The organism is Aeromonas sp. R7-1 (assembly GCF_040908115.1).
Lineage (GTDB): Bacteria > Pseudomonadota > Gammaproteobacteria > Enterobacterales > Aeromonadaceae > Aeromonas > Aeromonas caviae.
Genome location: NZ_JBFODD010000008.1, coordinates 1 through 48086, shown reverse-complemented (window position 1 = coordinate 48086; position 48086 = coordinate 1). Strand labels below are relative to the sequence as shown.

Genomic DNA, 48086 nt, shown 5'->3' with positions numbered 1-48086 from the left:
TCCAGGGCATTTCGCAGCTACACGGAACGTCACCCCTCCTTCCCATCGTCCATGACAATGGACAACAGATGCGTTCAAACACTCAAGTGCAGGTTTCCCGGACAGAGGGACCGAGACATCTCTATAGGCAGTACCTTCCCGCTGCACGCCCTCCCCCATCGATGCAGACAACCGTCACGCCTCACCGACAAGCCCCTGCCCTGGATACCCGTATTCGCCGAAATGAGGCCCTGTTCGCCCACGACTGCGAACCATTGTCTTGCCCATTGACAGACCCCCGTTAAACAATCAATGCATCGAACAAATAATTCAGAATAGGAATACGTTTTATTTATCACCGCATATAAAAAGGGCGCATCATCTTGTATTAAACCTGTTTTTTGTATGGAAAAGCCCGAATCAAATGACAGGGGTGCATTACACTCAAAACGACGCTTCATACCCAGAAAGTGTGAAGGATTCGTCAACGAAGAGATGTCGGATGATTCTATTTTCTTGGCTGGGGTGTGCTTATGTTCGACTCGAAACTTAAAAAAGAGCTGGCAGCAGAACGAGAGAGGGCCTTGAAAAGCGAGGCACTGGATCATGCCATGCACGATCATCTTCCCATGATTGAATTCACTACCGATGGTTATATTCTCGATGCCAGCCCGCTTTTTCTTCATTCCGTCGGCTACTCCCTCAATGAGATCGTGCAGCAGCATCACGCCATGTTCTGCATGAAAGAAGATACCGACTCTCCCTCCTATCGGGAATTCTGGCGAGATCTGGCAAATGGGCACAGCCAGCATGGCACCTTCCACCGGGTTGGCAAACAAGGCAAGGAAATATGGCTGGAGGCCACCTATTTCCCCGTCAGCCAGGGCGGAAAAATAATCAAGATCATCAAAATAGCGTCAGATGTGACGGTGCAACATGATCTGCTCATGACTCAAAAAGCAATATTTGAGGCGTTGGATCGCTCCCTCGCCGTCATCGAGTTTGAACCGACTGGTGTTGTTATTTCCGCCAACCGTAATTTCCTGGATACCATGGGCTATCGACTCGATGAAATTAAAGGCCATCAACATCGCATGTTTTGTGATGAGCTGTTTTATCGGGAACATCCCGATTTCTGGCAGGAGCTGGCTCAGGGGACGTTCAAATCGGGGCGCTTTCAGCGATTTGATAAAAAAGGCCATGAAGTCTGGCTGGAGGCAACCTACAACGCTGTGCGGGGCAGCCATGGCAAGGTGATCAAGGTCATCAAGTTTGCCTCCAATATCACCCCGCAGATCAGCAAAGATCAGGCCGTACAACATGTGGCCAAGGTGGCAAATGAAACATCTGTCACAACCAAATCCTCCGCCATCAAAGGAGAGGAGATGTTGACCACCGTCGTCTCCACTTCGGACAATATTGTCAGGCAGATGGAACATGCCAGCACCTTGATGAGCAAGCTCCACGCTCAATCCCAGAATATCACCGCCATCGTATCCACCATCAGCAGCATTGCAGACCAGACCAACCTGCTCGCGCTCAATGCCGCCATCGAAGCGGCGAGAGCCGGCGAACAAGGCAGAGGCTTTGCCGTCGTGGCCGATGAAGTTCGTCAACTGGCGGCAAGAACCTCCCTATCGACCAACGAAATCGCCAATGTCGTCAGCCAGAATCAGCAGCTCACCAGGCAGGTCAGCGAGCAGATCCAGTCCGCGGCAGACGGTGCCATCCACGGGCAAAAGCAGATCGATGACGTTGCAAAAGTGATGGAGGAGATAAGACACGGAGCAGAAGAGGTGTCGACCATCATCTCGGAACTCTAGATAAATCAGGGAAGCACTCAGGAGCCTGCCATCGAGCAGGCTCTTTGATGTTCACACCAGGGGTCGCAGCTTGGCACGTGCAGATTCAAGAGATGAACCGGCTCTTCAGGTCGCTGCCATTCTGGCAGTCAATTGACTAGAAACAAAAAGGCCACTATTGCTAGTGGCCTTAGTAACTCTTTGATTTTAATGGTGCCCGAGGCCGGAATCGAACCGGCACGACGCGAACGTCGAGGGATTTTAAATCCCTTGTGTCTACCGATTTCACCACTCGGGCACCGCAATCGGTATCAAGCTCGCGTGGCGGGCTTGTCAATATGGAGGCACGTTCCGGAGTCGAACCGGACTAAACGGATTTGCAATCCGCTGCATAACCGCTTTGCTAACGCGCCATGCAAAAGAGAGGAACTCTCTATTGTCTGAATTTGGAGCGGGAAACGAGACTCGAACTCGCGACCCCGACCTTGGCAAGGTCGTGCTCTACCAACTGAGCTATTCCCGCATCGGTCTGGCTGACTGCCTGACTGTGAGAACGCATTCTAGCGATGTTCCCCGCCCAGTCAACCAAAAACATTTAATACGCTGATCGTTCGGGTGTTTTTTACCCTTGTCCCACACTTTTGGCGCTCATGGCCGTTTCTCGGCGCCAGTGGCAGAGAAACGGCCATCTTCCCGTCGGGACTAGAACCGGGAGTGGTAGCTGAGATCGCCCCAGGCAGCCTTCATGTACTGGAACATGGACCAGAAGGTGAGCACGGTGGCCACGTAGAGCAGCACATAGGCGAGCCACACCATCCAGATGTCGTACTGCCAGATGAGACCGGTGAGCGACACCATCTGGATCATGGTCTTCCATTTGCCAATCCAGCTGACCGCCACCGAGGAGCGCTTGCCAAGCTCGGCCATCCATTCACGCAGGGCGGAGATGATGATCTCCCGGCCAATCATGGTCATGGCGGGGATGGTGACCCAGACGGTGTTGTAGTGCTCGACGATGACCACCAGGGCCGCCGCCACCATGATCTTGTCGGCCACCGGATCGAGGAAGGCGCCAAAGGCGGTGGACTGGTTCAGCTTGCGGGCAAGATAGCCGTCAAACCAGTCGGTTGCGGCCGCCAGGATAAAGACGATGGCCGCCGCCATGTAGGACCACTGATAGGGAAGGTAGAACAGGATGACGAAGACGGGGATGAGCAAAATCCGAAAGAACGTCAGCAGGTTAGGAATATTTGTCATTATTTTCAGCCACTTCTTGTATGCCGCTACATGGTAGCCCCAAGCCGATCGCGGATGCAACCGAACTGGCGCCCGCCTTGGTCCATTAATCCATCAATAACCTCAGGATGCCGGTCATTATGGCATTTGGGAGCCCCCTGCGTCACGGCTCTTGTGCGCAGGCGGCACGCCCTGATGCCCCCTGGCGTGACCACCTTCACACCAAAGGCAGCGCTAGAGCGAGTGCAATGCGTCGTGGATGGACTGGGCCAGCTCCTGGCTGATGCCGGGCACCTTGGCGAGCTCGTCCACCCCGGCTTTTTTCACCTCCTGCAAACCCCCCAGGTATTTGAGCAGCGCCTGCCGCCGTTTCGGCCCCACCCCGGGAATCTCTTCCAGGGTACTGGTGGTGCGGGCCTTGGCGCGCCTGGCCCGGTGGCCCGTGATGGCAAAGCGGTGGGATTCGTCGCGAATGTGCTGGATGAGGTGCAAGGCGGGCATGTCCGCCGGCAAATGCAGCTCTTCGTGGCTGTCCCCCAGGATCAGGGTCTCCAGCCCCGCCTTGCGGGTCACCCCCTTGGCGATGCCCACCAGCAGCGGGTATTTGCCGCCGAGAAACTCCAACTGGCGCGCCAGGATCTCCTCCGCGCGGCGCAACTGGCCGAGACCGCCGTCGATGAACAACACATCCGGCACCTTGTCCGGCTCCTGCTGCTTGCCAAAGCGACGCTCCAGCGCCTGCTCCATGGCGGCGTAGTCATCCCCGCCGGTGATACCGTCGATGTTGAAGCGGCGGTATTCCGAGGAGAGCGGCCCCTCCCGGTTGAACACCACGCAGGAGGCCACGGTGCGCTCCCCCATGGTGTGGGAGATATCGAAGCACTCCATGCGGGCGATGGGGGTCTCGAGCTCCAGCAGCTCCTCCAGCTGATCGTAACGGGCGGTGATGGTGCTCTTGTGGGCGAGGCGCGAGCGCAGCGCGGTCTGGGCGTTGATGGAGGCAAGCTTGATGAAGCGGGCCCTTTCGCTGCGCGTCCGGCTCACTACCCGCACCTTGTAGCCGGCGGTCTGGCTCAGGGTGTCGGCGATGACGCGCTCATCCTCCAGCGCCACGTCCAGCAGCACCTCGCTCGGGATCTGCCGTCCCCCCTGCCCCGACAAATAGAACTGCAGCAGGAAGGATTGCACCACCTCGTCAAGCGGGGTATCGGCCGGCACTTTCGGGAAGTAGCTGCGCGATCCCAGCACCTTGCCCTGGCGGATGAAGAGCACGTGGATGCAGGCGGTCCCCTGCTCGAAGGCCACCCCCACCACGTCAAGCTCGTCCAGCACGTTGCCGCTCACCGACTGCTGCTCGGTGACCCGGCGCAGGGCCTGGATCTGATCCCGGTAGCGGGCCGCCTCCTCGAAGCGCAGATCGCCGCTGGCGGACTCCATCTTGCCCACCAGTTCGCCGATCACCTGCTGGTTCTTGCCCGCGAGGAACAGCTTGGCCAGCGCCACCTGCTGGGCATACTCGGCCTCGCTCACCAGCCCCGCCACGCAGGGGCCGGCGCAGCGCTTGAGCTGGTAGAGCAGGCAGGGGCGGGTACGGTTGGCATAGACGGCATCCTCGCACTGGCGCACCGGGAAGATCTTCTGCATCAGGTGCAGGCTCTCGCGTACCGCGCCGCCGGAGGGGTAAGGGCCGAAATACTCCCCCTTCACCTTGCGGGCGCCGCGATGGACGCCGATGCGCGGGTGCCGATGGTCGGTGATGATGATCCAGGGGTAGGACTTGTCATCCCGCAGCAGCACGTTGTAGCGGGGCTGGTACTGCTTGATGAGGTTGTGCTCGAGGATCAGCGCCTCGGTCTCGGTATGGGTGACCGTTACCTGCACATCGGCAATCTGGCGCACCAGGGTGCGGGTCTTGATGCTGTCGACATTGGCCCGAAAGTAGGAGGCGAGCCGTTTCTTGAGATCCTTGGCCTTGCCCACGTAGATGACGGTGCCGCCGCTGTCGTACATGCGGTAGACACCGCTCTGGTGGGTGACGGCGCTCAGAAATGCCTTGCTGTCAAAATGGGGCTCGGGAGAGAGGGTCATGGGCAACTCGACTCAACGGATGAATGCAAAAAGACGGGGAGAGCATACTGGCCACAGCCTGCAAAAAGCGAAAGGCGGCCGGTGCCGCCTTTGGTGTCCACACGCCCCCGTTACAGGGTGTCGGCATCCAGCATGCCATAACGAATGGCCAGATGGGTCAGCTCCACGTCGCCGTTGATCCCCAGCTTGCTGAACAGGCGGTAGCGGTAGCTGTTGACCGTCTTCGGGCTCAGGTTGAGCTGCTCGGAGATGTCGGTCACCTTCTGCCCCTTGGTGATCATCATCATGATCTGCAGCTCCCGCTCGGAGAGGGACTTGAAGGGGTTCTCGTCGGCGGAGGCGAACTGGCTCAGGGCCATCTGCTGGGCGATCTCCGGGGAGATGTAGCGCTGACCGGAGTGAACCAGGCGAATGGCGTGGATCATCTCGTCCGGCGCGGCCCCCTTGGTGAGGTACCCGGCGGCGCCCGCCTGCATCACCTTGGTGGGGAACGGATTTTCTGAATGAATGGTCAGCACTATGATGCGTACATCGGGGCGGATCCGCAGGATCTTGCGGGTCGCTTCCAGACCGCCGATGCCCGGCATGTTCATGTCCATCAGGATCACATCGGGGTGATGTTGCCGACAGAAGGCCACCGCGGTTTCCCCGCTCTGCGCCTCGCCCACCACCTTGATCCCGCGGACGTCTTCCAAAATGCGTCTTATCCCTGTACGCACCAACTCATGATCATCGACCAGGAATACATTAATCACCCAAACACCCCGTTTTTTATCTCGTTATATGCCAGTTAGGGTTAACACGGCGTCTTGCATCATAACCAAACTCGATGATTTGGCAAACCATGGGCGGGAAAAGTTTGAAATTGCTCGTAAAATCCGTTTTAAATCAAATTATTATACAAAGAATCAATTAAAAAACGGCGCCCTGGGGCGCCGTATTGCATCAAAGCCGTTCCGCCAGCCTCAACCGGCCAGCAGCGCTCGCACCTTGTCGAGATCGGCCTGGGTGTCCACCCCCACCGGCGGGGCTTGCAGCGCCTGGGCCACGTGGATCTTCTCCCCGTACCAGAGCACCCGCAGCTGCTCCAGGGCTTCGACCTGCTCGAGCACGCTCGGTGCCCAGTCCACGTAACGCTGGATGAAGCCGGCGCGATAGGCGTAGATGCCGATGTGGCGTTGGTAGTGATCGCCAATCTGCTCGCGGCTCTGGGCAAAGCGGTCCCGATCCCAGGGGATGCTGGCGCGACTGAAATAGAGGGCATACCCCTCCCGGTCGGTCACCACCTTGACGGCATTGGGATTGAACGCCTCTTCGGCATCCCTGATCGGCACCGACAGCGTCGCCATGGGCGCACTGGCCGCGGCCAGGTTGTCCGCCACCTGGCGGATGATGACGGGGGGAATGAGGGGCTCGTCCCCCTGCACGTTGACGATGATGGTGTCGGCGGCAAAGCCGTAGTGACGGCACACCTCGGCCAGACGCTCGGTGCCGGACTGGTGATCCGGTGAGGTCATGCACACCTCGAACCCGGCAGCGGCGGCAAAGGGGGCCAGAGCCTGCTGCACCCGCTCGTCATCGGTGGCGACGATCACCCGATCGGCGCCCGATTGCAGGGCCTTCTCCACCACGTGCTGCACCATCGGCTTGCCGTGAATGTCGGCCAGTGGCTTGCCCGGCAGCCGGGTGGAGGCGTAACGGGCAGGAATGACGACGACGAAACTCATGGCTTCAGCTCTTCCAGCGCCAGGTGACGGGCCCGGTTCTCCAGCAGCACCGGGATCCCCTCCTCCAGGGGATATGCCAGTCTGTCGAAGCGGCAGATGAGCTCCTGAGGGCCCTCGGCGTGCGCTTGATAGTGCAGTTTCCCCTTGCAGACCGGGCAGGCGATGATGTCGAGCAGTTTAATATCCAGTGCCACAACGAAACTCCTTTAACGATTTCCCACAGGCGATCTTGCCTGGCATGTCAATGTGCAGGGCCAGCCCCCGAGTCCGGGCACTGGCCGTCTGTTCCAATCCGGTGGCGCCCCGTCAGGGCGCCTGATGCCCGTCCCCTCTTCCGGGCTGCGGGCCCAGGGTGCGCAGCAGCGCCTCCCCCAGGGCATCGGGCAGCTCGGCGCTGACCGGCAGATACCACCAGTTGTCCGGGGCGAAGGGGCGGCACTTGACCGCATCCTTCTCGGTCATCAGCAAGGGGCGCTGGCCGAAGCGGGCCAGCAGCTCGGCGGCGTCGAACGCCTGGTGATCCCCGTAGCCGACGCTCTGCACCAACTCGTAACCAAGGGCGGTCAAGGTGGCGAAGAAACGGGGGGGATGGCCGATGCCCGCCAGGGCATCCACCGGCCCCGAGAGGGGGGCCGTGAGAGGCGCATCGTCGCACACCCGGCGCAGGGTATCCGGCACCAGGCGCATGGCGTACTCGCCACGGGCGGGTTCGCCGCCGTTGCAGATGATGGCGTCCACCCGCTTGAGGCGGGTCGTGGGCTCGCGCAGCGGCCCCATGGGCAGCAGACAGCCATTGCCAAAGCGGCGCGCCCCGTCCACTACCACCAGTTCAATGTCACGGGCCAGGGCATAGTGCTGCAGGCCGTCGTCGGTGACGATGATGTCCACCTCACCGCTTTGCTCCAGCAACCGCACCGCATCGGCCCGTCTGGGGGCCACCGCCACGGGGCAGCCGCAGCGCCTTGCGATGAGCACGGGCTCATCCCCGGCCTCGGCCGGGGTGCTGCTCTCATCCAGTCGATAGGGGTAATGGGGCGCCTTGCCGCCATAGCCGCGGCTGACCACGCCGGGGCGCCAGCCCCGGGCCTGGAGTTGTTCCACCAGCCAGACCACCACCGGGGTCTTGCCGTTGCCCCCCACCGAGAGATTGCCCACCACCACCACCGGCAGGGTGGCCCGATAGGCGCTGAACCAGCCCCGGCGATACCCCAGACGGCGGACGCCGCTGACCAGGGCAAACAGCAGGGCGAAGGGGGCCAGCCCCCAGCGCCAGAGGCTGTTCCCGTACCAGAGTCTGGCCAGCATCAGCCCTTGTTACCCGTGGCTGTATTACCAAACTGAATGGCCCGCAGCTGGGCATAAGTACCATGCATGTCCATCAGGGTTTGGTGGTTGCCGCGCTCGACGATGTGTCCCTCGTCGATCACCAGGATCTCGTCCGCCTTCTCGATGGTGGAGAGGCGGTGGGCGATCACGAGGGAAGTGCGCGCCTTGCACAGCTCGTCGATGGCCGCCTGGATGTGGCGCTCGGACTCGGTGTCCAGGGCCGAGGTGGCTTCGTCCAGCAACAGCACCGGGGAGTCCCGCAGCAGGGCGCGGGCGATGGCGATGCGCTGGCGCTGGCCGCCGGAGAGGGAGGCGCCGTTCTCGCCGATGACGGTGTCATAGCCTTCCGGCATCTTGCTGACGAAGTCGTCCGCATGGGCGATGCGGGCCGCCTGCTGGATCTCGTCGCGGCTGTACTTCTCTTCCGCCGCGTAGGCGATATTGTTGGCCACGGAGTCGTTGAAGAGGTGCACGTGCTGGGAGACCAGGGCGTACTGCTTGCGCAGCTCGCTCAGGCGGTATTCGCGGATGTTGACGCCATCCAGCAGAATCTCCCCCTCTTCGATGTCATAGAAGCGGGTCAGAAGGCTCGCGATGGTGCTCTTGCCGGAGCCGGAACGACCCACCAGGGCCACCGATTTGCCCGCCTCCACCTTGAAGCTGATGTTGCGCAGCGCCGGTGTCTCCTTGGTCGGGTAGGTGAAGGTGACGTTGCGAAACTCGATTTCACCTCGGGCACGTTCCAGGGTGCGGGTGCCGGTGTCCTGCTCCGGGGTGGAGTCCAGCAGACCGAACAGGCTCTGGCAGGCGGTGATGCCGCGCTGGAACTGGTTGTTCACGTCGGTCAGGCTTTTCAGCGGCTTGAGCAGCATCATCATGGAGGTGACCATGACGGTGAAGGTGCCCGCGGTCAGGGTCGCCTTGACGCTGTCGATGGTGGCGACATAGAGGAAGACCGCAAGGGCCACGGAGGCCACCATCTGGACGATGGGGCTGCCGATGGCGTCGGCGGCGACCATCTTCATGGTCTGCTGGCGCATCCGGTTGCTCACCTGGTAGAAGCGCTTGTCCTCCACCTCCTGGCCCCCGAACATCAGCACCTCTTTGTGCCCCTTGAGCATCTGCTCGGTGGAGGTGGTGATGTCACCCACCGCCTGCTGGATGTGGCGGCTTATCTTGCGAAAACGTCGGCTGATGATGCTGATGAGGATCCCGACCAGGGGCCCCACCACCAGGAAGATCACCGACAACTGCCAGGAGTGCCAGAACATCAGGCCCAGCAGGCCGATGACGGTGGCCCCTTCCCGCACCAGGGAGACCAGGGTCGAGCTCGCGGCGGACGACACCTGACCGGCGTCATAGGTCACCTTGGAGAGCAGGTTGCCGGTGTTCTGGCGGTCGAAGAAGCTCATGGGCATGGCCATCAGGTGGCTGAACACCTGCTGCTGCAGGCGCATCACCACGTGGTTGCCGACCCAGGCCATGCAGTAGTTGGAGAGGAAGGCGGCGCAGCCGCGCAGAGCCACGATGCCGAGGACGAAGAAGGGCATCCACTTGAGCACGCTGCTGTCGTTGCCGTTGAGCCCCTGATCGATGAGCGGTTTGATGGAGTAGACGAAGGTGGTATCCACGGCCGCGTAACCCAGCATGCCAATGATGCCGCCCACCAGACCCAGCTTGCGATCCCGGACATAACCGAGCAGGCGCTTGAAGACGGTCCAGCTCTCTTGTGAGGTTTCTTGTTGCATGAATAGCCGTTAATAAGGGAAATGACGGGCTATTCTAGCCAAACCTTGGAGCTACACCAAGCGCCGCTGGCGCGATGGCTACAACCCGGGTCACAAATGAAGGCCGCCCCTTGCCGGGCAGGCTCACCGGATCCTCACTCCCTTCCCCATACCTGCGGCTGCCACCAGGGGCCGTCACGCCTGTACCAGGGCCCCTGCTCTCGCTCGGCCCGGATCCTGAGCCCCCCGTCCCCCGGCTCGATCAGGATGGCGCCCGCCTCCCCCGTGACCCACTGCCGCGCCCCCTGGTATCGCGCCACCACCTCGGGGCGGGGAAAGCTCCACTGGTTCATGAAGCCTGCGCTGTGCACCACGAAGGCAGGTTGCACCGCCGCCACGAAGGGGGCCGTGGAGGAGGTGCGACTGCCATGATGCGGGCTCACCAGCAGGGTGCTGGCCAGCCCCGCGCCCTCACCCTCCTCCAGCGCCTGCGCCAGCAGGCGGCGCTCCGCCTGCTGCTCGATGTCGCCGCTCAGCAGCAGCCGATGGCGCCCGTCGTCCAGCTGCACCACGCAACTGTCGTTGTTGCGCCCCGCCCCGGCTGCCAGGGGCCAGAGCACCCGCACATCCAGTCCCTGCCAATGCCACTGCTGACCTCGGCGGCAGGCCTGGGTAGCCGGTGTAAAGGGGAAGGAGGAGAGCTCCCGGCGCACCGCCATGCTCTGCAGCAGAGCCTGCCGGTTGCCCGCGTGATCCCTGTCTCTGTGGCTGATAATCAGGGTGTCGATCACCCGGATGCCGAGCCGGTTGAGCAGGGGCAGGATGGCCGCATCCGCCATGTTGTAGCCCCCGGGGTAGCGATCCCCGGTATCAAACAGGATGGCCCGCTCGCCCCGGGTGACGAGCACCGAGAGCCCCTGCCCCACGTCCAGCACCCGCACCTGCCAGGCAGCGGGAGCAGGCCAGAGGGCGAGCAGCAGGGCCGCCGCCACCGGTCCCCCCAAGGCGCGCCCTCCCGGCAGGTGCCATCCCGTCCACAGCAGGATCAGCAGGGCGCTGGCGGGCATCAGCCAGCCGGGCACCGGCCACCAGAGCTGCAGGCGATCCCCCAGTTGCGTGAGCCCCCACAGCACCCACTCCAGGCCGAAGGCGGAGACCCAGAGCAGGCCGTGGGCCAGCAACGTGGAGAGGGGCGCCACCAGCACGCCGATGAGCGCCAGGGGAATGATGACAAGGCAGAACAGCGGCAGTGCCAGCAGATTGAGCAGAAACGCCAGGGGCGCCATCCCCTCGAACAGCAGCAGTTGCAGGGGCAGCAATCCGAGCAGCAGCAGAAGTTGCAGCCGCACCAGGCCGGGGCGATCGTGCAACAGGCTCGCCAGCAACAGCAGGGCCACCGCCAGAAAAGAGAGCCAGAACCCCGCCGAATAGAGGGCGAAAGGGTCCCACAATGTCAGCACCACAAAGGCCCACAGCCAGATCCGGTGGCTCGGCCAGTCCCGCTTTAGCCAGCGCAGCAGGCTCCACACCAGCACCATGATGAGGGCACGCTCGGTGGCCACCGCAAACCCCGCCAGCCAGCTGTAGGTGGCCGCGAACAGGAGTGACACGCAGATAGCCCCGCGCAGCCCGAACAGCCGCCCGAGCCACCAGCCGAGCACCGCCACCAGGGCGATATGCTGGCCCGAGATGGCGATGATGTGGGTCAGGCCGCTGCCGCGAAAGAGTTCCCACTGGGCATCCGTGATCCCCCCCTGTTCCCCGAAGGTGAGGGCCGCCAGCAGGGGGGCCTGCGCCATCCCCTCCCAGGCGCGACTCGCCGCCGCCAGCCAGCGATCGCGCACACCCGGGGGTACGGCATCCAGGGCGATGACCCGGCGCAGGTTGCCGGTGGCGGTGATCCCCTTGCCAAGGAGCAGGCGCCGCCCATCCATCCCCGCTTCGTTGGCCAGGCCATGGGCCGGCTTGAGAGAGGTCACCAGGGTGACGCGGCTGCCGGCAGGCAACGGCGGCAACACCTGATAGGCATTGACCCGCACCAGGGGTGGCACGATGAGGGGGCGATCGTCCAGGGTGTCGAGGCGCAGCAGCAGGCGCGCAAATTTATCCCCCTCTTTCTCTCCCGAAGACTCCGTACTTTGCACGTGTGCGGTTATGATGTGGCTCGTTTTTTTGCCAAGCTGATCCAGCCAGGCAAGCCGGTAGTGCAAATTCACCTGCATCCAGAGGATGCCGAGCAGCAGAAACAGCAGCCGCCAGCAACGACCACCGGCGAGAGGAAGCGCGAGCAGCAGCATCAGGCCACCCCATTCCCATGAAGGCAACCATGGCCACAGCAGTGAGGAGCTTGCCCCCAGGGCAAACGACAACAGACGCAGATCCATGGAGCAAGTATTTAGCAAGGTTCAGAACATGCCCAAACGAATCATACAGCGCTGGCTACCCGACCCGGCGACCCTCAAGGAACACAAGCACTTGCGACTCTTTGGCAAGCTGCTGCTGGATGCCAACCTCTGGCATCTCAACCGGCGCTCCGCCGCCGGTGCCTGTGCGGTCGGCCTCTTCATGGCCTGGGTGCCCCTCCCCTGCCAGATGCTGCTGGCCGCTGGCGGCGCCATCGCCTGCCGGGTCAACCTGCCCCTCTCGGTGGCCCTGGTCTGGCTCTCCAACCCCCTGACCATGCCACCGCTGTTTTATGGCGCCTATCTGGTGGGCTGCCAGTTGCTGGGGCAACCCTCCCAGCACATCGAGATCACCTTCACCTGGGCCTGGCTGGTGTCGGTGTTCGAGACGGTGGCCCCGCCGCTCTTGCTGGGCTCCCTGGTGCTTGCTCTGCTGAGCGCCCTCGTCGGCTATCTCCTGGTTCGCGCGGGCTGGCGCCTGAGCACGGTGCGCCAGTGGCAAAAACGCAAGGTGGCGCGCCCATGCTGAATCGCTGGTTGGCCCGCTTCAAGATTGACCCCGATACCCTGCGCCAACAGAAGTGGTTCGCCCTCTTTGGCGAGCGACTGCTGACCCCCGCCCTCTGGCAAGGGGGAACGCGGGCCCTCTGTGGCGCCGTGGCGGCCGGGCTGTTCGCCAGTTGGATCCCCATGCCCATGCACTCCCTGGTGGCCGTCGCCCTGGTGCTGGCGTTCAGCTTCAACCTGCCGCTGGCCCTCTTGGCGGTCTGGTTCAACAACCCGCTGACGCTCCCCTTCATGTACCTCTACGCCTATCGTACCGGTTGCCTGGTGCTGAACGAGACGCCAGCCCCCTTCCATCTCACCTGGTCCCTGCACTGGCTGGAGCAGGAGGCAGCCACCCTGGTGCCCCCCTTCCTGCTCGGCAGCCTGCTGCTGGCGGTGCTGAGCGCCGCCGCCGGCGCCTTGCTCACCCTGCTGCTGTTACAACTGGGCAAGCTGACCCGCCCCCGCTAGGTTGCCAGCACGCCGTCCTTGTCTCGGGTGGCGTGCCTTGCCATCGTCTGCCTCTGCCACCACACTCCTTGTAACCCGTTGTTTTTCGACCCCCATTCGAAACAAGGAGCCCACCATGGCCGAACCGCTCACGCTGGCCCATGCCAATGGCCACCCCCTCTCCCTGCTACCCGCCATGGCCAATCGCCACGGCCTCATCACCGGGGCCACCGGCACCGGCAAGACAGTCACCCTGCAGGTGCTGGCGGAGGGGTTTTCCCGCCTCGGCGTGCCGGTCTTTCTGGCCGACGTGAAGGGGGATCTGAGCGGCCTGGGCGCCGCCGGTACCCCCTCTGCCAAGCTGGATGCCCGTCTGGCCCAGCTCGGCCTTCAGGCACCCGACTTTGCCGCCAGCCCCACCCTGTTCTGGGATCTCTTTGCCGAAGAGGGCCACCCGGTGCGGGCCACCGTCTCCGACATGGGGCCTCTGCTGCTTGCACGCCTGCTCGGCCTCAACGACACCCAGAGCGGGGTGCTGGAGCTGGTGTTCAAGGTGGCGGACGACGAGGGGTTGCTGCTGCTCGATCTCAAAGACCTGCGGGCCATGGTGCAGTTTGCGGGGGAGCACGCCAAGACCCTCACCACCCGCTACGGCAATGTGTCGACCGCCTCCATCGGCGCCATCCTGCGCAACCTCCTCACCCTGGAGAGCGCGGGCGGCGATCACTTCTTCGGCGAGCCCATGCTGGACATCCAGGATCTGATGCAGACCGACGAGGCGGGCCACGGCCATATCAATGTGCTGGCCGCCGGCAAGCTCACCCAGTCCAGCCGCCTCTATGCCTGCTTCCTGCTCTGGCTGCTCTCCGAGCTGTTCGAACAGTTGCCCGAGGTGGGGGATCCGGAAAAGCCCGTGCTGGTGTTCTTCTTCGACGAGGCTCACCTGCTGTTCAAGGATGCCCCCAGGGCACTGCTGGAGAAAATTGAGCTGGTGGTGCGCCTCATCCGCTCCAAGGGGGTGGGCGTCTATTTCGTGACCCAGAGCCCGGCCGATATCCCCGACAGCGTGCTGGGGCAGCTTGGTAACCGGGTGCAGCACGCCCTGCGCGCCTTCACCCCGAGCGATCAGAAGGCGGTACGCATCGCCGCCAACACCCTGCGGGCCAACCCGGCCTTCGACGCCGCCGGAGCCATCACTGAACTGGGGGTCGGGGAGGCGCTCATCTCCCTGCTCGACGAGAAGGGGCGGCCCAGCGTGGTGGAGCGCGCCTTCATCGCGCCCCCGGCCAGCCGCATCGGCCCCCTGAGCGCGGCCGAGCGCCAGGCGCTTATTCAGGGCTCATTGCTCTACGGCAGATACGACACCCAGGAGGACAGGGAGTCCGCGTTCGAGCGGCTTCAGGAGGCATCGCCCGCCGCCGGTGACGAGACCGCTTCCCCACAGACCGACCAGGGTGGCGGTCTGCTGGATGCCTTGAATGGCATCCTGTTCGGTCGCACCGGCCCCCGTGATGGCCAGCATGACGGGGTGGTGCAGACCGCCGCCAAGAGCGTGGCCCGCACCCTCGGCAACGAGGTGGGACGCCAGCTGATGCGCGGGGTGCTCGGCTCCCTGCTGGGGAGCAGCAAGCGGCGCCGCTGATGCCGGAAAATGAAAAAGCCCGCCGACACGGCGGGCTTTTTATGGCTGAAGCAAGGCGCTTGGCGCAGATGCTTCTCTCTTACAACACCTTGGCGATGGCGTCGCAGAGGGGATCAATGTTGGCGCGGGTGATGCCTGCCACGCTGATCCGGCCTGAGCCGACGATGTAGATGGCGAATTCGCTCTTGAGGCGCTCCACCTGATCCTTGGAGAGACCGGAGAAGGAGAACATGCCGTTCTGTTCGCGGATGAAACTGAAATCCTGGTTCACCCCCCGCTCGGCCAGCTTCTCCACCAGCAGCTCACGCATCTCGCGAATGCGCACCCGCATGGCGGCCACTTCTTCCACCCACTCCGCATAGAGGGCCGGGTCGCTCACCACGGTGGTGACAACGGCGGCGCCGTGTGACGGCGGGTTGGAGTAGTTGGCACGAATGACGGTCTTCACCTGGGTGAAGGCGACGTCGGCCACCGCCTTGGTCGCGCAGACCAGGGTGAAGGCGCCGACCCGCTCGTTGTAGAGGCCGAAATTCTTGGAGAAGGAGCTTGCCACCAGCAGCTCGTCGTGGCACTCGGCGAAGATGCGAAGGCCTTCGGCATCCTCTTCGATACCCCGGGCGAAGCCCTGATAGGCGAAGTCAAAGAGCGGCAGCCAGCCGGCGGCGGCACTCTGCCTGGCCAGGGCGCGCCACTGCTCGGTGGTGGGATCGATACCGGTCGGGTTGTGGCAGCAGCCGTGCAGCAGCACCAGATCCCCCGCCTGCGCGTCAGACAGGGAGGCCTGCATGGCGGCGAAGTCGAGCCCCTTGGTGGCGGCGTCGTAGTACTTGTACCACTTGACGGTCAAACCGGCCGCCTGGAACACGCTAACGTGGTTCGCCCAGGTGGGATCGGAGATCCAGATGGTCTTGGCGAGATTGTTGCGTACCACGAACTCGGCGGCGATGCGCAGGGCACCGGTACCGCCCGGTGCCTGCGCCGTCTTGGCGCGGCCGCTGGTCACCAGGGCGGCATCACGGCCGAACAGCAGTTGCTGCACGATGCGGCCGTATTCGATATTGCCTTCGATACCGAGGTAGTTCTTGGTCTTCTCGTCGGTCAAGAGCTTCTGCTCGGCTTGCTTGACGCAGTGAAGGATAGGAGTGGCACCGGTCTCATCCTTGTAGATACCGACCCCCAGATTGATCTTGTGGCTGCGAGTGTCGGCACGGAAGGCTTCGGTCAGGCCCAGGATCGGATCCGCTGGGGCGGCAACAACCTTTTCAAACATGGTATTCCCTGTAGTCCGTTGAGTTCGTTGGCTGGCAAAGTAGGTTGGCAAACAAAAGCACCCGTCCAGGGAGCGCTTCGTCAGCTCTTTATACCACTGCCTTCCATAGGGGAAAACCGCTTTCTCGGCGCCGCCTCAACCAATCCCGTGCCAATCCGGTGCCAGGGCACACACCTCGACCGACAGACCCCGATTCGACTCCACCAGATCATTGCACTGTGCCAGCAGCGCACGGGGGATACGGCTCGGCTCCCAGGGCCGACCATCCCCCAGAGGAGCCCCGTAAGCCGCCTTGATGGGCACCAGATCCCGAGGCAGCCACCAGCTCGCCGGTCTCCCCAACCGCTGGGCCAATGCCAGTACCCTGTCGACCCCGGCCGGATCCAGGGCAGTGAGGTGGCTCCAGAGGGTCTGGGGCGGCAAGGCGGCGATCAGGGGCTCCAGCGTGCCGGGATCCTCGGCGGGATACCAGACCAGCAGGGCGTCGGCGGGCAGTGGCAACTCGGCGAAGGCGCCGACGGCATCGGTCGTGATCACCCGCTGTATCTCCCCCTCTCCCCAGAGGATCTTGCCAAGCTGCGCCAGGGTGCGGGCTGGCAGCGCCACCTCCCCCAGGGTCTGGAGCCAGGGGGCGGCATCCAGCAGGGTGCCGCCGCTGAGAAACAGGCTGAACGGCCGTGCGGCCCGCAGACGAAGGGGCAGATCACTGCAAAGCCGGATCCCCTTGTCTTCGAAGTCAATCTGCTCGATGGGGCTGAAATGACCCTCCCCCTTGCGATACAGGGCCGCCAGCACCCGCTCGTTGACCCTCTCCCCCAGCTGCCAACCGTGGGATTGCAGCCACTCCTCGGGTTCCGGCGGGGCACTGGCCATCTTCGCCAGCATCAGCTCCCGGGTCAGATAGCGGTGCCCGGCAGGGGTGAGCTCATAGTGATGATTGCCAAGGGCCAGCAGCAACTGGTTGTCCCGAAGCATGCCGATGAGCGGCTGCCATTGACGACCGCGAACAGCCTGGGAGCCGCCGCTCAGCAACTGCTGTGCCAGCGCGCGCCACTCGGGGTGGGTGAAATCGATCAAAGGCATCCTTCCCTGTCGGCCAATCTGCTTCAACAAATTGAATAATCTAGCGATTTACCAGAGGAGAACCAAGGGGGCAAGGAAGACAACGTGATATGGCGCAGGGCCAGAGGACGAAAAGTAGTGAAGGGGCCAAAAAACAGAACGGCCAAGCAAGCTTGGCCGTTCATCAACTAAATCAGCGCAGAGGCTAGATTAGAAGTTGTATTGCAGGGCAACAGTGAACTCGTCGTCCTTGTCGTTGATACCCTGGATTTTGTACTCGGTGTACGCCTTGAACTTGGAAGTGAAGTTGTACTGCACGCCCAGCAGGGTTTCGTCGACGATGTCTTGATAGGAAGAACCGGCGGAGTTGGACAGTACCTTGCCTTCGGCGAAGTTGTAACCGGCCAGGAAGGTCCAGGCGTCAACGTTGTAGGAAGCAGCCAGCTCGTAGCCACGGCCCTTGTCCTTGTTGCTGCCTTGGGTGGTGTTGTCGTAGCTCAGGTCACCCTGGGTGTACATACCGGCGAAGTAGAAACCGTTGATGGCGTAGTGTGCGCCCAGGGCCCACTCTTTCTTGTCGCCAGAAGCGCTGGAAGTGGTGCTTTCCAGGTCGGAGTAAGCGTAACCGGCGTTCAGGCCCAGACCGAAGTCGAAGTCGTAACCGGCAGCAGCGGCGTAGCCGTAGTTGCGCTTTGCGTTCGGGCCATAGATTGCGTCTTCTTTGATGCCTTGACCGACGTCAGTAACCTTGACAGCTACGTCATCGTTGGTCTGGTAGGACACTTTGCCCTTGAAGCCACCGAAGGTGTTGGAGTAGATGATCTGACCTTCTTGACGACCGTCGTAGAAGTTACCTACGTCACCCCATTCGTTGAAGATATCGGTCGGCTCCAGCACGTCGTAGAACGCGGTGTCGGTCTGGCCGAAGATGATCTTGCCGTACTGGGTACCGTCCAGGCCGACATAGATGTGACGGGAGTTGAACTTGTTGTCAGAGTTTTCGGCGGATACTTGCCACTCGGTCTTGGCGATACCGGACCAGGTGTTGTTCAGGCCGACTTTGCCGGACCAGCCCAGACGGGAGGAACCAACCAGTTCAGCGTCGGTGTCGTCGTGGTCTGCGTACATGTTGGCTTGTACACGGCCGTAGATGTCAAAGGAGGTGCCGTCTTTGTCGTAAACGACAGCAGCGTTGGCTGCGGATGCGAACAGAGCCGGGATAGCAATAGCCAGAATTGTCTTTTTCATAGTTTCCAATGCCTACTGTAATTAAACACTAAGTCCTTGTTATTCCCTGTGTTAGCGATGTTCTTTGCATCACTATGGCGCCGAGACTATCACCGGGTTTTCGAATCCGCAATGAAAAAACTTGGAACTTTTTATGAAAACCATAGTCACAGGGAAAAATTTGTGAGCTGAATCTCACAATGTTTGCCCCATCAGGGAAAACGTTTACAGCGATACTCTCTGCCTGAATCCCTCTTTTTTGGTGGTTTATTGCAACCCCCTGTTCCCTCATAACATATGTGCAAAGCCGGGGCTGACACGACTGCTTCTCCCCTGCCTCGACCCGGGCCGCCTGTTGCGGGTATCCTGTTGCCATCCACACCGACACGGCCACACCTTCTTTATGCTATCGACTCGCCTCAAAGCCACCATCCGCAATACCTATCGCCAGATTGCCGATGGTTTACCCGGTTTTGTGCCGCGCAAGGAGCAGAATTTCCTGGTTGCCGAAATCGCCAAGACCCTGACGGGAGAATATGACAGGAGTCGCCGCATCCTGGTGGCCGAGGCAGGCACCGGCATCGGCAAGTCCCTCTCCTATGCCCAGGGGGCCATACCAGTGGCACGGCTGACCCAGAAGAAGCTGGTGATCTCCACCGCCACCGTGGCCCTGCAGGAGCAGCTCATCCACAAGGATCTCCCCTTTTATCACCGTCACAGCGAGCTGCCGTTTCGTTTCATGCTGGTCAAGGGGCGCCAGCGCTACTGCTGTGAGCACCTGCTGGAGCAGGCGGCAAACGGCAGCGAGATGGCCAATTTCGAGCTCGACTTCGGCGCATTGAGCAAACACAAGCCATCGGATGCTGACAAAGCGTGCTACCAGGGGCTGTGGCAGGCCTACACCGAAGGCAAGTGGGACGGGGATCGGGACAACTGGCCCAAACCCATTACGGACCCTTGCTGGGATCGCATCGCCGCCGACCGCCACACCTGCAACAAGGCCCTGAGCCACCATCAGCACTGCCCCTTCCATCGGGCCCGCAATGACATGGACGCAGCAGACGTGCTGGTGGTCAACCACGCCCTGCTGCTCTCCGACCTCACCATGGGGGGCGGCATCATATTGCCGCCACCGGACGAGTGCATCTATGTGCTGGACGAAGCCCATCACCTGCCCACCATCGCCCGGGATCACGGCGCCGCCAGCGCCAGCATCAAGGGATCCCGCCGCTGGCTGGAAAAGCTGGTGCAAAGCGCTGGCAAACTGGCCAGGACGCTGAACAAGGAGAGCCTCCTCGATCCCCAGCTCAAACTGCAGGATGCCCTGGCCTCTCTCCAGCCGGATCTCAAGGCCCTCGAGCAGTGGCTCACCAGCAATGACCACCTCTTTGGCGGCGAGCCCCACCACAGATTCGCCGATGGGGTGCTGCCGGATCCCCTGCCCATGCTGGCGGAAAACCTCAAGGAGGCGAGCAAGAAGGCACTGAGGGCGCTGGACAGAATGCAGGGGGCCATCGGCGAGGCGCTCAAGGATGGCGAAATTCGTCGCAAGGAGGCCGAGCCTCTGCTGGCGGAGAGCGGTTTTCACCTGCAGCGGCTCGAGAGCTTCTGCGCCCTCTGGGAGATGCTGAGCCGCCATGTTCCCACCGGCAAGACGCCCCTCGCCCGCTGGATGGCCAGAAGCGAGGACGGGGACATCTGGCTGCACGCCTCCCCCATCGAGGTGGGGTATCTGCTGGAGGAGTGGCTCTGGTCCCGCTGTCTCGGGGCCGTGCTGGTGTCGGCGACCCTCACCGCCCTCTCTTCCTTCAGTTATTTTCGCCACCAGGTAGGGCTCAAGGAGCATGACGGCACCCGCTATCTGCGGCTGCGCTCCCCCTTCGACTACCACAAGGCCGAACTCTATCTGCCCAAGATGGCCCATGAGCCCAGTGCCCCCGCCTTCACCCAGGAGTTGATCGATACCCTTCCCCGCCTGCTGGCAGGCAAGGAGGCCAGCCTGGTGCTCTTCTCCTCCTATCGCCAGATGAATGAGGTGGCGGTGGGGCTGCGGGCCAAGGGGATGTCGCTTCTGGTACAGGGGGAAGCGTCCCGCAGCGCCCTGCTCCTCTTGCACAAACAGAAGTGCGACGGCGGCCAGGCCAGCATCCTCTTTGGCACCGGCAGCTTCTCGGAAGGGCTGGATCTGCCCGGCCACTACCTCACCAACCTGGTGATCACCAAGCTCCCCTTCGCGGTGCCCAACTCCCCCGTGGAAGAGGCGACCGCCGAGTGGATAGAGCAGCGCGGCGGCAACCCCTTCCTGCAACTGACGGTGCCGGAGGCGTCGCGCAAGCTCATCCAGGCCTGTGGCCGCCTCATCCGAAAAGAGGCGGATCGGGGGCGGGTCACCATCCTGGACCGGCGCCTGCTGACCAAGCGCTACGGCAAGGGGCTGCTGGACGCCCTCCCCCCCTTCACCCGACGCATCGAGTGACACAGCTGACGCCCGCCATGTGCTCCCCTGTCCCTCATGTCAGGAGGGGGCAGAAAGATAGAAGAGCACGCTGCCCGCAGGACTCGGGGCAGCGGGATCCACACCCCGCACACCGGAAGGCGCCATAAACGGCTATTGCCGCTGTGGGGTAAACCTGTAAAAATGACCCCCTATTTTTCAGTGGGCAATTGCCTGACTGTTCAAGGAGATGAAATGAAACTGACTGTTCTGGTACCGGCCCTGGCTGGTCTGTTGTGGGCAGGTAGCGCCCTGGCCGCTAGCCAACTGGAAATTACGAATCCCTATGTCATCCAGCTGCTCGATGGCGAACCCGTCAACCCCCAGCTGCTCGATAAAGCCACCGTCTTCTCCCTGGAGCCCGGCAGGCACCAGGTCGTGGTCGCCTTCGAAGGCAACTACTCCAGCCGCAGTGAAACCAAGCTGGTCACCGCCGAGCCCCTGGTGATCAACTTCACCGCCGCCGACAACCAGCAACTCTTCCTCGACTTCAAGAAGCCCCGCAAGGAAGAAGAAGCCAAGCGTTTCGTCAAGGAACAGAACGTCGTTCTGAAAGACAAATCCACCGGCCAGGTTCTGAAATCCGAGCAGTTCGTCATGCCGACCGTGGGTGGCTTCCAGCTGACCCGTGACTATCAGCAGGAGCTGCTGAAGATGGGCAAGGCCTTCAACCAGCCCAAGACCGTTTCCGTCTCCACCGCCGCCGTGATGGCTGCCGCCAGCGCACCGGTGGAAGTGGCCCCGAGCAAGGCCATGAGCAACCCGGAAGCCCTGACCCAGCTGCAGAGCTGGTACAACAAGGCCGATGCGGAGACCCGCAAAGCCTTCCAGATCTGGGTGATCCAGCAGCAGTAAGGCGCATCGCACGCCTGCATCGAGGGGAGCCTGGCTCCCCTTTTTCATACCCGTTCATGGCCGATGCTTCATGTCACTGCGCATCTTCTATCACCCCCACTACTCCGCCCTGACGCTGCCTGAGCGTCACCGCTTCCCCCTGGCCAAGTACCAGGCGCTGTTTGAACGCCTCGTCGCCCTCGACTATCCGCTGGCACAGGCCGGCCCTGCCAGCCGTGAGCAGATAGAGAAGGTGCACGATGCGGCCTATGTACAGGCCGCCCTCGCCGGCACCCTCGATGAAGGGGCCATTCGTCGGCTCGGCTTTCCCTGGTCTTCCCTGCTGATTGAACGTACCCTGCACTCGGTCGGCGCCACCCTGGCCGCCAGCCGCCACGCCCTTGCACAAGGCTGCGGACTGCAGATCTCCGGCGGCTACCACCACGCCCACCGGGGGTTTGGCAGCGGCTTCTGCCTCTTCAACGATCTGGTGATCGCGGCGCGAACCTGCCTGGACGAGGGACTCTGCGAGCGGGTGCTGATCGTGGATCTCGATGTCCATCAGGGAGATGGCAGCGCTGCCCTGTGCACAGGCAGCCGTGACATCATCACCCTCTCCCTGCATGGAGAACACAACTTCCCCCGCCACAAGCCAGCCTCCCATCTGGACTTTCCCCTGCCAAGCGGCATGGAGGACGGCGCCTATCTCGAGACCCTGGACCAGGCCCTCGCCCTGGCTCATCGCCTCTACGCCCCCGACTTCATCCTCTATCAGGCCGGGGTGGATGTGCACCGGGACGACGAGCTGGGCTACCTCTCCCTGAGCGACTCCGGCGTGCGCCAGCGCGATGCCATGGTCTTTGACTCTGCGCTTCGCCACGGGCTGCCCATCACCGCCGTACCGGGAGGGGGTTACCGGCGAGACTGGCAGCAGTTGATCCCGCTGCACCTCTCGCTCTTTGAAGCAGCAAGGCACCGGTTTGGTTGAGCGGCACCACCCGGCCCATGACGAAAAAGAGGCGACCCTTGGGTCGCCTCTTCTATATCCGTGCACAGGGATGATGACGCCGTCTGCCCTCAGGCATGGGCCATCGGCGTCGGGTGCTCGCCCATCTTGCGCAGCAGCATCAGCAGATAGACCAGGGAGACCCCGGCAATCACCATGAACAGCAGATGATCCGAGTAGTGCTGCATCAGGAGCGCCGTCAGGGTCGGCCCGAGCAGGCTGCCGATGGTGTAGCTCAGCAGCAGCGCCTGGTTCATGGCCACCAGTTGATGCTGCTCCACCTTCTCGCAGGCCCAGGCCATGGCCACCGGATAGAGCGTGAAGCCTGAGGCCCCCAGAATGAACAGCGTCGGTCCCATGGCCGCGTTGCCGAGCATCGCCATGGCCCCCAGGATCACCACCAGCACCTGTACCCGCAGCACCGGCAGGCGCCCGAAACGATCCGCCAGACGCCCCACAGGCCATTGCCCCAGGATGCCGGCGCTCACCATCACCGCCATCCAGTAGCCGATGGCACCGTCGCTCACCCCCTGGTGGTTCAGATAGAGCGGCATCAGACCATAAAGCACCCCCAGCACGATGCCGGAGAGGATGCAGCCGTTCACCCCCAGACGCGCCTGACGCAGGCGCAGCATCGGCCAGACCGGAGTCCTGGCCTGGTGGTTGCCTGACGGACTGGCGATGCGGGTGAACAAGAGCGGCAGCATGGCCGTCAACACCAGGGCGGTCACCCAGGGCAGCACCGCCATCAGCGACGTCGACACCTTGCTCACCAGCAGTTGCCCAAGCACAGTGCCCACGTAATAGACCATCATGTAGGCGGCCAGCAGGCGACCCCGATTGCGGGCGTTGCCGCTGCACATCAGCGCGCTCTCCACCACCACCCAGATCATGGCGCAGCCGACCCCGGCGATGAATCGCCAGGCGAGCCAGCTCCAGAACGCCACGGTCATGCCGAGCCCGACGCAGCCTGCGGCAAAGAGCGCACTGGCCAGGTAGTAACTGCGATTGAAGCCGCAGCGGGCGATGAGTCTGCCCGCCAGCAGGGTTCCCAGCAGGTTGCCGGTGAAATAGGAGGAGCCGACCATGCCGACCTGCCAGGTGGGCAGATGCTCATGGGCGAGCCAGAGCGGCACCAGGGTATTCAATACCGCGATGGCCAGGGTCAGCAACAGCAGGCCACAGAGCAGGAGCAGCACCGGGCGGGAGTATGTGGTCATGGATAGAACCGTGGGGAGAAGCAAAATGCGAGCGCATCATGCCACCGCCTGTGCCTTTGTCAATCGGCACTGAGGCCGGGTCGCAAGGTTTTTCTGCCCACCGTGATGGCAACGCGGCAAGGCCCTCCCCTGACGGGAGCCTCATCCCCTTGATTGGCCGGCACCTTGGTCATGATGAGGGGAACCGGGCGGTTGAATATCGCCCCTTTGCCTCCCTCACGCCAGAGCGCCATGACCAGAAGAGGCGACCCAGGGCCGCCTCTTCTTTCTAACAAGCACAACCTATCGTGCACAACGCCGGTCAGCGCTGACGCTTCTTGGCGTACTTGCGACGAGCCCGGGCCTGGCGCTCCTCTTCCCGCTCCGCCTTCTCCCTGGCTTTCTGCTCAGCCTCGGCCTGGGCTTCCACTATCTCGACGCTCACCATCTCTGGCGTCTCCAGGGAGATCCGCCCCAGCATGCCGGACCGGAATTCATTGACCAGGATTTCCGAGGCCTTGTGCAGATCCGCAAGCCCCCCCTTGCGCATGAAGCCGCGCTGACGGGCAATGAGATCCAGCAGCTCGATCTCGGTCTCCGGCAGCTCGCTCAGCTGGTAGCGTGCCTTGATGCGCTCCGGATAGGCCTTGATGAAGTAGTCGGCGGCAAACATGGCGATGTCGGCGTAATCGAAGACGGTATCCTTGATGGCCGCCGTGATCGCCAGTCGATAACCGCAGGAGGGCGGATTGAGCTTGGGCCACAGGAAGCCAGGGGTGTCCGTCAGGATGACGTGGTTGTCGAGCTTGATCCGCTGCTGGGACTTGGTCACCCCCGCCTCGTTGCCGGTCTTGGCGATGATGCGCCCCGCCAGGGTGTTGATCAGGGTGGACTTGCCCACGTTGGGGATGCCCATGATCATGGCGCGCACCCCGCGCAGCTCGAAGTTGCGCTCCGGCAGCATCTCGTGGCACAGGGTCAGCAGTTGCTTGATCATCGTAGGCTCCTGCTGGGTCAGGGGCAGTGCCTTGATCCCCTTTTCCTGCTCCATGTGGGCCACCCACAGCTCGGTGATCTCGGGGTCGGCAAGGTCTGCCTTGTTGAGCACCTTGATCACCGGCGTCTCCCCGCGCAGCTCCGGCACCAGGGGGTTCTCGCTGGAGAAGGGGATGCGGGCGTCGAGCATCTCGATGATGACATCGACCTGGGGCATGACCTCTGCAATCTCTTTGCGGGCCTTGTGCATGTGGCCGGGGAACCAGTTGATGGACATATCCGTTACTCTCTCATTGGCATGCGGTCCCCTCTCGGGGCTGCGGGCGCTCGGGGTTGCGGGTGCGTGGTGATGCGCCAGACCGCTGGCACTCATCGCAAGGGGGCGCATTTTACCTGCTGCGGCCCCGATTTGACAGGCTATTCTGGCCGGGTGTTGTCACCCGGGTGGCCGGATGCCCACCACGCCACCGGGAGGTGAGTGGCAAAACACAATCAACATAACCCATTGATATAAGATAACATTTGCAAGGCGCTTTCACCGTATTGTCATCTCTCTTCACTAAAAGTGTCATCTGCCCCCTCTAGGCTGCGCTCAGGTTTCACAAGGAGCGAACCCCAATGAGAAAGATGGCAGGACTTGCAGTGATGATAGGCGCCGCCCTGGCCGCCGGCTGCAACTCCAACAACGACAGCAACACCCCGGAATCCAGCGCCAAGAACGTGATCTTCTTCCTCGGCGACGGCATGGGTCTCAACACCCTCACCGCCTCCCGGATCTATGGCGTCGGCGAAGAGGGCAGCCTCACCATCGACACCCTGCCGGAAACGGCCTTCATCAAGACCTTCTCCCACGATGCCCAGGTGACCGACTCGGCCCCCTCCATGGCGGCCTACATGACCGGGGTCAAGAGCAACAACGGCGTCATCAGCATGGACAGCGACGCCACCCAGGAGAGCGATTGCAGCCAGAGCGGCGGCAAAGCGGTGACCACCCTGCTGGAGCTGGCCAAGGCCGATGGCCGCGGCACCGGCGTGGTCACCACCACCCGGGTCACCCACGCCACCCCGGCCGCCACCTATGCCCATATCTGCAACCGGGATCTGGAGGCTGATATCGCCGTCCAGATGGTGCCGGGGGGCAGCGGTTACAACAGCGCCCTGAAGGAGGGGCTGGATGTGGTGCTCGGCGGCGGCAGCGGCTTCTTCCTGCCCAGCGCCGACAAGGGCAAGCGGACCGATGGCCGCAACCTCATCGACGAGATGAAGGCGAAGGGCTATCAGTTTGCCGCCACCCTGGACGAGCTGAACCAGGCCGATGCGAGCAAGCCGCTGCTGGGCCTGTTTGGCTCAAGCCACATGAAATATGACCTGGACCGGCCCGCCAGCGAGCCGTCACTGGCCCAGATGACCCTGGCTGCCATCAAGCAGCTCAAGGACAAAGAGAAGGGCTACTTCCTAATGGTGGAAGGGGGGCGTATCGACCACGCCCTGCACGACACCAACGCCAAGCGCGCCCTGCAGGATACCCTCGCCTTCGACAACGCCATCCTGGCCGCCATCAATGAAGTGAAGAAAACCGATCCCGAGCTGAAAAACACCCTGATCGTGGTCACCGCCGACCATGACCACACGCTAGTCCTGAATGGTTATGCCAAGCGCACCGGCAAGACCACCGCAGGCAATGCGGGCGTGCTCGGGCTGGTGAAGAACTACGAGACCGGCGAGCCGAGCAAGGACAGCGATGGCATGCCCTACACCATCATCGGCTTTGGCAACGGCTACAACCGAGTGGATGGCCCGCGCAGCAGCGTGGCGGCCCTCGACGACGCCACCACCTCCGCCGACGACTATCACCAGGAGGTGGTGGTCAAGGTGGGCGAGATAGGCAACGAGACCCACGGCGGTACCGATGTCTTCCTCGGCGCCATCGGCCAGGGAGCGGAGCGCTTCCACGGCTCTCTCGACAACACCGCCGTGTTCGGCAAGATCAAGGCTGCGGCCAAGCTGTAAGGGATTATCAGGATGAACATCACCATGAAAAAGACGCTGGTCTGCACCGCCCTGCTCGGCACGCTTGGCGGCCTCTCCCAGGCGCACGCCGCCGATGCCAAGAACGTCATCCTCTTTATCGGTGACGGCATGGGCCCCACCGTGCTCACCGCCACCCGCCTGTTCAAGGTGGGGGAAGAGGGGGATCTCGAGATGATGAAACTGCCCCAGAGCGCGCGCATCAAGACCTTCTCCCACGATGCCCAGACCACGGACTCCGCCCCCTCTATGGCGGCCTACACCACCGGCGTCAAGATGAACAACGAGGTGATCGCCATGAGCAGCGACACCAGGGCCGTGGCACCGTCCAAGGATGCCAACGGCAACAAGGGCATCAACAACTGCACCAGCGACAACGGGAGCCCGGTGCCCACCCTTCTCGAGCTGGCCAAGGCAGCCGGCAAGTCGGTGGGAGCCGTCACGACCACGGAGCTCACCCATGCCACCCCGGCGGCCACCTATTCCCATATCTGCCACCGGGATGCGGCCTACGCCATCGCCGAGCAGGCGGTACCGGGCGGCGCCGGCTTCAACCAGGCGCTGGGGGATGGGGTCGATGTGCTGATGGGGGGCGGCGCCAACCACTGGACGCCCTACAGCGCCAGCAACAAGGGCGGCCGGGCCGACGGCCGGGATCTCACCGCCGAGCTGACCGCCCGGGGCTACCGCTATGTCACCAATAAGGATGAGCTCTCTGCCGTCAACTCGGGCAAGGTACTGGGGCTGTTCAGCACCAAGTCCCACCTCGACTACGAACTGGACCGCGTCGCCAAGGGGGCGGCCAGTACCCAGCCGTCCCTCTCCGAGATGACCGCCAAGGCGATCGATCTGCTCAGCCAGAACAGCCAGGGCTACTTCCTGATGGTGGAGGGGGGGCGTATCGACCACGCCCTGCACGCCACCAACGCCAAGCGATCCCTGACCGATGCGGTGGCGCTGGACGAGGCGGTCAAGACGGCCCTCGGCAAAGTGGATTTGAGCGATACCCTGATCGTGGTTACCGCCGACCACGACCACACCATGACCATCAACGGCTATTCAGCCAAGGGCAACAAGGTGCTGGATCTGGTCAAGAACGCCGATGGCTCGACCCAGAACGACGCGGACGGCAAGCCGTTCACTACTCTGGTATTCGGCAACGGCCCCAACCGCCAGGACCAGCGCCCCACCCTCACCAGCGATGAGGTGATGGCGGATGACTACCTGCAGGAGACCGGGGTCAAGCTCGGCTCCGAGACTCACGGCGGCGGCGATGTGATGCTGTTCGCGGGCGGCGCAGGCAGCAGCCAGTTCAAGGGCACCCTCGACAACACCCGGGTGTTCGGCAAGCTCAGGGAGGCCCTCGGCCTGTGATAAAGGTGCCCGGCACCGCGCCGGGCACCTTTTCCGTCGAGCGTGAGACGATGATGAAATATCTGCTTTCTTTATGGCTGCTGGGCAGCGCCCTCTCCTTCCCCCTCCTGGCCGACGAGGTGCCCGATCTGGCCGCCCGCATCCGCTACGTGGACAGGGTGACCGGCAGCGACGGCATCACCCGGGAGAGCCAGTGGCAGGAGAAGTGGCTGCGGGTCGGTGACCAGGTGTGGAGCCAGCGGCTCATTCCCCTCCCTCTGGCCCGTGCCTATCACGCCACCCACGATGCCCGCCCCGGCCACAAACACTTCACTCACCAGATGGCGGCACGCTGGGTCACCCGCAGCGAGGGAGACGCACTCCAGTTGCGCTACGCCGATGCCTGGCACAACCAGCTGGTGGAGGTGCCGCAGGAGGAGTACGGCCAGGTGGCCTTCAAGCCAGAGTGGGCGCGGATCCGCCACCTCATCAACCCTTCCCTGTTAGAGGGAATGACACCACTGGATGAGGCCGCCCCCGACCAGGCGAACTGGTATGAGACCCGCGAAGGTCGCCAACGTACCCGCATCCTCTGGTCGAGCCGCTGGCAGTTGCCCCTGGTGGTGGAGTCGGCAAGCCTCGACGGTTATCGCAGCTACCGGATGGAGGTGACGCTCAAGACGCTGCCAAAGACCCTCCCCTGGCAGCAACTGGCAGGGTACCAGACCCTGGATCTGCGGGATTTCTTCGACTGATCCCCCTAGGCGGCAATCGCCTGGCTGACATGGCGTAACGGGATGTTACACTCTCTGTACTCATCCCGGACCCGAACATCCATGCGCCTTGTTACTCTGCTTCTGCTGCTCTCCCCTCTGATCGTCTGCGCCTTTTCGGCCCGTGCCGTGGTCGTCGTGGCCGCAGACATTCCCCCCTATGTGATCCGCGCCCAGCAGGGTGCGCCGAGCGGCATGGCCATCGAGGTGCTGGAGGAGGCTGCCCGCCGCCTCGGGGAACCGCTCGAGATCGAGTTGATGCCGCTGGCTCGCGCCCTCAGCCAGGCCAGCCACCGCCCGGATGTCCTGTTGTTGCCCCCGGCCCGAAATCCCCAGCGCGAACCACTGTTTCTCTGGATTGCCCCCCTGCTGGAGGAGGCCTTCGTGCTGGTCAGCCATCGCCGTCACCATCCAGCGCCGCTCTCCATGAAGACTCTGCCTGGCCTCACCGTTGGCGTGATGCGTGGCTCCCATAGCCAGAGCCTGATCCAGCCGCTGACAGGGGTGACCCGGGAGCTGGTCACCGAGGAGGTCAGCAACGCCAGCAAGCTGGCGCGCGGCCGCATCCAGGCCTGGGCGGTGGCCTGGAACACCGCCCGTTACAACCAGCAGCGGGCGGGCCTGCCGCTCCCGGATCTGGTGCGGGGCGAGACCTTGCAGCAGAGCACCCTCTACCTGGCCGCCAGTCCCCGCTTCTCCCGCAGCGAGGCGCTGCGCTGGCGCCGGGTCATTCAGGAAATGAGGGAGGATGGCAGTCTCGCGCGCATCCTGCACCAGTACGATTACCAGGCTCCCTGATGAGACAGTCAGCCCAATTGCCAAACCACCCCAGAATGGTTATGGTATCTCCATGAAAGCAATCATGATTTTTTCCAGTACGCTCACACCCCGCTGAGCCCCCGCCCTCGCCCCGCTGCGCGAGTCGCTCGGGGGCATCGCTTTTGCTGTCTGCTTATTACCCTTGCACCGTTTTTTGTCGACCAGTCTGCCCGTCATCCTGGTCCTTTCAGTCATTGATAAGGAAATACCCTATGAAACAGCCTCATCTCGTCATCTCCAGCCTGGATCTGGATCGCATCGAACAGTTGCTTGGCAACCACCCCCAGCACCTTGCCCTGCAAGAGGAACTGGATCGCGCCGAGATCCGCGAACCCGCCGACATGCCGCCGGACGTGGTGACCATGAACAGCACGGTGCGCTTCAAGATGCAAAACAGCGGCAACGACTTCTGCCTGACGCTGGTCTATCCGAAGGATGTGCAGGGGGACGAATCGAAGATCTCCGTGCTGGCGCCAGTGGGCAGCGCCCTGCTGGGGCTCAAGGTGGGTGACAGCATCGCCTGGCCGGGGCCGGCCGGTCGCACCATCCAGGTGGAGATCCTGGAAGTGGTCTATCAGCCGGAACGCGCGGGGGAGTTGCACCGCTGACAGGCTGCCAGGCGGCCACTCTGGTCTGATGCGACCAGGTGGCTGACTCGGTATGCCTTTGCCCGGTCGGAGCCGACGGCCACCGGCCGGGCATGACCTGACGGGGGATCAGGCCCCCTGACAGATCCGGTTCTTGCCCTCCCGCTTGGCCTGATAGAGAGCGCGATCTGCCTGGCTGAACAGGGTGTCAAAGTGCCATTCGCGGGCGCTGGGCACCCACCCCAGGCTGGCCGTCACCCGGACCCCCTTCAGCTCCAGCGTTTCTATCCCCTGGCGGATTTGCTCGCAGCGCGCCTGCTGGGCCAGGGGGTCCCGCTCGGGCAACAGCAGCACAAACTCTTCCCCACCGAAGCGGCTGGCCACCAGATCCCGCTGGCCGGCAAGATAGCGACCCACCGCCTCCAGCACCCTGTCCCCGGTCTCGTGGCCGTGGCGATCGTTGATCTGCTTGAAGTCGTCGAGATCCAGCACCACCAGCGCCCCCTGCCTTGCCATCCTCACGCAGTGATCCATGAAGCCGCGCCGGTTCAGGAGGCCGGTCAGGGGATCCTGGCTGGCCTGTCGCCGCAGGGCCAGGGCCCGGTACTGGGTACAGAGCAGCAGCACCCCGAAGGTCGACAGATAGTTGCCCATCAGCATGGAAAGGAAGGGGAGCACATTGACCGCATGCTGATCCATCAGGACCCGCACCTCGCCGCCGAGCAGGGCCCCCATGCGCACCAGATTGAAACCGTAGAGCAGGATGTTGACCACGGTGAACACCAGCACAGCGGGCAGATAGTCAGGGTAGCCATGGCGCCAGATGAGCCAGACAATCACCGCCCCCACCATCATGTAGCTCAGGCAAGCCAGCAGCACCCGGGGGGCCATCTTGTCGTTGAAGATGACGCTCCAGCAGAGGATCAGCAGGTAGACCAACATGAAGAGGGTGAAGGCCCGCCAGTTTGGCGGCTCCCCGAAGAAGCGCTGGATGGCGAGTGGCATCAGGGCGAGGCAGAAGGTGATGAGCAGGTTGGCCAGCCAGATCCCCGCAATATGGGGAGCAAACGCCTGCATGAAGAAGAGCGATTGCGCCGCCAGGGCACAGAGGCTGGACCACCACCAGAGCCCGAGACCGGGTATTTCCCTGTGGGTCGACCAGATGATGGAGAGGGTGATGAATCCCAGGCTGTAGCCCCCGAGGGCCATCAACATCAGGGTAAATACGTCCAGATTGAGCAGAATTGAGGCGTCCATTCCCGAACCTTCCAATGGAGATGGCTGAGTATATGGGAAGCCCATGACAAGACACAGAGGGAGCCTATAGGCCGGGCAAAAATATTTGCCCGGCTCGCACGCCCCATTCCCCGTGCAGCGTGCCGGACAACGCCCTGCCTGTGCCCGGATTTTCCACCGAGACGGCCGCCGGATATTTTGCACTTGAACCGGCGCCATTAGATAGATATGTTGTTTTCATGTGGTTTTATGAGTCACCACGAGGGATAAAAGTCTCCATAACTTATTGAGTCTTCTGGCACAAACAGGTTTTGGTACATTTTTCATCCAACGAACCATTCATAGAATCTCATATGGGGCTTTTGCCCCGACCAAGACAATAATCCTGTCTTGCCTGCTGCCGGATGCAGCAGTCTCTTGTGCCATGGAGTCGCACGGGAGCAGGTTCAAGGCCGACCACATTTACGACAGAGACGTCATTTATGATCAAAAAACTCATTCTCTCTACCCTGCTGCTGTGCGGGCTGGCCAACGCCGCGCCCACTTCCACCCTGGATGCCGTACTGGAACGCGGTGTGCTGCGGGTCGGCTTCGATGCCGGCTATCAACCCTTCGAGATGACCAACAAGCAGGGCCAGTACATCGGCTTTGACGTGGATCTTGCCAAGATGGTCGCCAAGGAGATGGGCGTGAAGGTGGAGTTCGTCAACACCGCCTGGGATGGCATCATCCCCGCGCTCTTGACCGACAAGTTCGACGTCATCATGGGCGGCATGACCGTCACTCCCCAGCGCAACCTGCGCGTGAACTTTGCCGATCCCTACATCGTCGTCGGCCAGACCATCGTGCTTCGCAAGGACAAGGCGGGCGAAATCAAATCCTTCCAGGACCTCAACGATCCCAAATACAAGATCGCGGTCAAACTCGGCACCACCGGCGAGCAAGCGGTCAAGCGCATGATCCCCAAGGCCACCCTGCTGCAGTTTGAAACCCAGGATGACGCCAAGCTGGAAGTGATCAACGGCAAGGTGGATGCCTTCGTCTACGACCTGCCCTACAACGCCATCTTCGCGTCCCAGAACCAGGGCGCCGTGGTGCACCTCGACAAGCCGTTCACCTTCGAGCCGCTGGCCTGGGCCATCCGCAAGGGGGATCAGGACACCCTCAACTGGTTCAACAACTACCTGCGCCAGATCAAGGGCGACGGCAGCTACGACCGTCTCTACAAGAAGTGGTTTGAATCCACCGCCTGGCTGAACCAGCTCAAATAACCTCTCAAAGGGGCGGCATGCCGCCCCTTCACGCAGACTCCCCACACGATAACGACAAAAGAGGTTGTGACAGTGATCAACCCCAAACTCACAAGACAGATGGAAAAACAGCCCAATCAGCTGCTCTGGCACGGGATCTTCCTGCTGCTGGTGCTGGCCGCCATTTTCGGCATCTACAAGGCAGTACAGGCAGTGGATTACACCTGGCGATGGGAACGCATTCCCCAGTACATCGCCTATCAGGCAGAACAGAAACACTATGCCGAGTTTGACGGCACCGTGGTCGCGGACAAGGGACAGCTCTTCCTGCAAGACGATCTCGACCCCAGCCGCCGTCAGGCCATCGCTCCCAAGGGCTCCCAGCTGGCTGAAGGGGATACCGTCTTCCTCGGCGATACCCTGGATGTGCAACTGAGCTGGACCGCCGGCCCCATTGCCTGGGGCGTCTGGGTCACGGTCAAGCTCTCCCTGGTGGCGGGCATCTTCGCCATCCTGCTTGGCACCCTGGCCGGTCTGGCCCGCCTCTCCCCCAATCCGGCCCTGCGCAACCTGGCCGTGACCTATGTGGAGCTCATCCGTGGCACCCCGTTGCTGGTGCAGATCTTCATCGTCTATTTCTTTATCGGCACCGTGCTGAACCTCGACCGATTCACCGCTGGTGTGGCGGCGCTCGCGGTCTTCACCGGCGCCTACGTGGCGGAAATCGTGCGCGCCGGCATCAGCTCCATTCACAAGGGGCAGATGGAAGCGGGCAGAAGCCTTGGCATGACCTCGGCCCAGACCATGCGCTACGTCATCCTGCCCCAGGCCTTCAAACGGGTGCTGCCACCGCTCGCGGGCCAGTTCATCAACCTCATCAAGGACTCCTCTCTGGTCTCCGTCATCTCCATCACGGATCTCACCAAGGCGGGGCGCGAAGTCGTCAGCTCCACCTTCAGCCCGTTCGAGGTGTGGTTCACCGTGGCTCTGCTCTATCTGGTGCTGACCGGCACTCTCTCCTTCCTGGTGCGTCGTCTGGAGGTGAAATATGCGCGCAGCAACTGATCCCGTTATCAAGGCGCCATCGGTGTCGAAACGTTCTGCCATCACCGGCACTCCCTGCCCCTTCCCGGTGCGTCGTCTGGAGGTGAACTATGCACGCTGCAACTGATCCCATCATCAAGGCGACCGGTGTAGAGAAGTTCTACGGCACTGAGGTGCACGCCCTGAAAAACGTCAGCACCCAGGTGGCCGAAGGGGAAGTGGTGGTGATCGTGGGGCCGAGCGGCTCGGGCAAGTCCACCTTCCTGCGCACCCTCAACCAGCTGGAGACCATCAACGATGGCAATATCGTGGTCGACGGCATCAGCCTCACCGAACCCGGGGATGTCAACAAGCTGCGGGAAGAGGTGGGCATGGTGTTCCAGTCCTTCAACCTCTTCCCTCACCTGACGGTGCTGGACAACATCACGCTGGCCCCCCAGAAGGTGAGAGGGCTCTCTCGCCAGGAGGCAGAGGAGCGGGCCAAGGCCCTGCTGCTCAAGGTCGGTCTCTCCAACAAGGCCCAGAGCTACCCCTCCCAGCTCTCCGGCGGCCAGCAGCAGCGGGTGGCCATCGCCCGGGCGCTCGCCATGCAGCCGCGCATCATGCTGTTTGACGAGCCCACCAGCGCCCTCGACCCCGAAATGGTGGGAGAGGTGCTGGACGTCATGAAGGGGTTGGCCCGTGAAGGGATGACCATGGTGGTGGTGACCCACGAGATGGGCTTTGCCCGGGAAGTGGCGGACAGAGTGCTCTTCATGGAGAGCGGCGAGCTGCTGGTAGACGAGAAACCCACCGACTTCTTCGACAATCCCCCCTCCCCGCGCCTGCGCCAGTTCCTGAGCCAGGTACTCTGACGAGCGCACCGATATTGGCAATCCGGTAAAGGGGCAAACCCGGGCTCGATCAACCGCGCAGCGGTGTCATGCAAATCAAGAAGAGGGAGCCTAGGCTCCCTTTTTTGTTCCAGGTGGCTCGCCCTAGAATCGATACATGCCCGTCAGGCCGGCGAAGTGCTGCTCGGGCAGCACCACGGGTGCCAGCAGCCAGCGATCCGTCCCGTAGGCACCGGCGGCGGCCCCCAGCGCATTGGCCCCCGCATCCAGGGCGGAGAAGGGCCCCTGACCACTGGCCCGCTCGATCAGCTCTGCGGCGATGCCGATGCCGGTCGAGATGCCAAAACCAATCCAGCCCCTGTGCTCCCGATAGCCATAGTGATCCGCGATGGCCGTAAAGCCCGCCCCCATGGCTGCACCACCGACAACATGGCTCAACTCGCTGTTGAAACTGTCATTGGCCATCGCACTCGCACTGAGCAGGCCGAGCATGAGAAAAACAGGCGTCCCGTTCATTTTCTCTCCCTCCCAAGGTACTGCCGCTTGCGGTAGATGCCGCGCGCGCTCCTTCTTCAGTGTAAACAGGGAGGGCAAGGCCGGGCCGCGTCAGACAGGAGGATCACCATCAAATGTTAATGAGTTTTTAACATCATCCGGTATGCTGACATCCAACTGGTCCAACCGGATGGCTCACATGGATGTGCAACTGCTCCTGCTCTACCTCTCGCCCCTCTTTCTGGTTTTCATCGGCTGGGAGATGCTCTACCTCCGAAAACACGGCGCCGCCTATCCCACGGCGGGCTACCAGTGGAAGGATCTCTTCGCCAATGCCACCTTGGCACTGATGCATCAGGGGGGCGATGCCCTGGCCGCCATTGCCATCGCCTATCTCTATGACACCCTCTGGGGCTGGCGACTATTCGATATCGAGCTGAACCTGTGGAGCCTCTTGCTGCTCTTTCTGTTGCAGGATCTCTGCTACTGGCTGTTCCACTTCGCGAGCCACCATGTGCGCTGGCTCTGGGCCTCCCACGTGGTGCACCACAGCTCGGAGCGGCTCAACCTCTCCACCGCCTTTCGCCAGAGCCTGATGTATCCGGTCTCCGGCATGTGGCTGTTCTGGATCCCCATGATCCTCATCGGCTTCCCCCCCGAGGCGGTGGTGGCCACCGTGCTCTTGAGCCTGGGTTTTCAGTTCTTCGTCCACACCCAGGTGGTGGGCAAGCTGGGCAAACTTGAATGGATCTTCAACACCCCGTCCCACCACAGGGTGCACCACGCCAGCAACGCCAGATACATCGATCGCAACTTCGCCGGCGTGCTCATCATCTGGGACCGGCTGTTTGGCACCTTCGTGGAAGAAGACTTGGGCGAGCCGTGCCGTTTCGGCATCACCAAGCCAATTCACAGCTTCAACCCCCTCACCCTCACCTTCCACGAGTGGCGCGACATGCTGCAAGAGGCCCGGGGCCTCCCCTGGCGGCAAAAGCTCGCCGTGCTGTTTGGCAAACCGGCGGGCCCCACCAGCGGTTGACCCACCGACCAGAATAAAAAAAGAGCGCCCAGGGGCGCTCTTTTTCATGACAGGGACAACCCCCGGGTCAGACGTGAACAAAGGACCAGACGGCGGGGATCAGGCTCAGCAGCGTCACCCCGGCCAGCAGCCGTTCGCGCCCGCTGAGCCGCTGTTCGGCGCCGAGCTGGCGACGGCTGTAGAGAAACAGCAGCAGACCCGGCCCGTAGAGCAGAAGCGACAGCAGCAGGTACTCCACCCCGGCGGCGTAGAGCAGCCAGAAACCATAACCGCTCGACACCAGCGCCACCACCCGCATCAGGCCGCGGCCCTGCCCACCCTTGCCACTGAAGACCAGCTTGAGCAGGAAGAGGCCGATGAGCAGGTAGGGCACCAGGATCATGGAGGTGGAGATGAGCAGCAGGTTAGTGTACCCCTTGCCAAGCAACCACACCAGCAGCAAGCAGCCCTGCACGGTCAGGCTGGTGAGCCAGAGCGAGGCGATGGGGGTGCCGTTGCGGTTCTCGCGCCGGAAGATGGCCGGGAAGGCCCCGTGACGCGCCGCGCTGAACGGCACCTCGGCCGAGAAGAGGGTCCAGCTCACGTAGGAGGCGAGCACCGACACGATGAGGCCGGCGCTGATGAGCAGCTTGCCCCAGGAACCCGTCATCTGGGCCATCAATCCCGCCATGGAGGGGTTGGGCAGGGCCGCAAGCTCCGGGCGGCTCAATATTCCGAGCGCCAGCACCGAAATGAGCACATAGAGCAGCAGCGCCAGCACCACGCCGAGCACGGTGGCGGTGCCCACGTCCCGCTTGTTTCTCGCCCGGGCCGAGAGCACCGCTGCCCCTTCGATGCCGGTGAAGACCCAGAGGGTGATGAGCATGGTGTTGCGCACCTGCTCGGAGACCGGTACCGCCAGGGTGCTACCCTCCTGATCCGCCGCAAAGGTGACCGGATCGAACCAGTAGCAGGCGAACAGGATGAACAGCAGCAGCGGCAGGCTCTTGGCCAGGGTCGCCACTAGGTTGAACAGGGCCGCCTGCTGTACGCCGCGGGCCACCAGCAGGTGCACCGCCCAGAGGATGCAGGACTCGCCGACAAAAGCTGCCAATGTGTTGCCCTCGCCAAACCAGACCCGCTCCGGCGTGTCGACGAAGCTGCCCAGCGCCGCGAAGGCGATCACCAGATACCCCACCACGCCGATGGTGGCACAGAGCCAGTATCCCCAGGCGGAGAAGAACCCCACCAGCTCGCCAAAGCCGGCTCGGGCATAGCTGTAGATGCCGCCGTCGAGCTCGGGTTTGAGCCGCGACAGGTAAAGGAAGCTCATGGCCAGCGCCAGTATGCCGACCCCAGTGACGGCCCAGCCGATCAGCACGGCGCGGGCGCCCGCCACATCGGCCATGTTCTGGGGCAGGCTGAAGATGCCGGCCCCCACCATGGAGCTGAACACCAGCGCAGTGAGGGACCAGAGCCCGATCTTGCTCTCTTTCATGGGCGCTCCTTAACGCAGCCGGCTGGCCAGCGCCTCGATGTGTTCCGGACCGATGCCGCAGCAGCCGCCGATGAGGTTTGCCCCGGCTCTGCGCCAGCGCTCGGCCCAGCCGAGGTAATCCAGCGGCCCCAGATCGCCGCGGATCTCGTCCAGACCGTCATTGGCAGTCGCCTCCTTGGGCTGGGGCGGGAAGGCGTTGGCATAGGCGCCGAGGCGAACGTCGGTGCGCCCCTGAACCTGCAACGCGGCGACGGCCACCTTGAGCGCCCCTTCAATCACCTCGGGCTGGCAGCAGTTGAACAGGATGGCATCCACCCCGGCCGACGCCAACGCGGTCACGGCATCCGCCACCCGCTCGCCGGAGCGCAGGGTGGGCTCGCTGCCCGGCGCCTCGTCTTCCAGAGTAAAGGAGACCCAGAACGGCTTGCCGTCCTCGGGCAGCAGGGCCTTGAGGGCCAGGGGCTCGGCGATGAGGCTCATGGTCTCCGCCAGCCAGAGATCCACATGGGGTGACAGGGCACGGATAAGCGGTGTCGCCAGCTCGCTCACCCGCTCGGCCTGATAGAGGTCCGCACGATAGGAGCCAAAGAGCGGCGGCAAGGAGCCGGCCACCTTGACGGCTCCCCCCTGTTCGTCGGCCACGCCTCGGGCCAGTTGCCCGGCCAGGGCCGCAAGTGCCTCCCCTTGGGCGGCAAAGCGTGCCTCGCCGATATGGAAGGGCACCAGGGCATAGCTGTTGGTGGTGATCACCCGGGCACCGCTCGTCGCATAGGCCTGGTGCACCTCGCGCACCGTCTCGGGCGCTTCCATCAACGCCAGCGCCGACCACTCCGGTTGACGGAACGGCGCACCACGCCGCGCCAGTTCACGGCCCATACCGCCATCGAGTACCCACAAATCCTGCTTGTCCATCTCTGTCTCTCTGCGTCTCCCCGCCATGACGGGTGTTTATTGTGTGAAACCACATTAAGCCATCAAAACATCTAGACGGCTAGAAATCCCAAATATCATGACCCAAAGTAGAACAAGAGGCAATCGGGGGCTACGAACAAATCCGGGCAAGCTCAGGATGATGGCGGCAAAGGGAGGTCTCCCCGGCACAGGTATCACCTGGCCAGGCACTGAAACGACAAGAGGCCACCCCGGGGGGTGACCTCTTGTGAAACAGGGGATCAAGGCGGGCATAGCCGCCGATAACCAGGGGGCTCAGCGCCCGGCCAGCACCCGCTTGGTCTGCTTGACCCAGTCGGAGACCCGGCCCTGCTGGGGATAGCCCTGCCAGATCTGCTCCCACTGGGCGGGGCTGAGCGGGCGGCCCAATCGGCGCTGCACCCCGGCATAGAGATAGTCGTGGGCCGTGGTGCGTGCCTGGGCCGAGGTGAGGAACTTGGCAACAGGGTCAGTGAGACGCACGTCCCGCATGCCGAGCAGCGGATAGTCGCTGTGCACCGCCGCCAGCATGGTCTCGCGCATGGCGGATTCGATGTAACCCCGGGCAAACAGGGCGGTGACCGATTCAAGCGACCCTTGATCCGGGCCGTGATACTCCTCGTCGAACACCGGGCTGGGCTCTGCCACGGCGCTTTGCACCACCGCATCGGGATCCTGCTGCGGGACCACCACCACAGGCTGGGGAGCGACGGGTTTGGCAGGCGTCACTGGCTTGCGCGGTGCGCTCTGGCTGCAGGCACCCAGTGCCAGGGCGAGCGCCACACAGGCCAGCGCACGGGAATGAGTCTTCATCTTCATGATTGCTAACGAACTCCTTTAGGATTCCTGAGCGGGCTTCTCATTGCTCGCAGGTTCTACCCGGGTGACCAGCAACTGGTCAATCTTGTAACTGTCGATGTCCACCACTTCGAACTTGTAACCGGCATATTTGACCGAGTCGGTGCGCTTGGGGATCTTGCGCAGCATGTACATGATGAAACCGGCGATGGTCTCGTAGTTCTGGTTTTCCGGGAACTCCTCGATGTCGAAGGCGCGCATCACGTCGGAGATGGGGGTCACCCCGTCCACCAGCCAGGAGTTCTCGTCCCGCTGGACGATCTGCTCTTCCACCACGTGGGTGGCCCACTCCCCCATGACGGTGCTCATCAGGTCGTTCATGGTGACGATGCCCACCACCAGGGCGTATTCGTTCATCACCACCGCAAAATCGCCGCGATGGTTCTTGAAGTACTCCATCGCCTCGTAGAGGTTGAGGGTGTCGGGAATGATGATGACGTTCTGCACCAGGGAGCCGCTGTTGAGATCGATGCTCTGGCCGCTGATGACGCGGATCAGCAGCTCCTTGGCATCCACGAACCCCTTGATGCTGTCGAGGTTGTGGTCGCACACCAGGAACTTGTTGTGGGGGTGCTCGGCGATCTTCGCCTTGATGCTCTCCTCCCCCTCTTGCAGGGTGAAGTAGATGAGGCTCTCCCGCGCCGTCATGGCGGAAGTGACACCCAGAGACTGGAGCTCGAACACGTTCTCGATGAGCTGGTGCTCCTCGCGCTGGATGACGCCGGCTTCGGCACCTGCATCCATCACCGCATAAATATCGTCGGAGGTGATCTCGTCGTTGCGCACCATGGAGATGCGCATCAGCCGGAACAGGCCGTTGGCCATGCCGTTGAACAGCCACACCAGCGGCATCAGCAAGGTGACGCACAGCATCATGGGACGCACCACCACCACGGCGATCCGCTCGGGCATGGTCATGGCAAGGCGTTTGGGCATCAGGTCCGCTATCAGGATGAACATGCCGGTGACGAAGACGAACGAGGCCGCAGAGCTAATCTGGCCGAGCCAGGGCCCCTGGTAAAAGCCGGCTATCAGCTCCCTGATGGCCGGATTGAGGGCGGATTCCCCCAGGATACCGCCGAGGATGGCGACGGTATTGAGGCCTATCTGCACCACGGTAAAGAAGTTGCCCGGCTGGGCCTGCAATGCCAGCACCTTCTCGGCGTGGCGGTTGCCCTCGTCGGCCATCACCTGCAACTTGATCTTGCGGGAGGCGGCAAGGGAGATCTCGGAGAGTGAGAAGAACACGCTGCCGGCGACCAGCAGCGTCAGAAAGAACAAACTATCGGCAAAACTCATGATTAACCTATTGCTACAGCCGCCTTAGCACAAGACGGCAAACTGGGCCCGGGAAACCGGACCGTGACTCCATCCGGGACTCACACAGGGGCCATATTCTAGCAGAAAAGCGCCTGCTGGGTGGCGTTATCTTGAACTGCCGTGCCATGCAATGAAAAAGGCGCTCAAAGCGCCTTTTTATTCAATCAGGGCTGGATTCCCGTCCTGCAGCCGCGACGGGAGCTCCACCCAAGGCGCCCCATCAGCCCTTGCCCAGCAGATCGCTCAGGTCATCGGCCTTGGTGTGACGCACATCCTTGCCCTTGACGTAGTAGACGATGTACTCGCAGATGTGCTGGCAGCGATCACCGACCCGCTCGATGGCCCGCGCCGCCCAGAGCACGTTGAGCACCTGCGGTATAGTGCGCGGATCTTCCATCATGTAGGTCATCAGCTCGCGGATGATGGACTCGTACTCCCGATCCACCTTGTCATCTTCCTTGTAGACCGCCAGGGCTGCATCCAGATCCATGCGGGCGAAGGCGTCCAGCACGTCGTGGAGCATCTTGATGGTGCGACGCCCCATGTTCTCCAGCGACACCAGCGGTGGCTGGGGCTTGTTGGCGTTGTCGGTCAGCATGCGGGCAATCTTGTCCGCCACGTCGCCAATCCGCTCCAGATCCGTGATGGTCTTGATGATGGCCATCACCAGCCGCAGGTCGGACGCGGTGGGCTGACGCTTGGCGATGATGCGGGTGCACTCCTCGTCGATCGCCACCTCCATCGCGTTGACCTTGTGGTCGTTGGCCACGATCTTGCGCGCCGCATCCAGATCCTGGCCATGGATGGCGGCGATGGCGTCGGTGAGTTGCTTCTCCACCAGCCCCCCCATCACCAGTACCTGGTTGCGCACGCTCTCAAGCTCGGCATTGAACTGACCGGAGATGTGTTTGTTGAGGTTCATATTGTCCATACCAGTAATCCTTGTTGCTCCGATTATGCCTTAGCCGTTGAACTGACTGCCAATCTGTTTGTTGATGCTCATCTTGCTCATCTTGCTCATCTCAATCACCGGCATCCCTTAGCCGTAACGACCGGTAATGTAGTCTTCGGTCTTCTTCTTGGCCGGGGTGGTGAAGATGGTGTTGGTATTCGAGTACTCGATGAGTTCCCCCATGTACATGAACGCGGTCTGATCCGAGACCCGCGCCGCCTGCTGCATGTTGTGGGTCACGATCACCACGGTGAACTGGCTCTTGAGCTCGTTGATGAGCTCCTCGATGGTGAGGGTGGAGATGGGATCCAGCGCCGAGGTCGGTTCATCGAGCAGCAGCACTTCCGGCTCGATGGCGATGGCACGGGCAATCACCAGACGCTGCTGCTGACCGCCGGAGAGACCGAAGGCGTTGTCATGCAGACGATCCTTCACCTCCTCCCACAGGGCGGCACCGCGCAGGGAACGCTCGGCGGCCTCGTCCAGAGTACGGCGGTCGTTGATGCCCTGCAGGCGCAGGCCGTAGACCACGTTCTCGTAGATGGACTTGGGGAAGGGGTTGGGGCGCTGGAACACCATGCCCACCTGACGGCGAAGGGCGGAGACATCCACGCTCTTGTCATAGATGTTGTGGCCGTGCAGCTGGATCTCCCCCTCGATGCGGCAGATCTCCACCAGATCGTTCATCCGGTTGATGCAGCGCAGCAAAGTGGACTTGCCGCAACCGGACGGGCCGATGAAGGCGGTGACCTGACCCTTGGGGATCTTCATGTTGACGTTGAACAGCGCCTGCTTGTTGCCGTAGTACAGGTTGAGATCCTTCACCTCCAGCGCAGTCTGCTCCGGGGTCAGGTTGAGCAGGTCGGTGGCGGTGTGCGGGGCCGAACTCGGTGTTACGTTGATCATCTGTTTACCTCAAATTCTCTTGGTGGCAGCGGGCAAACGTCTTGCCCGCTGCCGGAATATCTGGTTGGCAGGGAAGGTCCCTGCCCGTCTCTGTAATGGCTGGATTAATGTTCCAGCGACCGGAATTTCTCGCGCAGGTGGTTACGAATACCGATCGCCGTCAGGTTGAGGCCGACGATCACCGTCACCAGCAGGAAGGAGGTGGCGTAGACCAGAGGACGCGCCGCCTCGACGTTCGGGCTCTGGAAGCCCACGTCATAGATGTGGAAGCCCAGGTGCATGAACTTGCGCTCCACGTGCAGGTACGGGAAGTTGCCGTCCATCGGCAACGTGGGAGCAAGCTTCACCACCCCCACCAGCATTAGCGGCGCCACCTCGCCCGCCGCACGGGCAATCGCCAGGATAAGGCCGGTCATGATGGCCGGGCTGGCCATGGGCAGCACGATGCGCCAGAGGGTCTCGGCCTGGGTAGCACCCAGCGCCAGCGAACCCTGGCGAATGGTGCTCGGGATCCGGGCCAGCCCCTCTTCGGTGGAGACGATCACCACCGGCAGGGTCAGGATGGCCAGGGTCAGGGCTGACCAGATGACTCCGGGGGAACCGAAGGTCGGACTCGGCAGCGCTTCCGGATAGAAGAGGCGGTCGATGCTGCCCCCCAGGGTGTAGACGAAGAAGCCCAGACCAAACACGCCGTAGACGATGGAGGGCACCCCCGCCAGGTTGATCACCGCGATACGGATGATCTTGGTCAGGCTGTTCTTGCCTGCGTACTCGTGCAGGTAGACCGCCGCCACCACCCCGAGCGGGGTCACGATGATGGCCATCAGGATCACCATGAAGACGGTGCCGAAGATGGCCGGGAAAACGCCGCCCTCGGTGTTCGCCTCCCGGGGGTCATCGGAGACGAACTTGCCTATCTGGTGGAACCAGTGACCCACCTTGGCCATCAGGCTCATGTCGTTGGGCCAGACCACATCCAGCACCCGGGACATGGGCATGGTCACCAGCTCGCCGCGCATGTCCTTGACGGTGATGCTGTCTCTGTCCGCCTGGGTACGCAGGGAGAAGAGCTCTTTCTCCAGCACCTGATAACGGTCGTTGAGCGCCTGACGCTCGCTCGCCAGCTCGGCTTTAAGCTGATCGGTCAACTTGTCATCCAGCTCGGCCTTGCGCTCTTTCAGGCGCAGGCGCTCCAGCTGATAGTTGATGCTGCCGATGGCCCCTTTTTGCAGGTCGTTGGCTTGGCTTGAGAGGCCGTTGGCACGGGCCAGCACCCGCTGCAAGGCGGGATGCAGATCCGTGGTCAGCTCCTGGCCATCTTCCTTCACCGAGGTGATGTAACCATAGAAGTTTCCGTTGGTGGCGCGTTCCACCATGGCGAGCTCCGCCGGCTGGGCGCGCGATTTGATATCGGTCTCCAGCACCCAGCGAAAATCGAGGTCCACGAACTCCCGGTTGCCGGTCTTGACCAGATAACGGGTAATCTCTTCGCGATCCTCCCCTTCCAGCGCCTGGCCTGCGGCGCGCAGGCGCTCCACCGGCACCAGCTCCCGGTCGTTAATCTCGCCAATCAGGACGCTCTTGTTGCCGCTTGCATCTTCAAGTTGCCACTCATAGATGGGATGGGGCCAGAAATAGACCAGACCACGCCAGCCAATCAGCAACAACAGACCCAGTACGGCCACCAGACTCAGGCTGACGGCGCCCCCCGTCATCCAGATCCAGGGGGCCCCCGATTTAAACCACTTACCCATTGTCGATTCCTTAGTCCTTACAGAGAGCTGTACTTTTCACGCAACCGCTGGCGGACGAATTCGGCCAGGGTATTGAACAAGAAGGTGAACACAAACAGCACGAAGGCGGCGAGGAAGAGCACCCGGTAGTGGGAGCTGCCCACTTCCGATTCCGGCATCTCCACCGCGATGTTCGCCGCCAGGGTCCGCAGCCCCTGGAACATGGAAAAGTCCATGATGGGGGTGTTGCCGGTGGCCATCAGCACGATCATGGTCTCGCCCACGGCGCGGCCAAGGCCCATCATCACCGCCGAGAAGATGCCCGGGCTCGCGGTGAGGATCACCACCCGGCTCAGGGTCTGCCACGGGGTCGCCCCCAGCGCAAGCGAGCCCTGGGTCAGGTGCTTGGGCACCGAGAAGACCGCGTCTTCGGCGATGGAGAAGATGGTGGGGATGACCGCAAAGCCCATGGCGATACCGACCACCAGGGAGTTGCGCTGGTCAAACTTGATGCCCATGTCGTGGGTCAGCCAGATGCGCGAATCACCGTGCATGAAGGCGTTCTCGATGATGGGGCTAAAGGCGAAGGCGCCCCAACCGATGAACAGCAGCACAGGGATAAGCAGGATGGCGTGCCAGCCTTCCGGCAGCCAGGTGCGGCCGCGCTCCGGCAGATAGTTCCACACCAGGGCGGTGAGCAGCATGCCCATGGGTAGCAGGATCAGCAGCAGGATCACCCCGGGCAGGGCCCCTTCGATGATGGGCGCGAGCCACAGACCCGCCAGGAAGCCGAGGATGACGGTTGGCAGCGCCGCCATGATCTCCACCGTCGGCTTGACGTATTTGCGCAGCCCCGCCGACATGAAGTAGGCGGTATAGATGGCACCGGCGACACCCAGGGGCACAGCGAACACCATGGCATAGAAGGAGGCTTTCAGGGTACCGAACACCAGGGGCACCAGGCTCAGCTTGGCTTCGAAGTCGTTGCTGGCGGAGGTGGACTGCCACACGTACTGGGGCTCGGGATAGCCTTCATACCACACCTGTTGCCAGAGGGCAGACCAGGTTACCTCGGGGTGATCGTTCTCGACGTCAAAGACCTTGAAGTCATCCCCATGCTGGGTCAACAGCAGGTTGTGGCGAGGAGAGATGGCAACGGCAGCCAGGTTGCCCCCGTCAATCTTCTCGCCAAGCAGCTTGGCTTCGCCGGTGGCATGGAAGAAGTTGATGGTGCCGTCGCTGCCTGCGCTGATGAAGCCCTTGCGAAAGTGCTCGGGGGTCAGCAGGGCGACCGGCGCGTCACTCTTGAAGTCACGGATCTGGGTGAACTGGCGCTTGCCATCCTTTGCCACCTCGAACCACTGGGAGATGACGCCGTTATCGTTGCCCACCAGCAGGGAAGACGCACCGGAGAGCAGGGCCACCTGGGTCACGCTGGCATTGGGGGCGTTGATCTCCATGACATTGCGCAGGGAAATGTCGCTCAGGTTGTGGATGTCATAGACCGACAGGCGGTTGCCCTCGCGCACGAACAACAGGCGCAGGTTCGGGGTCAGCAGCATCTGGTCAACATGGCGTGGCAGGGACGGAATGGTGTAGGTCTGGTTGCTCCACTCGATTTCGCCGGAGAGGAAATTCTCCTCGCCGCTCATCACCATCAGCACACCACGACCATCTTCGGTCACAGCCGCGGTCGCCATCTTGTCCTTGGTCGCCTCAAAGACCATGCGCGTCAGCGCCTTGCCCTGGGGATCGATCACCACGGGGGTCTCGCCGAAGGGATATTGCAGGCTGGGCTCGATGACGCGCACGTCATTGGGATAGGAGATCTTGAAATAGGGTTGCACCACCTGGGCCTTGCCGTCGGCAAACCCATAGGCGATGAGTTTCTGGCCCGGCGCAGGCGGCGCGACCGCCGTGATCTCGCCGTTCACCTGCGCCTCGCCAATCACCTGTCCGGTCTTGATCTTGCCATCCGGTTGCACGGCAAAGAATTTGACCTTCCCCAGGTCGCTGAAGCGGTAACCTATCTCGTTTTGCTCCTCGACCCCGAGCCAGGCGGTCTTGCCCTTGATGGGCAGGGTGAAGGAAGCGGTGCTCTCCATGCTGGCGCCATTGAAGATGGGCTTCACCACATAAAGCAGGTAGAAGAAGATAAGCAACAGCGCCACCAGCACCAGGGCTCCCCCTGTGGTGACGCCATATTTGGCCAATTTATCCTTGATCCGGCGTTTTCGACTGCCCGCCATGACCAGATTTAACGATTCCGATGACATGCAAGACCTCAATGTGAGCTAGGCTTGGCGGCATTATATGGCGGATGCATGACAGTTTTGTTACATCAACAGCGGCAAAGAGCACGGGCTTCATCGGGGGGGGTGGCAGTTGGTATTCGGGGGGAAGCAGGCCGCCGGTCTGGCAGTGAAATAAAAGCAAACGGGGCCATCAGGCCCCGCTGTCATCTTGAGGAAGCGCCTCTTTCGCGGCGAGTCTGGCCGCCTTCTTCTCGGCGCGGCGCCGCTTGAAGAAATCCGACAGCTGGGCCGAGCAGGCGTCGGCGAGCACCTCCCCCGTCAGTGCCACCTGGTGGTTGTGGCGGGGATCCAGCAGGATGTCGAACACAGACCCTGCCGCCCCCGTCTTCAAATCCCGGGCACCATAGACCACCCGCTTGACCCGGCTGTGGATGAGGGCGCCGGCACACATGCAGCAGGGCTCCAGCGTCACATAGAGGGTGGTGTCGAGCAGGCGATAGTTTTCAAGCTGCTTGCCCGCTTCCCGAAGCGCCATCACCTCGGCATGGGCGCAGGCGTCGTGCTCGCTGATGGAACGATTCCACCCCTCTGCCACTATCTTGTCCCCCAGCACCAGCACGGCGCCCACCGGGATCTCGCCTATCCCCTCTGCCCTGGCTGCCAGGGCCATGGCATGGCGCATCCAGCGTTCGTCCTCCTCGCGCTGGCTGATCTGTGCTGCAACTTCAGATGGTTTCACGCCCTGATCCTCTCGTCGATATGATGTCGGCTTGCCTGGCCCCTGCACGGCATCGGCCGCGCACTCCCGGATTGCTGCGTCCCGGCCCTGGGCACACCGGGCCCCTTCCCCCTCGCGCTAGCCGGTAGCCCACGGCAGAAGATGCTGTCAATGAAAGAGAGGCCAAAGGCCCCGGCGACATCGGAACGCCCCGAGTTGGGTGTTCGCCACCCAGTGCCCGCCTATGGGGGGGGCGATTATGCCAAAACTCCGGCCAGGGCCCAAGTTGCATCTTGGCTGAACAATAAAGAAGCAGTCGGCATCTCCCTGATAAAAAAGGAGTTGCGCCCGCCAAATCATCCGATTAGACTTCCTCCCCGTCAGCCGAGCTGACTCCGTCGGTGTGTAGCGCAGCCAGGTAGCGCATCTGCATGGGGTGTAGAGGGTCGGAGGTTCGAATCCTCTCA

41 protein-coding genes and 3 tRNA genes are annotated in these 48086 nt (G+C 62.4%); 17 read left to right on the top strand and 27 right to left on the bottom strand.

Annotated elements, in window-relative coordinates; genetic code table 11:
- Positions 1–512: 512 nt before the first annotated feature.
- Positions 513–1802, top strand: coding sequence for a methyl-accepting chemotaxis protein (locus AB5Y51_RS01015; protein ID WP_048207956.1), 1290 nt, complete (start codon positions 513–515; stop codon positions 1800–1802).
- Between the two features lie 190 nt (positions 1803–1992).
- Here the strand turns inward: AB5Y51_RS01015 and AB5Y51_RS01010 are convergent.
- The 11 genes from AB5Y51_RS01010 to AB5Y51_RS00960 all read right to left on the bottom strand — a co-directional run bounded on the left by AB5Y51_RS01010 (position 1993) and on the right by AB5Y51_RS00960 (position 12182).
- Positions 1993–2079: transfer RNA gene (locus tag AB5Y51_RS01010), tRNA-Leu, on the bottom strand.
- A 41-nt stretch (positions 2080–2120) separates the two neighbouring features.
- A tRNA-Cys gene (locus AB5Y51_RS01005) sits at positions 2121–2194 on the bottom strand.
- A 34-nt stretch (positions 2195–2228) separates the two neighbouring features.
- Positions 2229–2304 (bottom strand) — tRNA-Gly (locus AB5Y51_RS01000).
- Positions 2305–2483: 179 nt separating this feature from the next.
- Positions 2484–3038 (bottom strand): CDP-diacylglycerol--glycerol-3-phosphate 3-phosphatidyltransferase, encoded by a 555-nt coding sequence (gene pgsA / locus AB5Y51_RS00995; protein ID WP_010675229.1) that lies wholly within the window; start codon positions 3036–3038, stop codon positions 2484–2486.
- A 213-nt stretch (positions 3039–3251) separates the two neighbouring features.
- Positions 3252–5105: an excinuclease ABC subunit UvrC gene (gene uvrC, locus AB5Y51_RS00990; protein WP_368177903.1), complete on the bottom strand. Its 1854-nt coding sequence runs from the start codon at positions 5103–5105 to the stop codon at positions 3252–3254.
- A gap of 110 nt (positions 5106–5215) precedes the next feature.
- Positions 5216–5860, bottom strand: a complete 645-nt coding sequence (uvrY, locus tag AB5Y51_RS00985; RefSeq protein ID WP_010675231.1) for a UvrY/SirA/GacA family response regulator transcription factor — start codon at positions 5858–5860, stop codon at positions 5216–5218.
- Between the two features lie 210 nt (positions 5861–6070).
- The gene (gene kdsB / locus AB5Y51_RS00980; RefSeq protein WP_039040278.1) at positions 6071–6832 is read right to left on the bottom strand and encodes a 3-deoxy-manno-octulosonate cytidylyltransferase; all 762 of its coding nucleotides are present in this window, start codon (positions 6830–6832) and stop codon (positions 6071–6073) included.
- Complete coding sequence (locus tag AB5Y51_RS00975; protein WP_010675233.1) at positions 6829–7026, bottom strand: Trm112 family protein; 198 nt, start codon at positions 7024–7026, stop codon at positions 6829–6831. The genes kdsB and AB5Y51_RS00975 overlap by 4 nt, the downstream gene beginning before the upstream one ends.
- A gap of 112 nt (positions 7027–7138) precedes the next feature.
- Positions 7139–8137 carry a tetraacyldisaccharide 4'-kinase gene (gene lpxK / locus AB5Y51_RS00970; protein ID WP_180906933.1) on the bottom strand — a complete coding sequence of 333 codons (999 nt, stop codon included), beginning with the start codon at positions 8135–8137 and terminating at the stop codon, positions 7139–7141.
- Complete coding sequence (gene msbA / locus AB5Y51_RS00965; RefSeq protein ID WP_042014329.1) at positions 8137–9906, bottom strand: lipid A ABC transporter ATP-binding protein/permease MsbA; 1770 nt, start codon at positions 9904–9906, stop codon at positions 8137–8139. Before msbA ends, lpxK begins: the two co-directional genes overlap by 1 nt.
- Before the next feature lie 134 nt (positions 9907–10040).
- Entirely contained in the window at positions 10041–12182 is a 2142-nt protein-coding gene (locus AB5Y51_RS00960; RefSeq protein ID WP_368177902.1) for a DNA internalization-related competence protein ComEC/Rec2, read from the bottom strand.
- Positions 12183–12297: 115 nt separating this feature from the next.
- Here AB5Y51_RS00960 and AB5Y51_RS00955 point away from each other — a divergent pair, with 115 nt between their 5' ends.
- From AB5Y51_RS00955 to AB5Y51_RS00945, 3 genes are all read left to right on the top strand, one after another.
- Positions 12298–12816 carry a DUF2062 domain-containing protein gene (locus tag AB5Y51_RS00955; RefSeq protein ID WP_039040274.1) on the top strand — a complete coding sequence of 173 codons (519 nt, stop codon included), beginning with the start codon at positions 12298–12300 and terminating at the stop codon, positions 12814–12816.
- Entirely contained in the window at positions 12810–13304 is a 495-nt protein-coding gene (locus AB5Y51_RS00950; RefSeq protein ID WP_041214895.1) for a DUF2062 domain-containing protein, read from the top strand. Before AB5Y51_RS00955 ends, AB5Y51_RS00950 begins: the two co-directional genes overlap by 7 nt.
- A gap of 115 nt (positions 13305–13419) precedes the next feature.
- Entirely contained in the window at positions 13420–14925 is a 1506-nt protein-coding gene (locus tag AB5Y51_RS00945) for a helicase HerA-like domain-containing protein (RefSeq protein ID WP_368177901.1), read from the top strand.
- Between the two features lie 79 nt (positions 14926–15004).
- Here AB5Y51_RS00945 and AB5Y51_RS00940 read toward each other — a convergent pair whose 3' ends face one another.
- The 3 genes from AB5Y51_RS00940 to AB5Y51_RS00930 all read right to left on the bottom strand — a co-directional run bounded on the left by AB5Y51_RS00940 (position 15005) and on the right by AB5Y51_RS00930 (position 18505).
- The gene (locus AB5Y51_RS00940) at positions 15005–16195 is read right to left on the bottom strand and encodes an amino acid aminotransferase (RefSeq protein WP_010675240.1); all 1191 of its coding nucleotides are present in this window, start codon (positions 16193–16195) and stop codon (positions 15005–15007) included.
- 135 nt (positions 16196–16330) lie between these two features.
- Positions 16331–17272 (bottom strand): hypothetical protein, encoded by a 942-nt coding sequence (locus tag AB5Y51_RS00935; protein WP_201925877.1) that lies wholly within the window; start codon positions 17270–17272, stop codon positions 16331–16333.
- A gap of 195 nt (positions 17273–17467) precedes the next feature.
- A complete protein-coding gene (locus AB5Y51_RS00930) occupies positions 17468–18505 on the bottom strand; it encodes a porin (RefSeq protein WP_042017568.1) in 1038 nt (345 codons plus the stop codon).
- Between the two features lie 382 nt (positions 18506–18887).
- Here AB5Y51_RS00930 and dinG point away from each other — a divergent pair, with 382 nt between their 5' ends.
- The 3 genes from dinG to AB5Y51_RS00915 all read left to right on the top strand — a co-directional run bounded on the left by dinG (position 18888) and on the right by AB5Y51_RS00915 (position 22800).
- Entirely contained in the window at positions 18888–20960 is a 2073-nt protein-coding gene (dinG, locus tag AB5Y51_RS00925) for an ATP-dependent DNA helicase DinG (protein ID WP_042864102.1), read from the top strand.
- 213 nt (positions 20961–21173) lie between these two features.
- On the top strand, positions 21174–21833 hold the full coding sequence (locus AB5Y51_RS00920) for a DUF2057 domain-containing protein (RefSeq protein WP_039040268.1): 660 nt from the start codon (positions 21174–21176) through the stop codon (positions 21831–21833).
- A 70-nt stretch (positions 21834–21903) separates the two neighbouring features.
- A complete protein-coding gene (locus AB5Y51_RS00915) occupies positions 21904–22800 on the top strand; it encodes a histone deacetylase (protein WP_368177900.1) in 897 nt (298 codons plus the stop codon).
- A gap of 89 nt (positions 22801–22889) precedes the next feature.
- On the opposite strand, the gene AB5Y51_RS00910 is transcribed toward AB5Y51_RS00915, so the two are convergent.
- Together AB5Y51_RS00910 and ylqF are read right to left on the bottom strand one after the other, a co-directional pair.
- Positions 22890–24038, bottom strand: coding sequence for an MFS transporter (locus AB5Y51_RS00910; RefSeq protein WP_368177899.1), 1149 nt, complete (start codon positions 24036–24038; stop codon positions 22890–22892).
- 301 nt (positions 24039–24339) lie between these two features.
- The gene (gene ylqF / locus AB5Y51_RS00905) at positions 24340–25290 is read right to left on the bottom strand and encodes a ribosome biogenesis GTPase YlqF (RefSeq protein ID WP_041214888.1); all 951 of its coding nucleotides are present in this window, start codon (positions 25288–25290) and stop codon (positions 24340–24342) included.
- A 341-nt stretch (positions 25291–25631) separates the two neighbouring features.
- On the opposite strand from ylqF, the gene AB5Y51_RS00900 reads away from it, so the two are divergent.
- From AB5Y51_RS00900 to rnk, 5 genes are all read left to right on the top strand, one after another.
- Positions 25632–27023 carry an alkaline phosphatase gene (locus AB5Y51_RS00900; protein ID WP_368177898.1) on the top strand — a complete coding sequence of 464 codons (1392 nt, stop codon included), beginning with the start codon at positions 25632–25634 and terminating at the stop codon, positions 27021–27023.
- A gap of 24 nt (positions 27024–27047) precedes the next feature.
- Positions 27048–28415 (top strand): alkaline phosphatase, encoded by a 1368-nt coding sequence (locus AB5Y51_RS00895; protein ID WP_201925868.1) that lies wholly within the window; start codon positions 27048–27050, stop codon positions 28413–28415.
- Between the two features lie 50 nt (positions 28416–28465).
- Positions 28466–29149: a hypothetical protein gene (locus tag AB5Y51_RS00890; RefSeq protein WP_336574500.1), complete on the top strand. Its 684-nt coding sequence runs from the start codon at positions 28466–28468 to the stop codon at positions 29147–29149.
- A gap of 81 nt (positions 29150–29230) precedes the next feature.
- Positions 29231–29965 carry an ABC transporter substrate-binding protein gene (locus tag AB5Y51_RS00885; protein ID WP_010675251.1) on the top strand — a complete coding sequence of 245 codons (735 nt, stop codon included), beginning with the start codon at positions 29231–29233 and terminating at the stop codon, positions 29963–29965.
- Between the two features lie 233 nt (positions 29966–30198).
- Positions 30199–30594, top strand: a complete 396-nt coding sequence (rnk, locus tag AB5Y51_RS00880; protein WP_010675253.1) for a nucleoside diphosphate kinase regulator — start codon at positions 30199–30201, stop codon at positions 30592–30594.
- A gap of 108 nt (positions 30595–30702) precedes the next feature.
- On the opposite strand, the gene AB5Y51_RS00875 is transcribed toward rnk, so the two are convergent.
- Positions 30703–31830, bottom strand: a complete 1128-nt coding sequence (locus tag AB5Y51_RS00875) for a GGDEF domain-containing protein (protein WP_368177897.1) — start codon at positions 31828–31830, stop codon at positions 30703–30705.
- A 461-nt stretch (positions 31831–32291) separates the two neighbouring features.
- Here AB5Y51_RS00875 and AB5Y51_RS00870 point away from each other — a divergent pair, with 461 nt between their 5' ends.
- The 4 genes from AB5Y51_RS00870 to AB5Y51_RS00855 all read left to right on the top strand — a co-directional run bounded on the left by AB5Y51_RS00870 (position 32292) and on the right by AB5Y51_RS00855 (position 34957).
- Positions 32292–33080 carry a transporter substrate-binding domain-containing protein gene (locus tag AB5Y51_RS00870; RefSeq protein WP_010675255.1) on the top strand — a complete coding sequence of 263 codons (789 nt, stop codon included), beginning with the start codon at positions 32292–32294 and terminating at the stop codon, positions 33078–33080.
- A 99-nt stretch (positions 33081–33179) separates the two neighbouring features.
- Entirely contained in the window at positions 33180–34124 is a 945-nt protein-coding gene (locus AB5Y51_RS00865) for an amino acid ABC transporter permease (RefSeq protein WP_041201654.1), read from the top strand.
- On the top strand, positions 34108–34230 hold the full coding sequence (locus AB5Y51_RS00860) for a hypothetical protein (RefSeq protein WP_257692682.1): 123 nt from the start codon (positions 34108–34110) through the stop codon (positions 34228–34230). Before AB5Y51_RS00865 ends, AB5Y51_RS00860 begins: the two co-directional genes overlap by 17 nt.
- Positions 34214–34957, top strand: coding sequence for an amino acid ABC transporter ATP-binding protein (locus AB5Y51_RS00855; protein ID WP_368177896.1), 744 nt, complete (start codon positions 34214–34216; stop codon positions 34955–34957). The genes AB5Y51_RS00860 and AB5Y51_RS00855 overlap by 17 nt, the downstream gene beginning before the upstream one ends.
- Positions 34958–35080: 123 nt before the next feature.
- Here AB5Y51_RS00855 and AB5Y51_RS00850 read toward each other — a convergent pair whose 3' ends face one another.
- Positions 35081–35452 (bottom strand): hypothetical protein, encoded by a 372-nt coding sequence (locus AB5Y51_RS00850; RefSeq protein WP_039040259.1) that lies wholly within the window; start codon positions 35450–35452, stop codon positions 35081–35083.
- Positions 35453–35630: 178 nt separating this feature from the next.
- Between AB5Y51_RS00850 and AB5Y51_RS00845 the strand changes: the two genes are divergently transcribed.
- Positions 35631–36470 carry a sterol desaturase family protein gene (locus AB5Y51_RS00845; protein WP_039040283.1) on the top strand — a complete coding sequence of 280 codons (840 nt, stop codon included), beginning with the start codon at positions 35631–35633 and terminating at the stop codon, positions 36468–36470.
- Positions 36471–36537: 67 nt separating this feature from the next.
- Here AB5Y51_RS00845 and AB5Y51_RS00840 read toward each other — a convergent pair whose 3' ends face one another.
- The 9 genes from AB5Y51_RS00840 to tadA form a co-directional block, all read right to left on the bottom strand.
- A complete protein-coding gene (locus AB5Y51_RS00840; RefSeq protein ID WP_042864109.1) occupies positions 36538–37947 on the bottom strand; it encodes a basic amino acid/polyamine antiporter in 1410 nt (469 codons plus the stop codon).
- A 9-nt stretch (positions 37948–37956) separates the two neighbouring features.
- Positions 37957–38859, bottom strand: coding sequence for a homocysteine S-methyltransferase family protein (locus tag AB5Y51_RS00835; RefSeq protein ID WP_151027347.1), 903 nt, complete (start codon positions 38857–38859; stop codon positions 37957–37959).
- Between the two features lie 294 nt (positions 38860–39153).
- Entirely contained in the window at positions 39154–39696 is a 543-nt protein-coding gene (locus AB5Y51_RS00830; RefSeq protein ID WP_323890770.1) for a hypothetical protein, read from the bottom strand.
- 18 nt (positions 39697–39714) lie between these two features.
- The gene (locus AB5Y51_RS00825; RefSeq protein ID WP_182936093.1) at positions 39715–41034 is read right to left on the bottom strand and encodes a hemolysin family protein; all 1320 of its coding nucleotides are present in this window, start codon (positions 41032–41034) and stop codon (positions 39715–39717) included.
- Between the two features lie 241 nt (positions 41035–41275).
- The gene (gene phoU, locus AB5Y51_RS00820) at positions 41276–41986 is read right to left on the bottom strand and encodes a phosphate signaling complex protein PhoU (RefSeq protein ID WP_029314752.1); all 711 of its coding nucleotides are present in this window, start codon (positions 41984–41986) and stop codon (positions 41276–41278) included.
- Between the two features lie 108 nt (positions 41987–42094).
- A complete protein-coding gene (gene pstB / locus AB5Y51_RS00815) occupies positions 42095–42913 on the bottom strand; it encodes a phosphate ABC transporter ATP-binding protein PstB (RefSeq protein WP_010675264.1) in 819 nt (272 codons plus the stop codon).
- A gap of 104 nt (positions 42914–43017) precedes the next feature.
- Entirely contained in the window at positions 43018–44667 is a 1650-nt protein-coding gene (gene pstA, locus AB5Y51_RS00810) for a phosphate ABC transporter permease PstA (RefSeq protein ID WP_045524164.1), read from the bottom strand.
- Positions 44668–44684: 17 nt separating this feature from the next.
- Positions 44685–46922: an ABC transporter permease subunit gene (locus AB5Y51_RS00805; RefSeq protein ID WP_368177895.1), complete on the bottom strand. Its 2238-nt coding sequence runs from the start codon at positions 46920–46922 to the stop codon at positions 44685–44687.
- A 169-nt stretch (positions 46923–47091) separates the two neighbouring features.
- Positions 47092–47640 (bottom strand): tRNA adenosine(34) deaminase TadA, encoded by a 549-nt coding sequence (tadA, locus tag AB5Y51_RS00800; RefSeq protein ID WP_080768115.1) that lies wholly within the window; start codon positions 47638–47640, stop codon positions 47092–47094.
- Between the last annotated feature and the right edge of the window lie 446 nt (positions 47641–48086).

What these genes read in the sequence shown, in the direction of transcription:
- AB5Y51_RS00825 (WP_182936093.1), bottom strand. Translation starts at nt 41,034, where the DNA reads ATGAGTTTTGCCGATAGTTTGTTCTTTCTGACGCTGCTGGTCGCCGGC.
- AB5Y51_RS00900 (WP_368177898.1), top strand. Translation starts at nt 25,632, where the DNA reads ATGAGAAAGATGGCAGGACTTGCAGTGATGATAGGCGCCGCCCTGGCC.
- AB5Y51_RS00930 (WP_042017568.1), bottom strand. Translation starts at nt 18,505, where the DNA reads ATGAAAAAGACAATTCTGGCTATTGCTATCCCGGCTCTGTTCGCATCC.
- AB5Y51_RS00875 (WP_368177897.1), bottom strand. Translation starts at nt 31,830, where the DNA reads ATGGACGCCTCAATTCTGCTCAATCTGGACGTATTTACCCTGATGTTG.
- AB5Y51_RS00855 (WP_368177896.1), top strand. Translation starts at nt 34,214, where the DNA reads ATGCACGCTGCAACTGATCCCATCATCAAGGCGACCGGTGTAGAGAAG.
- AB5Y51_RS00830 (WP_323890770.1), bottom strand. Translation starts at nt 39,696, where the DNA reads ATGAAGATGAAGACTCATTCCCGTGCGCTGGCCTGTGTGGCGCTCGCC.
- AB5Y51_RS00940 (WP_010675240.1), bottom strand. Translation starts at nt 16,195, where the DNA reads ATGTTTGAAAAGGTTGTTGCCGCCCCAGCGGATCCGATCCTGGGCCTG.
- uvrC (WP_368177903.1), bottom strand. Translation starts at nt 5,105, where the DNA reads ATGACCCTCTCTCCCGAGCCCCATTTTGACAGCAAGGCATTTCTGAGC.
- AB5Y51_RS00885 (WP_010675251.1), top strand. Translation starts at nt 29,231, where the DNA reads ATGCGCCTTGTTACTCTGCTTCTGCTGCTCTCCCCTCTGATCGTCTGC.
- AB5Y51_RS00845 (WP_039040283.1), top strand. Translation starts at nt 35,631, where the DNA reads ATGGATGTGCAACTGCTCCTGCTCTACCTCTCGCCCCTCTTTCTGGTT.
- pstA (WP_045524164.1), bottom strand. Translation starts at nt 44,667, where the DNA reads ATGGGTAAGTGGTTTAAATCGGGGGCCCCCTGGATCTGGATGACGGGG.
- AB5Y51_RS00920 (WP_039040268.1), top strand. Translation starts at nt 21,174, where the DNA reads ATGAAACTGACTGTTCTGGTACCGGCCCTGGCTGGTCTGTTGTGGGCA.
- AB5Y51_RS00835 (WP_151027347.1), bottom strand. Translation starts at nt 38,859, where the DNA reads ATGGACAAGCAGGATTTGTGGGTACTCGATGGCGGTATGGGCCGTGAA.
- AB5Y51_RS00955 (WP_039040274.1), top strand. Translation starts at nt 12,298, where the DNA reads ATGCCCAAACGAATCATACAGCGCTGGCTACCCGACCCGGCGACCCTC.
- AB5Y51_RS00860 (WP_257692682.1), top strand. Translation starts at nt 34,108, where the DNA reads ATGCGCGCAGCAACTGATCCCGTTATCAAGGCGCCATCGGTGTCGAAA.
- kdsB (WP_039040278.1), bottom strand. Translation starts at nt 6,832, where the DNA reads ATGAGTTTCGTCGTCGTCATTCCTGCCCGTTACGCCTCCACCCGGCTG.
- AB5Y51_RS00865 (WP_041201654.1), top strand. Translation starts at nt 33,180, where the DNA reads ATGGAAAAACAGCCCAATCAGCTGCTCTGGCACGGGATCTTCCTGCTG.
- AB5Y51_RS00870 (WP_010675255.1), top strand. Translation starts at nt 32,292, where the DNA reads ATGATCAAAAAACTCATTCTCTCTACCCTGCTGCTGTGCGGGCTGGCC.
- AB5Y51_RS00960 (WP_368177902.1), bottom strand. Translation starts at nt 12,182, where the DNA reads ATGCTGCTGCTCGCGCTTCCTCTCGCCGGTGGTCGTTGCTGGCGGCTG.
- AB5Y51_RS00890 (WP_336574500.1), top strand. Translation starts at nt 28,466, where the DNA reads ATGATGAAATATCTGCTTTCTTTATGGCTGCTGGGCAGCGCCCTCTCC.
- rnk (WP_010675253.1), top strand. Translation starts at nt 30,199, where the DNA reads ATGAAACAGCCTCATCTCGTCATCTCCAGCCTGGATCTGGATCGCATC.
- AB5Y51_RS00805 (WP_368177895.1), bottom strand. Translation starts at nt 46,922, where the DNA reads ATGTCATCGGAATCGTTAAATCTGGTCATGGCGGGCAGTCGAAAACGC.
- AB5Y51_RS00895 (WP_201925868.1), top strand. Translation starts at nt 27,048, where the DNA reads ATGAAAAAGACGCTGGTCTGCACCGCCCTGCTCGGCACGCTTGGCGGC.
- ylqF (WP_041214888.1), bottom strand. Translation starts at nt 25,290, where the DNA reads ATGTCCATCAACTGGTTCCCCGGCCACATGCACAAGGCCCGCAAAGAG.
- AB5Y51_RS00910 (WP_368177899.1), bottom strand. Translation starts at nt 24,038, where the DNA reads ATGACCACATACTCCCGCCCGGTGCTGCTCCTGCTCTGTGGCCTGCTG.
- AB5Y51_RS00945 (WP_368177901.1), top strand. Translation starts at nt 13,420, where the DNA reads ATGGCCGAACCGCTCACGCTGGCCCATGCCAATGGCCACCCCCTCTCC.
- AB5Y51_RS00850 (WP_039040259.1), bottom strand. Translation starts at nt 35,452, where the DNA reads ATGAACGGGACGCCTGTTTTTCTCATGCTCGGCCTGCTCAGTGCGAGT.
- AB5Y51_RS01015 (WP_048207956.1), top strand. Translation starts at nt 513, where the DNA reads ATGTTCGACTCGAAACTTAAAAAAGAGCTGGCAGCAGAACGAGAGAGG.
- msbA (WP_042014329.1), bottom strand. Translation starts at nt 9,906, where the DNA reads ATGCAACAAGAAACCTCACAAGAGAGCTGGACCGTCTTCAAGCGCCTG.
- AB5Y51_RS00950 (WP_041214895.1), top strand. Translation starts at nt 12,810, where the DNA reads ATGCTGAATCGCTGGTTGGCCCGCTTCAAGATTGACCCCGATACCCTG.
- pstB (WP_010675264.1), bottom strand. Translation starts at nt 42,913, where the DNA reads ATGATCAACGTAACACCGAGTTCGGCCCCGCACACCGCCACCGACCTG.
- AB5Y51_RS00840 (WP_042864109.1), bottom strand. Translation starts at nt 37,947, where the DNA reads ATGAAAGAGAGCAAGATCGGGCTCTGGTCCCTCACTGCGCTGGTGTTC.
- lpxK (WP_180906933.1), bottom strand. Translation starts at nt 8,137, where the DNA reads ATGCTGGCCAGACTCTGGTACGGGAACAGCCTCTGGCGCTGGGGGCTG.
- dinG (WP_042864102.1), top strand. Translation starts at nt 18,888, where the DNA reads ATGCTATCGACTCGCCTCAAAGCCACCATCCGCAATACCTATCGCCAG.
- AB5Y51_RS00915 (WP_368177900.1), top strand. Translation starts at nt 21,904, where the DNA reads ATGTCACTGCGCATCTTCTATCACCCCCACTACTCCGCCCTGACGCTG.
- pgsA (WP_010675229.1), bottom strand. Translation starts at nt 3,038, where the DNA reads ATGACAAATATTCCTAACCTGCTGACGTTCTTTCGGATTTTGCTCATC.
- phoU (WP_029314752.1), bottom strand. Translation starts at nt 41,986, where the DNA reads ATGGACAATATGAACCTCAACAAACACATCTCCGGTCAGTTCAATGCC.